Annotated in this window: 46 protein-coding genes, 6 tRNA genes and 1 pseudogene (1 of these 53 running past the window's edge); 25 read left to right on the plus strand and 28 right to left on the minus strand. The window is 67.8% G+C overall.

What is annotated here, in order from left to right; translation table 11 throughout:
* Positions 1 to 210: pseudogene (locus C8D78_RS15520) on the plus strand (hypothetical protein); the annotation flags it as partial.
* Positions 211 to 625: 415 nt separating this feature from the next.
* Here C8D78_RS15520 and C8D78_RS15525 read toward each other — a convergent pair.
* Complete coding sequence (locus C8D78_RS15525) at positions 626 to 1,471, minus strand: cytochrome (RefSeq protein WP_120954778.1); 846 nt, start codon at positions 1,469 to 1,471, stop codon at positions 626 to 628.
* Between the two features lie 86 nt (positions 1,472 to 1,557).
* A tRNA-Val gene (locus C8D78_RS15530) sits at positions 1,558 to 1,629 on the minus strand.
* A 536-nt stretch (positions 1,630 to 2,165) separates the two neighbouring features.
* On the opposite strand from C8D78_RS15530, the gene C8D78_RS15535 reads away from it, so the two are divergent.
* The 6 genes from C8D78_RS15535 (at position 2,166) to C8D78_RS15560 (ending at position 3,304) form a co-directional block, all read left to right on the plus strand.
* Positions 2,166 to 2,238: transfer RNA gene (locus C8D78_RS15535), tRNA-Gly, on the plus strand.
* 46 nt (positions 2,239 to 2,284) lie between these two features.
* A tRNA-Cys gene (locus C8D78_RS15540) sits at positions 2,285 to 2,355 on the plus strand.
* A gap of 39 nt (positions 2,356 to 2,394) precedes the next feature.
* A tRNA-Val gene (locus C8D78_RS15545) sits at positions 2,395 to 2,469 on the plus strand.
* Between the two features lie 58 nt (positions 2,470 to 2,527).
* Positions 2,528 to 2,600 (plus strand) — tRNA-Gly (locus C8D78_RS15550).
* 49 nt (positions 2,601 to 2,649) lie between these two features.
* A tRNA-Val gene (locus C8D78_RS15555) sits at positions 2,650 to 2,724 on the plus strand.
* Between the two features lie 310 nt (positions 2,725 to 3,034).
* Entirely contained in the window at positions 3,035 to 3,304 is a 270-nt protein-coding gene (locus tag C8D78_RS15560) for an antitoxin (protein ID WP_167467930.1), read from the plus strand.
* A 215-nt stretch (positions 3,305 to 3,519) separates the two neighbouring features.
* On the opposite strand, the gene zapE is transcribed toward C8D78_RS15560, so the two are convergent.
* Complete coding sequence (gene zapE, locus C8D78_RS15565) at positions 3,520 to 4,557, minus strand: cell division protein ZapE (protein ID WP_120954780.1); 1,038 nt, start codon at positions 4,555 to 4,557, stop codon at positions 3,520 to 3,522.
* A gap of 227 nt (positions 4,558 to 4,784) precedes the next feature.
* On the opposite strand from zapE, the gene C8D78_RS15570 reads away from it, so the two are divergent.
* The 3 genes from C8D78_RS15570 (at position 4,785) to ybaK (ending at position 6,801) form a co-directional block, all read left to right on the plus strand.
* Positions 4,785 to 5,702: a sulfurtransferase gene (locus C8D78_RS15570; RefSeq protein WP_120954781.1), complete on the plus strand. Its 918-nt coding sequence runs from the start codon at positions 4,785 to 4,787 to the stop codon at positions 5,700 to 5,702.
* Positions 5,703 to 5,802: 100 nt separating this feature from the next.
* On the plus strand, positions 5,803 to 6,276 hold the full coding sequence (locus tag C8D78_RS15575; RefSeq protein WP_208641981.1) for a SufE family protein: 474 nt from the start codon (positions 5,803 to 5,805) through the stop codon (positions 6,274 to 6,276).
* A 27-nt stretch (positions 6,277 to 6,303) separates the two neighbouring features.
* Entirely contained in the window at positions 6,304 to 6,801 is a 498-nt protein-coding gene (gene ybaK, locus C8D78_RS15580) for a Cys-tRNA(Pro) deacylase (RefSeq protein WP_120954783.1), read from the plus strand.
* Between the two features lie 17 nt (positions 6,802 to 6,818).
* Here ybaK and C8D78_RS15585 read toward each other — a convergent pair whose 3' ends face one another.
* Complete coding sequence (locus C8D78_RS15585; protein WP_120954784.1) at positions 6,819 to 8,162, minus strand: alpha/beta hydrolase family protein; 1,344 nt, start codon at positions 8,160 to 8,162, stop codon at positions 6,819 to 6,821.
* A gap of 139 nt (positions 8,163 to 8,301) precedes the next feature.
* On the opposite strand from C8D78_RS15585, the gene C8D78_RS15590 reads away from it, so the two are divergent.
* The 9 genes from C8D78_RS15590 to C8D78_RS15630 all read left to right on the plus strand — a co-directional run bounded on the left by C8D78_RS15590 (position 8,302) and on the right by C8D78_RS15630 (position 18,764).
* Positions 8,302 to 8,790 (plus strand): hypothetical protein, encoded by a 489-nt coding sequence (locus C8D78_RS15590; protein ID WP_120954785.1) that lies wholly within the window; start codon positions 8,302 to 8,304, stop codon positions 8,788 to 8,790.
* Between the two features lie 14 nt (positions 8,791 to 8,804).
* The gene (msrB, locus tag C8D78_RS15595) at positions 8,805 to 9,347 is read left to right on the plus strand and encodes a peptide-methionine (R)-S-oxide reductase MsrB (RefSeq protein ID WP_244208436.1); all 543 of its coding nucleotides are present in this window, start codon (positions 8,805 to 8,807) and stop codon (positions 9,345 to 9,347) included.
* Positions 9,348 to 9,550: 203 nt separating this feature from the next.
* Entirely contained in the window at positions 9,551 to 10,963 is a 1,413-nt protein-coding gene (locus C8D78_RS15600; protein ID WP_120954786.1) for a DUF6421 family protein, read from the plus strand.
* Positions 10,960 to 11,766, plus strand: coding sequence for an SDR family NAD(P)-dependent oxidoreductase (locus tag C8D78_RS15605; protein WP_120954787.1), 807 nt, complete (start codon positions 10,960 to 10,962; stop codon positions 11,764 to 11,766). Before C8D78_RS15600 ends, C8D78_RS15605 begins: the two co-directional genes overlap by 4 nt.
* A 93-nt stretch (positions 11,767 to 11,859) precedes the next feature.
* Positions 11,860 to 12,948, plus strand: coding sequence for a threonine aldolase family protein (locus tag C8D78_RS15610; RefSeq protein ID WP_120954788.1), 1,089 nt, complete (start codon positions 11,860 to 11,862; stop codon positions 12,946 to 12,948).
* Positions 12,949 to 13,020: 72 nt separating this feature from the next.
* Positions 13,021 to 13,668, plus strand: coding sequence for a DUF3000 domain-containing protein (locus C8D78_RS15615; RefSeq protein ID WP_120954789.1), 648 nt, complete (start codon positions 13,021 to 13,023; stop codon positions 13,666 to 13,668).
* 61 nt (positions 13,669 to 13,729) lie between these two features.
* A complete protein-coding gene (locus C8D78_RS15620; RefSeq protein WP_120954790.1) occupies positions 13,730 to 15,088 on the plus strand; it encodes an HRDC domain-containing protein in 1,359 nt (452 codons plus the stop codon).
* A gap of 161 nt (positions 15,089 to 15,249) precedes the next feature.
* Complete coding sequence (locus C8D78_RS15625; protein WP_120954791.1) at positions 15,250 to 16,569, plus strand: thiolase family protein; 1,320 nt, start codon at positions 15,250 to 15,252, stop codon at positions 16,567 to 16,569.
* Complete coding sequence (locus C8D78_RS15630) at positions 16,566 to 18,764, plus strand: 3-hydroxyacyl-CoA dehydrogenase NAD-binding domain-containing protein (RefSeq protein WP_120954792.1); 2,199 nt, start codon at positions 16,566 to 16,568, stop codon at positions 18,762 to 18,764. The genes C8D78_RS15625 and C8D78_RS15630 overlap by 4 nt, the downstream gene beginning before the upstream one ends.
* A gap of 286 nt (positions 18,765 to 19,050) precedes the next feature.
* Here C8D78_RS15630 and C8D78_RS15635 read toward each other — a convergent pair whose 3' ends face one another.
* The 11 genes from C8D78_RS15635 to C8D78_RS15685 all read right to left on the minus strand — a co-directional run bounded on the left by C8D78_RS15635 (position 19,051) and on the right by C8D78_RS15685 (position 34,113).
* On the minus strand, positions 19,051 to 20,658 hold the full coding sequence (locus tag C8D78_RS15635; protein WP_120954916.1) for an ABC transporter ATP-binding protein: 1,608 nt from the start codon (positions 20,656 to 20,658) through the stop codon (positions 19,051 to 19,053).
* Positions 20,655 to 21,419 (minus strand): energy-coupling factor transporter transmembrane component T, encoded by a 765-nt coding sequence (locus tag C8D78_RS15640; protein ID WP_120954793.1) that lies wholly within the window; start codon positions 21,417 to 21,419, stop codon positions 20,655 to 20,657. Before C8D78_RS15640 ends, C8D78_RS15635 begins: the two co-directional genes overlap by 4 nt.
* A gap of 107 nt (positions 21,420 to 21,526) precedes the next feature.
* On the minus strand, positions 21,527 to 22,348 hold the full coding sequence (locus tag C8D78_RS15645; RefSeq protein ID WP_120954794.1) for an ECF transporter S component: 822 nt from the start codon (positions 22,346 to 22,348) through the stop codon (positions 21,527 to 21,529).
* A gap of 131 nt (positions 22,349 to 22,479) precedes the next feature.
* Positions 22,480 to 23,523, minus strand: coding sequence for a nucleoside hydrolase (locus C8D78_RS15650; RefSeq protein ID WP_120954917.1), 1,044 nt, complete (start codon positions 23,521 to 23,523; stop codon positions 22,480 to 22,482).
* A gap of 71 nt (positions 23,524 to 23,594) precedes the next feature.
* Positions 23,595 to 24,572: an aldo/keto reductase gene (locus tag C8D78_RS15655; RefSeq protein ID WP_120954795.1), complete on the minus strand. Its 978-nt coding sequence runs from the start codon at positions 24,570 to 24,572 to the stop codon at positions 23,595 to 23,597.
* A 62-nt stretch (positions 24,573 to 24,634) separates the two neighbouring features.
* The gene (locus C8D78_RS15660; protein WP_120954796.1) at positions 24,635 to 24,853 is read right to left on the minus strand and encodes a helix-hairpin-helix domain-containing protein; all 219 of its coding nucleotides are present in this window, start codon (positions 24,851 to 24,853) and stop codon (positions 24,635 to 24,637) included.
* An 85-nt stretch (positions 24,854 to 24,938) separates the two neighbouring features.
* Positions 24,939 to 25,496: a hypothetical protein gene (locus C8D78_RS15665; RefSeq protein WP_120954797.1), complete on the minus strand. Its 558-nt coding sequence runs from the start codon at positions 25,494 to 25,496 to the stop codon at positions 24,939 to 24,941.
* A 76-nt stretch (positions 25,497 to 25,572) separates the two neighbouring features.
* Positions 25,573 to 27,546, minus strand: a complete 1,974-nt coding sequence (gene dxs, locus C8D78_RS15670; RefSeq protein WP_120954798.1) for a 1-deoxy-D-xylulose-5-phosphate synthase — start codon at positions 27,544 to 27,546, stop codon at positions 25,573 to 25,575.
* Positions 27,547 to 27,678: 132 nt separating this feature from the next.
* Positions 27,679 to 30,492, minus strand: a complete 2,814-nt coding sequence (locus C8D78_RS15675; RefSeq protein ID WP_120954799.1) for an aconitate hydratase — start codon at positions 30,490 to 30,492, stop codon at positions 27,679 to 27,681.
* Between the two features lie 283 nt (positions 30,493 to 30,775).
* Positions 30,776 to 32,140, minus strand: a complete 1,365-nt coding sequence (locus tag C8D78_RS15680) for a class I SAM-dependent RNA methyltransferase (protein WP_120954800.1) — start codon at positions 32,138 to 32,140, stop codon at positions 30,776 to 30,778.
* Positions 32,137 to 34,113 carry an APC family permease gene (locus C8D78_RS15685; protein ID WP_208641982.1) on the minus strand — a complete coding sequence of 659 codons (1,977 nt, stop codon included), beginning with the start codon at positions 34,111 to 34,113 and terminating at the stop codon, positions 32,137 to 32,139. Before C8D78_RS15685 ends, C8D78_RS15680 begins: the two co-directional genes overlap by 4 nt.
* A gap of 154 nt (positions 34,114 to 34,267) precedes the next feature.
* On the opposite strand from C8D78_RS15685, the gene C8D78_RS15690 reads away from it, so the two are divergent.
* Together C8D78_RS15690 and C8D78_RS15695 are read left to right on the plus strand one after the other, a co-directional pair.
* Complete coding sequence (locus tag C8D78_RS15690; protein ID WP_120954802.1) at positions 34,268 to 34,939, plus strand: potassium channel family protein; 672 nt, start codon at positions 34,268 to 34,270, stop codon at positions 34,937 to 34,939.
* Positions 34,940 to 35,683, plus strand: coding sequence for a potassium channel family protein (locus C8D78_RS15695; RefSeq protein WP_120954803.1), 744 nt, complete (start codon positions 34,940 to 34,942; stop codon positions 35,681 to 35,683).
* A gap of 81 nt (positions 35,684 to 35,764) precedes the next feature.
* Here C8D78_RS15695 and C8D78_RS15700 read toward each other — a convergent pair whose 3' ends face one another.
* The 4 genes from C8D78_RS15700 to dut all read right to left on the minus strand — a co-directional run bounded on the left by C8D78_RS15700 (position 35,765) and on the right by dut (position 38,521).
* A complete protein-coding gene (locus tag C8D78_RS15700) occupies positions 35,765 to 36,616 on the minus strand; it encodes a DUF3159 domain-containing protein (RefSeq protein ID WP_120954804.1) in 852 nt (283 codons plus the stop codon).
* Positions 36,613 to 37,062 (minus strand): hypothetical protein, encoded by a 450-nt coding sequence (locus C8D78_RS15705; RefSeq protein WP_120954805.1) that lies wholly within the window; start codon positions 37,060 to 37,062, stop codon positions 36,613 to 36,615. Before C8D78_RS15705 ends, C8D78_RS15700 begins: the two co-directional genes overlap by 4 nt.
* Positions 37,055 to 37,795, minus strand: coding sequence for a DUF3710 domain-containing protein (locus C8D78_RS15710; RefSeq protein ID WP_120954806.1), 741 nt, complete (start codon positions 37,793 to 37,795; stop codon positions 37,055 to 37,057). The genes C8D78_RS15705 and C8D78_RS15710 overlap by 8 nt, the downstream gene beginning before the upstream one ends.
* A 207-nt stretch (positions 37,796 to 38,002) precedes the next feature.
* A complete protein-coding gene (gene dut, locus C8D78_RS15715) occupies positions 38,003 to 38,521 on the minus strand; it encodes a dUTP diphosphatase (RefSeq protein ID WP_120954807.1) in 519 nt (172 codons plus the stop codon).
* A gap of 214 nt (positions 38,522 to 38,735) precedes the next feature.
* On the opposite strand from dut, the gene C8D78_RS15720 reads away from it, so the two are divergent.
* On the plus strand, positions 38,736 to 39,221 hold the full coding sequence (locus C8D78_RS15720; RefSeq protein ID WP_120954808.1) for a DUF3093 domain-containing protein: 486 nt from the start codon (positions 38,736 to 38,738) through the stop codon (positions 39,219 to 39,221).
* Positions 39,222 to 39,346: 125 nt separating this feature from the next.
* Here the strand turns inward: C8D78_RS15720 and C8D78_RS15725 are convergent, their stop codons facing one another.
* Positions 39,347 to 39,646, minus strand: a complete 300-nt coding sequence (locus C8D78_RS15725) for a DUF4193 domain-containing protein (protein ID WP_018772415.1) — start codon at positions 39,644 to 39,646, stop codon at positions 39,347 to 39,349.
* Positions 39,647 to 39,968: 322 nt separating this feature from the next.
* On the opposite strand from C8D78_RS15725, the gene sepH reads away from it, so the two are divergent.
* Positions 39,969 to 41,375: a septation protein SepH gene (sepH, locus tag C8D78_RS15730; protein WP_120954809.1), complete on the plus strand. Its 1,407-nt coding sequence runs from the start codon at positions 39,969 to 39,971 to the stop codon at positions 41,373 to 41,375.
* 164 nt (positions 41,376 to 41,539) lie between these two features.
* Here sepH and C8D78_RS15735 read toward each other — a convergent pair whose 3' ends face one another.
* The 3 genes from C8D78_RS15735 to C8D78_RS15745 all read right to left on the minus strand — a co-directional run bounded on the left by C8D78_RS15735 (position 41,540) and on the right by C8D78_RS15745 (position 46,380).
* Positions 41,540 to 42,832 (minus strand): alkaline phosphatase family protein, encoded by a 1,293-nt coding sequence (locus tag C8D78_RS15735; protein ID WP_120954810.1) that lies wholly within the window; start codon positions 42,830 to 42,832, stop codon positions 41,540 to 41,542.
* A gap of 1 nt (position 42,833) precedes the next feature.
* Positions 42,834 to 43,577, minus strand: coding sequence for a DUF5998 family protein (locus C8D78_RS15740; RefSeq protein ID WP_120954811.1), 744 nt, complete (start codon positions 43,575 to 43,577; stop codon positions 42,834 to 42,836).
* Positions 43,578 to 43,668: 91 nt separating this feature from the next.
* A complete protein-coding gene (locus C8D78_RS15745; protein WP_120954812.1) occupies positions 43,669 to 46,380 on the minus strand; it encodes a bifunctional acetate--CoA ligase family protein/GNAT family N-acetyltransferase in 2,712 nt (903 codons plus the stop codon).
* Between the two features lie 67 nt (positions 46,381 to 46,447).
* Here C8D78_RS15745 and C8D78_RS15750 point away from each other — a divergent pair, with 67 nt between their 5' ends.
* On the plus strand, positions 46,448 to 48,982 hold the full coding sequence (locus tag C8D78_RS15750) for a DNA gyrase/topoisomerase IV subunit A (protein WP_120954813.1): 2,535 nt from the start codon (positions 46,448 to 46,450) through the stop codon (positions 48,980 to 48,982).
* Between the two features lie 400 nt (positions 48,983 to 49,382).
* On the opposite strand, the gene C8D78_RS15755 is transcribed toward C8D78_RS15750, so the two are convergent.
* Positions 49,383 to 49,766 carry a VOC family protein gene (locus C8D78_RS15755; RefSeq protein WP_120954814.1) on the minus strand — a complete coding sequence of 128 codons (384 nt, stop codon included), beginning with the start codon at positions 49,764 to 49,766 and terminating at the stop codon, positions 49,383 to 49,385.
* 244 nt (positions 49,767 to 50,010) lie between these two features.
* On the opposite strand from C8D78_RS15755, the gene C8D78_RS15760 reads away from it, so the two are divergent.
* Complete coding sequence (locus C8D78_RS15760; RefSeq protein ID WP_120954815.1) at positions 50,011 to 50,529, plus strand: DinB family protein; 519 nt, start codon at positions 50,011 to 50,013, stop codon at positions 50,527 to 50,529.
* Positions 50,530 to 50,608: 79 nt separating this feature from the next.
* Here C8D78_RS15760 and C8D78_RS15765 read toward each other — a convergent pair whose 3' ends face one another.
* The 4 genes in view from C8D78_RS15765 to C8D78_RS15780 are tightly spaced (at most 54 nt apart) and all read right to left on the minus strand, a layout consistent with a single transcriptional unit that may run on beyond the window.
* Entirely contained in the window at positions 50,609 to 51,679 is a 1,071-nt protein-coding gene (locus tag C8D78_RS15765) for a GNAT family N-acetyltransferase (protein ID WP_120954816.1), read from the minus strand.
* A gap of 21 nt (positions 51,680 to 51,700) precedes the next feature.
* A complete protein-coding gene (gene cydD, locus C8D78_RS15770) occupies positions 51,701 to 55,393 on the minus strand; it encodes a thiol reductant ABC exporter subunit CydD (RefSeq protein ID WP_120954817.1) in 3,693 nt (1,230 codons plus the stop codon).
* Positions 55,394 to 55,401: 8 nt separating this feature from the next.
* Positions 55,402 to 56,451, minus strand: coding sequence for a cytochrome d ubiquinol oxidase subunit II (gene cydB, locus C8D78_RS15775; RefSeq protein WP_120954818.1), 1,050 nt, complete (start codon positions 56,449 to 56,451; stop codon positions 55,402 to 55,404).
* A 54-nt stretch (positions 56,452 to 56,505) separates the two neighbouring features.
* On the minus strand, positions 56,506 to 57,671 hold the 3' portion of the coding sequence (locus tag C8D78_RS15780; RefSeq protein WP_120954819.1) for a cytochrome ubiquinol oxidase subunit I. The gene runs 436 nt beyond the window's last position; only the last 1,166 of its 1,602 coding nucleotides appear in the window; its start codon lies off the right edge, out of view; it ends in the stop codon at positions 56,506 to 56,508.

Below are 57,671 nucleotides of genomic sequence, written 5' to 3' on the forward strand. Positions count from 1 at the left end.
ATCCACTACTGGTCCCGCGGCGGCCCCACCGCCACCGACAACGGAACCCTGCTCTGCTCCCACCACCACCACGTCATCCACAAAGAACACTGGACGATCCACCTCAAGAACGGGACCCCCTGGTTCATCCCGCCACCCCACCTGGACCCCACCCAACAACCCCGCCGCAACCACTACTTCAAACCCGCCCACCTCACCACCGCCGCATAACAACCGCGCGACCGGGGCCTGGATCGATACGCCCTCGGTGCCGCCGTAAACGGCAGGTTGGGCGGTGAGCGGCGGCCCCGGCCGAAGTACCGTACGCACCAGGACAGTCCGAGCGGTTTCTAGCCCGGGGAGTGAGTGACTTCTAGGCCCATATGGCGCGTGCACGAAGTCGATAAGCGAAAATGCGACCAACACAAAAAACCCCACCGCAGCGAGGCAGTCCAAAAGTGCTGACAGACCGGCAGCAGGCGCCTGGATTCAGGCGCAAACCGGCCACGAGGATGCCGAGCAAAAATGCCGGGCAAAGATGCCGGCACACGGGCCGTGACCAACGAATTCAGGCCAACGGCTATTGGCGGCCCTAGTTTGCTATGCGAAGGGGGCTTGTCAGCGCGCGACCCCCACCAGGGCAGATTCAGCGCTTGACGGGAGGCGCGAGCGGGAGCAGGGCAGCTCCGGCCGTGGCCGTGTCGGCGGACATCTCCCACACTCGGCGCAGGGCACAGAATTTCCACCAGTGGTGCTTTAGGACCTCGGGGTTGGCCCGCTGGGGACGAACTTCCGTCTCGCCCACCGCCACGGCCAGCAGGATTGGCGATTCTCCGTGCTGCCATGCCTCCCACTCCCCCGCGACGGGATCCACCAGGCTTTCCTCTGCCTTCATGCCGGCGACGAGCTGCATGACAACCTTGTCATCCAGCGGTTTGACGGTGCCGTCCCGGCTGGTGCCTTTGGTCTTGTAATCGATGAGGCAAGTCCGTCCATTGATTCTCGCCACGAGGTCCAAGGTGCCGGCGTAGCCGACTGTCTTGTTCCACACCGTAATCTCCGGTGCAATCGGCTCTACCTGGAAGAGCTCCCACCATTCATCAAAGCGGGCCGCGAAGGCTTCTTCACCGTTGGCGGCCAAAGCTTCACGCGTTTCCTTCATCTGGTGGGGCCGACCCAGTGCGCGCAGTGCAACCTGCTCGCAATAGTTGTGGACCCTGTCGCCGCGCTTGGCTGCATCGTCCCGATAGGACTCGGCCGCTTTCGCTGCCCTGCTGACCGCCTGGCGCAGTTTGGCGGGGCTCCCGAGGATGCCAGCAAGCTCCGGATCCTGGGCCAGGCTGTTTGCGCCCATGTATCCGAACCAGCCGTCAAGCCCGTGAGGCTGTTGGCCGATCACCGTTGTGATCGAGGGAACAGTGAATTGTGCCGACGTCGAGCGTGCGTACATACGCCCGTAATCAGTGGCGTGGGCGAGGAGTGGGGCGGTCATAAAGAAACTCTTTCACGGGGGTGAGACAACGGTGAAAAGCAAAATGGTCCGCCCCGCTGAGTCAGCGGGACAGACCATTTCGTTAGTGGGCGATACTGGGTTCGAACCAGTGACCTCTTCGGTGTGAACGAAGCGCGCTACCACTGCGCCAATCGCCCTAACGACATTGAATGCTAGCCCACCCGGGCGGATTTTAGAAATCGGCCTCGCCGCGCTGGTTCAGTAGCCCGCACTATTGACAGTTGCCCGGACGTCGCCTCGGCACTCTCCCACCGGTTGCCCATGAATGCCAGCACTTTAAACTCACCAGGCCAACCTGTGCACGCAACCCTCCCGGGCCCGGCTACTCCCCTCCAAGACGACACGGCAATCCTCGGCGCATCAAACGCACAACTCGTCACCCGGACCACAATTGATGCTCTCCGCCCGGTGACCGTTGACGTTGCCGCCCTCGGACCGGATTCCTCCCCGGGAGCCAACCGCCTCGCCCAGAATCTCAGATACCGGCCTCCGGGACGCATCAAGCTAATTACAGCGCTGTAATTAGCAAAATCCCCTAGAAATCAAGGAACTAGGGGCATTGCGGCGGCGCCAAGACCTCTCGATTTGTAGATTCCCAGAACCTCCTATAGAGTTCTTACTCGTTGGAACGCGAGGAAATGCCGAATGCGGCACGGAAATCTGCTCCAATAATGCGGACGTAGCTCAGCTGGTAGAGCACCACCTTGCCAAGGTGGATGTCGCGAGTTCGAATCTCGTCGTCCGCTCGCAGGACACTGTCACGGCAATGGTTCTTCGGAATCCTGCTTACACGGTGGGTTGGCCGAGAGGCGAGGCAGCGGCCTGCAAAGCCGTATACACGGGTTCGAATCCCGTACCCACCTCGGTGAAAACCATGGTGTCCGGTTTCGGCCGGATGAATTGGGCGATTGGCGCAGCGGTAGCGCGCTTCCCTGACACGGAAGAGGTCACTGGTTCGATCCCAGTATCGCCCACCAAAGCAAGGAAACTTGCTTGATGCAGCACCACCGGCCAGACCGGCATGGACTTCATATTGCGGACGTAGCTCAGCTGGTAGAGCACCACCTTGCCAAGGTGGATGTCGCGAGTTCGAATCTCGTCGTCCGCTCTCTTGTGTATTAGATTCACACAAATCCACTCCGGATTCTTCCGGTTGCGGGCGATTGGCGCAGCGGTAGCGCGCTTCCCTGACACGGAAGAGGTCACTGGTTCGATCCCAGTATCGCCCACCAACATACAGCTCCCCCGGGGGCTGTTTTTTTCTGCCCTTTTGCCTCGACTCCCCCATTCCCCGGCTCAGGCGCCCTGTCCTGAGGTTCACTTCCGACCCCGTCGTATAGGGGTCGTACCTGGGCCGTACCGGGACCGGGCGCCCCTGAGACTGATTCCAGGCCTGCCTCGCGCTCCCGGCCTCCGGATCGGGCCACAATACCCTTGACAGCAGCTCGCGGAGATTAAGTTCGGCTATTGGCATGACCGGGACCGGCGGTTACTATCGAAGCCGGAGGAGCGATCTGGCTCCGCGACCGAAGGGAGGTGCCCGTGGGTTTACTTGACGATCTGAAGGGCAAGGCTCAGCAAGTCATTGGTGGCAATGAACAGGCCATCAAGGACGGCATCGAAAAGGCCGGCGATTTCGTCGACTCGAAGACCGACGGCAAGTATGCCGACAAGGTTGATGCAGTGCAGCGAGGCGCTTCCGACTTCGTGGATAACGCAGACGACAGGCCGAATACGGTTCCCGTCGCCGAGCAGGCTCCCGTCGCGGCTGAGTCTCCTGCACCCGGGGCACCCCGGCAGCAGGGCCTTTGACCCAGGTACGTCAGCGAGGTGCCGGTCCCGCCGAGAGGCGGCGCCGGCACCTTCGGCATTTAACAGCCCAGAACCAAACATTGCTTTGCATAAGAGGTGACGACATAGAAGAAGGCCCGAGACGGTTAAAGCTCTGCCCGGTTCAGCTTGGCTCAGCCCGGCTTGGCCGGTTCCGTCCGGCTTCGGCTTAGTGGTTCAGCCCAAGCCGCTACTGCTCAGGAAGGCTCGTGGTTCTGGCCTTCGCGGGCCAGCGCGGTGAGCCGGGAGACGGCCCGGAAGTACTTCTTCATGTACCCGCCGGTCATCATTTCCTCGGTGAAGAGCTGGTCGAACGGCACGCCGCTGGCGAGGATGGGCACGTCCTTGTCGTAAAGCCGGTCCGCCAACACCACAAACCGCAGAGCCACTGCCTGCTCGGTGATGGTGTGCACGTTCTTCCAGACGACGCCTTCGATTCCATCCAGCAGCTGCCGGTAGCGGCTGGGGTGCACGCCGGCCAGGTGGTTGATCAGGGTGCTGAACTCGTCGCGGGCCACGGTCTTGCCGTCGAATTCGGCCTGCATGTGGTGGGTCAGGTCGTCGTTGCGCAGCGGCGCAGGCGCTGCCGGGAGGCCACGGTGCCGGAAGTCGTCGCCGTCGATCCGCACGACGTCGAACTGGTCGGCCAGCACCTGGATTTCGCGGGCGAAGTCGACGGCGGCAAAGCGTCCGTCGCCGAGGGAGCCGGGCAACGTGTTGGAGGTCGCGGCAAGCTTCACGCCCGCATCGGCGAGCTCGCGCATGAGCCGGGACATTAGTACGGTGTCGCCCGGGTCGTCGAGTTCGAATTCGTCAATGCACACGAGCCGGTAGTGGCTCAACGCCTCCACGGTCTTGCGGAAAGACAGCGCACCAACGAGGTTGGTGTATTCGACGAACGTGCCGAAGGCCTTGGGTCCGGGGGCGGCGTGCCAGAGGGACGCCAGCAGGTGGGTCTTGCCGACACCGAATCCGCCGTCAAGGTAGATGCCCGCCCGGGAGGTGTCCTTCTTGCCGAAGAGCCGCTTGAACAGGCCGTCGCCGTCGCGCGCGCCGACTCCAGCTGCAAAATGCTCCAGCGCGTGAACGGCATGCGCCTGGCTGGGCTGGGCGGGATCGGGCCGGTAGCTGGAAAACGACACCTCACCGAACCGCGGCGACGGGTAGAACCCGTTGAGGAGCTCGTCCACGGAAACTGCCGGCGTACGGGCGGCGAGCTGTTCGATATGTACCAAGGTGGTCCGTTCTGCTGGTCTCTTGTCCCCAGCAAGAATACCGGCAAAGCCCAGCCGCCCTGCGTGCGCTGGCGCGAACCGGCGGCCCAAGTGAGCAAGTGCACATTTCCCCGTGTGAACCCGGTGGAGCAAACCCGCAGGCCCGTGACTAGTGTTGTTACAGGCCCGGCGCCGCGCACGCTTGAAGCGCCAAGGCCTCCTGACCGTTTCAATGAAAGGCCATCACCATGTCCTACCCCGTTGAGCAGAACGCAAAGTTCGCCGCCTACGCCCACCCGGAGCGGCTGGTGTCGACCGAATGGCTCGCCGCGGCGATCGACGCCGGCGGGCTCGACGGCGGCAAGCTCGTGGTGGTGGAGTCAGACGAGGACGTGCTGCTTTACGAGACAGGCCACATCCCCGGCGCGGTCAAGATCGACTGGCACACGGACCTGAACGACGAGGTCACCCGCGACTACATCGACGGCGAGGCTTTCGCCGCGCTGGCCGCCGCCAAGGGGATTTCCCGCGACAGCACCGTGGTGATTTACGGCGACAAGTCCAACTGGTGGGCTGCGTACGCCCTGTGGGTCTTCACGCTGTTTGGCCACGAAGACGTCCGGCTCCTGGACGGCGGGCGCGACAAGTGGATCGCCGAAGGCCGTGCGGTCAGCACCGAAACTTCAGTCCCCGCGCCGGGAACGTACCCGGTGGTGGAACGCAACGATGCTCCGATCCGCGCCTTCAAGGAGGACGTCCTGGCCCACTTCGGCAAGCCGTTGATCGACGTCCGCTCGCCTGAGGAATACACCGGCCAGCGGACCCACATGCCGGCCTACCCGGAAGAAGGCGCCCTGCGCGGCGGGCACATCCCCACTGCGGCCTCCATCCCCTGGGCCCGCGCGGCCGCCGAGGACGGCACCTACCGCGACCGCGGCGAACTCGAGGCGTTGTACCTGGGCGAGGCCGGACTCAAGGAAGGGGACGACGTCGTGGCGTACTGCCGGATCGGCGAGCGGTCCAGCCACACTTGGTTTGCCCTGAAGTACCTGCTGGGATTCGAGACCGTCCGGAACTACGACGGCTCGTGGACCGAGTGGGGCAACGCCGTGCGCGTCCCCATCGCCAAGGGCACCGAACGCGGCACGGTTCCGGCCTCCCGCTAGGCCCCGGCGTTACCGGATGGATCCAGAACCGGTCCGGGCCGCGACCGGGACACGATTCGCGACCGGGACACAATTGCCGTGCGTGCGTAAGCTGGAAGGGATGAATACTCCTGCCCTCCCCGCCGCACTGGCGGACATTGTTGACGATTTCCAAGCCCTGACCGAACCTGAGCGGCTGCAGTTGCTGCTTGAGTTCTCGCAGGGCCTGCCGGAACTTCCGGAGCGGCTTCGGGACCACCCGGAACTGCTGGAGCAAGTAGTTGAGTGCCAGACGCCGCTCTTCCTCACCATCGAAACGGAACCGGGCGACGGCGACTCGCCCGAGCGCGTCCGGCTCTACTTCAAGGCACCCAGGGAAGCCCCGACAACCCGCGGCTTCGCCGGTGTGCTCCATGAAGGACTCGACGGCCTCAGCGCGGCGGAAATCCTGGCTGTCCCGGATGACATGCCCGAACAGCTGGGCCTCACCCGGGCCATCACTCCCCTGCGCATGCGCGGCATGACGGCCATGCTCGGCCGGATCAAGCGGAAAGTCGCCGCGTTGGTTCCGCGGCAGCAGCCCGCGCAGTCCTGAATTCCGGCACCTCGAGAGCCAGCCGACATGGCCCGCAAACACGCGTCCCAGGGAACTCCTGCCACCGCAGCCCTGGCTGCAGCCGGAGTCGACTTTGTCGCGCATCCCTACGCCCACGATCCCGCGGCGGCCAGTTACGGCCTCGAGGCGGCGGAAATGCTGGGCATCGACCCTGCCCGGGTCTTCAAGACCCTGATGGTGGACGTCGATGGCCGGCTCGCCGTCGGCGTCGTTCCCGTCAGCGGAAACCTCGACCTCAAAGCCATGGCCGCCGCCCTGGGCGGCAAGAAGGCCGCGATGGCGGACCCGGCCGCGGCGCAGCGCCGGACCGGATACGTACTCGGCGGCATTTCGCCGCTCGGGCAGCGCCAGTCCTCCCCCACGGTGGTGGATGACAGCGCCCTAGCGCTGACGACCATCCTCGTTTCGGGCGGCCGGCGCGGGCTGGACATTGAGCTGGATCCTGCCGAGCTCATTCGGCTCACGGCCGCCCGCACTGCCAGGATCGGGACCCGGCACGGCTGAGGCACCGCGACGCCCTGTCAGTCCGGAAGAGAGTTTCCGAGCCCCTGCTCCTGGTCGCCGGGGTTGGTGCGGGGCGCCAGCTGAAGCCGGAGCCAAGCCGCTACCAGCCGCTCCCAGCGCTCCGGATCCACGTTCCATTCCTTGGTATGCCGGGCGGTCTCGAAGGGCTCGAACGTGACCATCTCCGGATTCTTCTCCGCCAACTCGGCAGACGGCCCGTAAGGGACGTATTCATCGTCCATGCTGTGCACAATGAAAGTCGGCGTGCGCAGCTCGACGGCCCGTGAGACCCAGTCCATCGTTTTGAGGTCCACCGGGGCGGCCAGACCGGTCAGCCGCCGGCCCAGCGGGTGGCTGAGCATGAGTTGTCCATAGCGCCCGACTGCCGACGGGATCCGGTTCAGCTCGGCATGGTGCGCCAGCACGTTCACCCAGTCGATTACGGGGGCGTCCAGGACCATTGCCCGGATCAGGCTGCGATGCCGGGAGAGATCGGCCGTCTGGAGGCAGATCGCGCCGCCCATCGACCAGCCGAACAGGACCACCTCCCGGGCGCCGTGCTGCAGGGCGTAATCGATGGCGGCCTCGACGTCGCGCCATTCCGTGGAGCCCAGTCCGTAACGCCCGTCGCTGGCGGAGGGGGCCATGCCGTCGTTGCGGTAGGAGATCAGCAAACTGGACATGCTCAGTTCCCGGGCAGTCCGGACGGCCCGCAGCCCCTCCTGCCGCGAGGCACCGCGCCCGTGCACCATGATCGCCCAGACGTCGGGAGCCGCCTCCTCTGACGCCGGTGCGCCCCGGACCAGCCAGGCGGGGGCGTGCCCGCCGTCGACGTCAATGAGCACGTCTTCCATCGAAAGCCCGAGCGCGGCAGGATCCGGGTAGGCTGCCCCGCTCCACCAGCCCCGCCGGGCGGAGGCCAGGTCCCCGCTGTAGACGGACTCCACTTCCCGCAGGACGGTGCGTTCCGCCGGCGAGTAGGAAAGAATCCGGCCGATCCGTGCGTGGCCCCGGCCGCCGTCGAAGAAGAACCCGTACACACCGTCCACCGTGGCATCCGGGGTGGCGGCGAGGATGACCTGCAGGGCCCGGCCGTCGCGGATGACGGCCAGCACTTCCTGGTCCGCCTCGCGGAACCTGGCCGGGGTGATGACGCGGCGGGCGAAGTAGAGCGCCAGGGCCGAGGAACCGGCGGCGAGCACGCCCGCGGCCGCGCTGCCTCCAATGATGCCCCCCAGCGCCCATTTGGCGCTGCCGGAGCGGCCGGCGTCAAGGGATGCAGCGGGGGCCGGCGCGGCGGCAGTTGCCGCACCGCGGGCGGTCCGGGACAGATCCGGGCGGAGGCGCAAGGAGGAAGCCATGGCACCATTCTGACCGAATCGTGGCCCATCCATGACATTTCGCCAGCTCAGGACGCATTACCGCGCCGGCTGTGACACGCCGCGCGCCCCGCACGGGCACAACCATGCGGCGCACCACCGGCGCGACTAGGCTGGGGTCATGAGTGATCCAATCGTCATTTTGACAGAAGAGCCCCTCGGTGCGGATGACCGCGTCAACATTGAAACCCTGATTGCCGGCGGCGATGCGCCCCTGCTGGTCCTGGTCCCGGCCAATACCGAGCGGCACTTGGTGGTGGATTTCCTGGAAAACCTCTCCATGCTCGAAATCGCCAAGGCCTTCCGTGAACTGACGGCACACTCGGACCCCAACGAGGAGCGGGCCGAAGCCGCCGACACCCTGGCCGCTTCGCTGGCCGCGTTGGCGGGCCTGGGCGGCGGGGTCTCGGGCGAAATCGTCGAGGGCAAGGCAGTCGAGGGCCTGGTCGCCAAGGTTAAGGAACTCAGTGCCGGGCAGGCGGTGGTCATCACGCGCCCGCATGCTGTAGCGGACACCTTCCACACCGACTGGGCCACCAAGGCCCAGGACAAATTGGGCCTGCCCGTCCTGCATCTGTACGCCGGTTCGGGATTTATCGGGGACTCCTGAGCGTTATTGAGGCTATGAGCATCTTTAACAGGTCCAAATCCATGCCCTCGGCAGTGCCCGCCCCGGCACCCGCCGACTCCGGCACTGCGCAAGTCCAACAGGTGCCGGTCCAACAGGTGCCAGCCCAAGAGGCGTCCGGCGGACAGGCGCCCGTCGAAAAGACGGATGCCCAGTGGCGCGAGGAATTGTCCCCGGAGGAGTACCGCGTGCTGCGCCAGGCCGGCACCGAGCGGCCGTACACCGGCGAATACTGGGACACCCACACCCGCGGCGTCTACAAGTGCCGGGCCTGCGGCACCGAGCTCTTCACCAGCAACGAAAAATTCGATTCGCACTGCGGCTGGCCGTCCTTCTGGGCGCCGCTCGCGGAGGGCACCGTCCGCTACATCCATGACCGCACCTTGGGCATGGAGCGTGTGGAAGTCCGTTGTGCCACGTGCGATTCCCACCTCGGCCATGTGTTCGACGGCGAGGGCTACGGCACCCCCACGGACCAGCGGTTCTGCATCAACTCGGTCTCCCTGAAGCTCGTTCCCGCAGACGACGCCACGCAGTAGTCCGCCTGCGGGCGGAGGGCCTGTGGGGACCGGAAGGCTCCCGCAGGCCTCCCACTCCTTCCGCTGGACCAGCCTTTCCGAATCACTTGCCACAGTCTTTCTTATGCTCGAGGCAATTTTGCATTAGAGCTTCTGATTGCTTGCTACGCTCGATTTAGATCCAGCGACACGCTCCACAGCAACCAGAAAGGCGACCGTCGACGATGACCACGACCGCTATCACCGCCCCAGCCCCGATCACCGCCAGCAACCAGGAATGGCTGCGGCTCAAGGCTGCCGCCACGGCGCTGCAGGCCCTCCAGATCAAAGACGGATCCGTGCCGGATGTCGACGCCCACGACGCCGCCGCCGGCTACGTCGAAGAGATCACCGCCGCGGTGACGGCCCTGTCCCCGTCCTTCCCGCACGACGCCCGCTACCTCGAACTGCTGGTCACCGACTTCGGCCGCTGGGCCGACGCCGGCTTCGGCGTCCCGGACTTCCTCGACTCCCTGCAGGCTTTCCAGCCGCAGCAGCACCGGGTCAACGGATTGCAGCACCTCGTCGTCTTCCCGATGTACACCCAGAACGGCAGCAGCAACCGCCTCGTGGAGGCCGTGCTGATCGAGGTCATCTGGCCCGAGTTCATCGGCGGCCTGGAACAGGGCGAATACTCCAACAAGTTGTTCGTCCCGATCCGCTTCCTCGACTTCACCCCGGGCTATGACACCAACTCCGCCGTCCTCTTCCCCGAGACCGTCGCCGTCCGCGAGACCCCGACGTTCACGTGGGGCGCGATCTTCGCCGACCGCGAGGCCGCCCGCTTCCGCCGCGTCCTGCGCGCCGCTGCCGAGATCACCTCACTGCAGCTGCCCGACGACGCCGCCGCGCTGCTGGAGGACCAGGAGCTGACGCAGGAAACGTTCGTCATGTGGGACCTCATCCATGACCGCACCCACATGCGCGGGGACCTGCCGTTCGATCCCTTCATGATCAAGCAGCGCATGCCGTTCTTCCTGTACTCACTCGAGGAACTGCGTTGCGACCTCACCGCTTTCCGCGAATCGGTGAAGATCGAGAAGGACGAGGACGCCGACCCGGAAGCACGCCGGCATGCCAAGCTGGTCCAGTACGCGGTGATCTTTGACCGCATCTTCCGCTTCGCCATCACCGGCAACCGCGTCCGCAACTACGACGGCCTCGGCGGCCAACTGCTCTTCGCGTGGATGCACCAGCACCACGTCCTGCACTGGACCGACAGCAAGCTCAGCATCGACTGGGACGAGGCGTCCGACGTCGTGGTTGAACTCGGCGCCCGGATCGAGGAACTGTACTGGCGTTCCATCGACCGGCCCAAGATGGCCCACTGGCTGGCGGCCTACGAACTCATCTCCGGTACCGTCACGCCCAACCCGGCCTCCGTCTGGGCCAAGGGTCCGGACGCCCTCCCCCTGGACGGGCCGCCCCGCGGCCTGACGGACCAGGTTCTCGACGACGAATTCCCGCTCTCCATGTTCTTCGAGGCCCTCGAAAAGAAGATGCGCACGGTCATTGAATCCACCGCCGGCATCACGGGGTCTTCCGATACCGGGGCCTCGGACACCGCCAGCGGCACCCAGGCACTGAACGCCGGATGAGCGCCGGACGCACCTTGAACGTGCTGGTTGCGGGGGGAAGCGGGCCGTCGGGGATCGCCACGGCCCGCGCCCTGCGCGACGCCGGCCACAGGGTCTTCACGGTTGGCTCGGACGCCGCCCGCATCGCCGCTGCCGCCGCCGAGGCCGGCAGCGGCGTCACGCCGCTCGTGTGCGACCTCGCCAGCCTGGCCGACGTGCAGGCCTTGCGGGACACCGTCACCGGCACGGCGGGAACCGTCGACGGCGTCGTCCACCTTGTGGGTGGCTGGCGCGGCGCGAAGGGCATCACGGACCAGAGCGACGACGACTGGGACTTCCTGGAACGCAACGCGGTCACCACGCTGCGCAATGTCACCCGCGTCTTCTTCGATGACCTCGCCGCCTCGGATACCGGACGCTTCGCCATGGTGTCCTCCACGGCAGTGAGCGCCCCGACGGCGGGTGGCGCCAGCTACGCCGCGGCCAAGGCCGCTGCCGAAGCCTGGACGCTGGCAGTGGCCGACGGTTTCCGCCGGGTCCACGCGGCCGACACCCCCGGCAGCACCGACGCGCGCCCGGCAGCCGAGAACCCGACACAGGGGAATACTGCACCGGTGAATGTCACAGCAGGGAATGCCGAACTGGGCAGCGCCGCCGTCATTTTCGTGGTGAAGGCCCTCGTGGACCCGGCCATGCGGGCCAAGTCCCCTGAACGGAAGTTCCCGGGCTTCACGGACGTGGCCGACCTGGCGGCGGCAGCCGCCGCACTCTTCAGCACTCCCGCCGGTGACCTGAACGGCCAGCGGCTGCTCCTCAGCCGCTGAGGCGCCCAAAACCCGGCGCCCGGCGCCCCGCACCAGCGCCCCGGACTTAGCCCAAGCGGCCTAACCTCTTAGACTGAAAGCGTGAGCAAACCGATGACCAGCACAGTTGAAACTGCCCCTGCCAGCACTGCGGTGCGGCTCCATGACCCCTCCGTCCGCGGCTTCGCCTCGGACAACTACTCCGGTGTGCATCCGGAGGTCCTCGCGGCCCTGGCCGCCGCCAACGAAGGCCACCAGGTCTCCTACGGAGAAGACGAGTACACCGCCCGCCTGAAGCAGCTCATGGAGGAGCACTTCGGCGAAGGGATCGAGTGCTTCCCGGTGTTCAACGGCACCGGCGCCAACGTCCTGTCCCTGCAGTCGTTGCTGCCGCGCTGGGGTGCCGTGATCTGCGCCTCCACCGCCCACATCAACATGGATGAAAACGGCGCGCCGGAGCGCATCGGCGGCATCAAGCTGCTGCAGGTCCCCACGACCGACGGCAAGCTCACTCCCGCGCTGATCGACCAGGAAGCCTGGGGCTGGGGCGACGAGCACCGCGCCCAGCCGCTGGCGGTCTCCATCACCCAGACCACCGAGCTTGGCACGTGCTACACCCCCGACGAGGTCCGGGCCATCGCCGAGCATGTCCACTCCAAGGGGATGAAGCTTCACATGGACGGCGCACGGCTGGCCAACGCCGCCGCGCACCTGGGAGTTCCGCTGCGGGCCTTCACCCGCGACGCCGGCGTGGACATCCTCTCCTTCGGCGGCACGAAGAACGGCCTGCTGTTCGGCGAAGTTGTGATCGCCCTGAACCCGGAAGCCGCCCACGGCCTGATCTACCTGCGCAAGATGAACATGCAGCTGGCGTCCAAGATGCGGTTCATGTCCGCCCAGTTCATTGCCCTCCTCGAGGGTGACCTGTGGCTGCGCTCGGCCTCCCACGCGAACGCCATGGCCGCCCGGCTCCGCGCCGGCGTCGAGTCGATCCCCGGCGTTGAACTGAGCCAGAAGACCGAGTCCAACGGCGTGTTCGCCGTACTGCCTGCCGGTGTAGCGGACCGGCTGCGCGAGTCCTTCCGCTTTTACGACTGGAACGAGGCGGCCCGCGAGGTCCGCTGGATGTGCTCCTTCGACACCACCGAGGAAGACGTTGATTCATTCATCGCGGCCATCAGGCGCGAGCTCGCAGCAGCCTAAGGCCCGTCCTGCTTCACCTGCCCGGCGGCGAGCCTGCCGGGCAGGGGGCCGGCCGTTGCATAATCTTCCAAGGTGAGCTCCCTCGATCAGGTTCCGGCAGATTTCCTCTTCGCCTTGGGGACCCTTCGACAGGCACGGTGCCGCAGCGAACTGCACCTGGACGAGATACCGGCGCCGTCACGGCTCGCGCCGTACGCGGTTGCCTTGGGGGCCGAGGTGATCGGCCCCGGCAGTGCCCCCGGCGGCGCCGCGGTCCACGGCCCGGCGGCAGCGGCCCTGGCCCGCGCATCCGCGAGTGACGACGTCGAACTGGCCACCGGCCGCTTCATCCTGCTCCACGATCCCGACGGCTCAGCCGTGTGGGACGGGGAATTCCGGATCGTCACCTACATCCGCGCCCAACTGGAACCGGAGATGGGCAACGACGAACTCCTGGGTTCGGTCGCGTGGACGTGGCTGGTCGAGGCACTGGACAATCACCAGGCACCGTACCGCTCCGCCGGCGGCACGGCCACAAGGGTGCTCTCGGAGAGCTTCGGGACCCTCTCGGACAGGCCTGATTCCATCGACATAGAGCTCAGGGCTTCCTGGACCCCCGCCTCCCCGGACATCACCTCGCACCTGGAGGCGTGGTCGGACATGGTCTGCACCTTCGCCGGGCTGCCGCCGCTGCCTAAGGGTGTCACGCCCCTGCCCCGGCGCCCCCGGGGACACGCATGAGGCGCTTATTCGTGCGCGGTCACGGCCTTATACGCCATGTTGTCGGTAAACTGTAGAGATCATGACCCCTCAAAATCCGGAAATCAGCACGGCCGGCGCCGTTCCCAATTCGACAGAAGCCGCTGACACCACAGCCCACATCACGGTGGAAGGCTTCGACAGCCTGGTCCCCGAAGTGATCGACCTTGACGCCCCCCGCGACGGCGTGCCGCTGGTCATCGAGACCCAGTCCGGCCTGGAACGCTGCGCCGCTGCCCTCGCTGCCGGTCACGGCCCCGCGGGCGTGGACGCCGAGCGGGCCTCCGGCTTCCGCTACGGCCAGCGAGCCTTCCTGGTCCAGATCCGGCGCGAAGGCTCCGGTACCTGGCTGATCGATCCCGAACCGTTTGGGGATCTCAGCATCATCAACGACGCACTGCGCGGTGTCGAATGGATCCTGCACGCCGCCAGCCAGGACCTGCCGTGCCTGTCCGAGCTCGGCATGTGGCCGGACAAACTCTTTGACACCGAGCTCGCCGCACGCCTCGCCGGACTGCCCCGGGTAGGCCTTGCCGCCGTCATTGAACAACTCCTGGGCTTCGGCCTGGCGAAGGAGCACTCCGCCGCCGACTGGTCCACCCGGCCGTTGCCGGAACCCTGGCTGCGGTACGCCGCCCTCGACGTCGAGGTCCTCACCGAACTGCGCGAGGAACTGATCGAGCTCCTCGTCGCGGACGGAAAGCTGGAGTACGCCGAGCAGGAGTTCGCCGCCATTCTTGAGGCCGGACAGGCGCCGCCGCGCGTGGACCCATGGCGCAAAACCTCCGGGCTGCATCAGATCCGGGACCGCCGTCAACTGGCCGCAGTCCGGGAGCTCTGGCAGGAACGCGATTCCCTCGCCCAGAAGCGCGACGTCGCCCCGGGCCGGCTGATTCCCGACTCGGCCCTCGTCGCCGCAGCCAAGGCCATGCCCTCCACGGTTCCCCAACTGCTCGGCACCAAGGGCTTCCACGGCCGCGCCGCCCAGCGTGAGGCACCCCGCTGGCTGCGCTGCATCAGCACGGCCAGGGCCCTGGAGGACCTGCCGCCGCTGCACCTGCCCACCAACGCTCCCCCGCCGCCGCGCGTTTGGGCGGACCGGGACCCGGAGGCGGCCGCCAGACTGGCCACCGCCCGCCCGAAGCTCCAGGCCAGGGCCGAGGAGCTGAACCTGCCCGTGGAAAACCTGCTGACCCCGGACTACCTCCGGCGGGTTGCGTGGCGTCCGCCCGTCGAGCTCAGCGAGGAAGGGGTGGCAGAGGAACTGGCGAACCTCGGGGCACGCCAGTGGCAGATCGAAATCACCGCTCCGCTGATTGCCGACGCCTTCCTGCACCCCGAACCACTGCCCGCGAAGGAGCCCAGGGTTCCTGCGGAGGCACCTTCCGCTTCGGCCGGCTAGCCGGTTCTCTCGGGACCGCTCTCCCCCTTGCCAGTCATGTTACTGACGAGTAACATTATGCGTGATGTCGCCCGGATTCCTCGCGCCTGTGGCAGGCCCTGCCCAGGGCCCTCTTGCCGCCGGCGCGGTCCCGGCACCCATGTCTCAATGAGGAGTGTCACGTGAGCCCAGCCAGCACGAGCGGAACAACCAGCAACGGACAACGAAGTACCGCGAGTTCCCGCGCCGTTCGCGACGTCGTCTTTGTCGACGGCGTCCGCACCCCCTTCGGCCGCGCCGGCGAAAAGGGCATCTACGCCGGCACCCGCGCCGACGACCTCGTGGTCAAGTGCATCCGCGAGCTGATGCGCCGCAACCCCTCCCTGCCGGCCGACCGGATCGACGAGGTCGCAATCGCTGCCACCACCCAGACCGGCGACCAGGGCCTGACCATCGGCCGCACCGCCGCCCTGCTGGCCGGACTCCCCCGGACCGTCCCCGGCTTCGCCATTGACCGCATGTGCGCCGGCGCCATGACCGCCGTGACCACGACGGCGAGCGGCATCGGCTTCGGCGCCTACGACGTCGTCATCGCCGGCGGCGTGGAGCACATGGGCAACCATCCGATGGGCGCCGGCTCCGACCCCAACCCCCGTTTCATGTCCGAGCGGCTCGTGGACCCCGCGGCCCTGAACATGGGCAACACGGCCGAAAACCTGCACGACCGCTTCCCGGCCATCACCAAGGACCGCACCGACGCGTACGCCGTCGCCTCGCAGGACAAGCTGGCCGCGGCCTACGCCAAGGACCAGATCCAGCCGGACCTCGTGCCCGTCGCGACCATGAAGCCCGGCCAGGGCTGGACTGTCAACACGGTGGACGAGCCCCCGCGCCCGGGCACCACAGTTGGCGACCTGGCCGGGCTGCGGACCCCGTTCCGCGCCCACGGTCGGGTCACCGCCGGCAATGCCGCCGGACTCAACGACGGAGCCACCGCGGCCCTGCTCGCCTCGGCCGACGCCGCCGAAGAGCTTGGCCTGCCGGTCAAAATGCGTCTGGTGGCCTACGCCTTCGCCGGCGTCGAACCTGAAGTCATGGGCATCGGCCCGGTCCCGGCCACCGAAAAGGCACTGAAGAGCGCCGGGCTCGGCATCGAAGACATCGGGCTCTTCGAGATCAACGAAGCTTTCGCCGTCCAGGTCCTCAGCTTCCTGGACCACTTCGGCATCTCCGACGATGACCCCCGAGTCAACCGTTACGGCGGCGCGATCGCGGTCGGGCACCCCCTGGCGTCCTCCGGGGTCCGGCTGATGAACCAGCTGGCCCGGCAGTTCGAAGAGGACCCCACAGTCCGTTACGGCATGACCACCATGTGCATCGGCCTGGGTATGGGCGCCACCGTAATCTGGGAGAACCCCCACCACCAGGACTACGGCACGGCGTCCGCCACTACCGATGCCAGCACCGAATCCGTCGCTACCGAGACTGGAGCCACAGCATGAGCGCCTCAGATTTCCGCAAACTTGCCGATCTCTTCCCGAACGAGACGGTGACCCATTCCTACGTCCAGGACATCGAGCTGCCCGCCGTAGGTGGGAAGACCACTGAGGGCACGAGCCCCGGCACATTCGCCCTCATCACCCTGGACAACGGCCTGGACCATTCCAAACCCACCACGCTGGGGCCCAATACGCTGGTGGAGCTCGGGACAGTTCTGGAGGGGCTGAAGGAGCGGGCCGCCCGTGGCGAGATCGCCGGCGTCGGCGTCACCGGCAAGCCGTACTTCCTCGTTGCCGGCGCGGACCTGTCCACGGTCAAGTCGGTCAGCGGCCGCGAACAGGGCCTGTGGATGGCCCAGCTGGGCCACGAGGTCTACTCGACCCTGGCCAACCTGGGCGTGCCCAGCTTCGCGTTCATCAACGGCCTGGCCTTGGGCGGCGGGCTGGAGATCGCGCTGCAGTCCACGTACAGGACGGTCTCCACGGGCGCCGGCGCGCTGGCCCTGCCCGAGGCATTCATCGGACTGATTCCGGGCTGGGGAGGGGTCTACATTTTGCCGCGCCTCATCGGCCCGGAGAATGCCCTGAAGGTCATGATCGAAAACCCGCTGAGCAACAACCGCACGCTCACGGGTCCGCAAGCCTTTGACCTCGGCGTCGCGGATGCCATGTTCGAACCCGCGGACTTCGTCGAGCAGTCCATCGCCTGGGCCGCCAAGGTCATTGCCGACACCGTCGCCCCGGAGCGTGCGAACGCCGTCGACCCCGCCGACCCGGAGGTGGCTGCGCGCTGGGCCGCCGCCGTCGCAAAGGGCCGGGCCTTCGTCGAGGCCAAAACCTCCAACGCCTCCCCCGCCCCGGCCAAGGTCCTGGAGGTCATGGAGGCCAACCGGACCCTGACCCAGGCCCAGTCCGCCGAACTGGAGTGTGAGACCCTCGCGGACCTCATGCAGACCGCCGAGTTCCGCTCCACCGTCTACGCGTTCCTCGACCTCGTCCAGAAGCGCTCCAAGCGTCCGGCGGGCGCCCCCGACCGCAAGCTCGCCCGCCCGGTGGGCAAAGTCGGCGTGGTGGGCGCGGGCCTGATGGCGAGCCAGTTGGCCCTCCTCTTCGCCCGCCAGCTGAAGGTGCCGGTGGTCATGACGGACATCGACCAGGCCCGTGTGGACAAGGGTGTCGGATACGTGCACGCCGAGGTGGACAAGCTCCTGGCCAAGAAGCGGACCAGTCCCGACGCCGCGAACCGCACCAAGGCACTGGTCAGCGGCTCCGTGTCAAAGGAAGCCTTCGCCGACGCCGACTTTGTGATCGAGGCCGTCTTCGAAGAGCTCGCCGTCAAGAAACAGGTCTTCAAAGAGGTGGAGGCGATTGTGTCGCCCGAGTGCATCCTCGCGACCAACACCTCTTCGCTGTCCGTCACGGAGATGGCAGCGGACCTGGAGCACCCCGAACGGCTGGTCGGCTTCCACTTCTTCAACCCGGTGGCCGTGATGCCGCTGCTGGAAATTGTCCGTGGGCCGAAGACCGACGATGCCGTGCTGGCCACCGCGTTCGAGCTCGCCAAGGGCCTGAAGAAGTCGGCCGTGCTGGTCAAGGATGCCGCGGCGTTCGTGGTCAACCGTGTCCTGCTGCGCCTCATGGGCGAAGTGACGGCCGCCTTCGACGAGGGCACGCCCGCCGACGTGGCGGACAATGCGCTGCGGCCGATGGGCCTGCCGATGACCCCCTTTGTGCTCGGCGCGATGGTGGGCCTGCCGGTGGCCCAGCACGTTCAGGAATCGCTGCACGCGGCTTTCGGCGACCGTTTCAGGGTCTCGGAGAACCTGCAGTCGCTGATCGACCACGGAGTGAAGTCGATCTGGGCCGCCGAGAACGGCACACCGCTTCCGGGTCCGGACGGCAAGCCCTACATTCCGGCCGAGACCCTGGCGCTCATGTCCTTCGGCACCACGCCGTCCACCGCTGAGGAGGTCCTGCGCCGGACCCAGGATGCCCTGGCGGAGGAAATCGGCCTCATGCTCGAGGAGGGCGTAGTTGCCGGCCCGGAGGACATCGACCTCTGCATGATCCTTGGCGCGGGCTGGCCCATGTTCCTGGGCGGCATCACCCCCTACCTGGACCGGGTGGGCGCCTCGGAGCGGGTCAACGGCAAGAAGTTCCTGGCACCGGGGGTGGCGTCTGCGCCCACTGCCGGCTGACTAACCCCGGTTTCGCCACGTAGGCGCCGCCATCCCCGCCAAGTTGGCAGCGGGACGGCGGCGCCTACGCGAGGGTGACCCGACCAGCCCGGCGGCACCGGGCCCTGCTAGCACTCGCAGATCATCAGCACGTTGCCGTCCGGGTCCTTGAAGTTGAACCACCGGCCGTCCTGGATCTCGCTGACTTCCGAGCCCGTGCCCTGCAGGTGGACGTGGGCAGCCTCGATGTCCGCCGTATTGAGGTGGAACGCTGGTACACGGAAGACGGCATCCGCGGCGGCACCAGTCAGATTTCCCGCAGGTTCCCGGCATCGAGTTGGAGAATCCGGTGCGCGGTGGCACGGGCGTAGGCGAGGTCGTGCGTGACCATCACGACGGCGGTTCCCCGCGCCGCCGCGGCCTTTACGGCCCGGCCCAAATGTTCGAGGCCGGTCCGGTCCAGCCCGACGGTGGGCTCATCCAGGGCCAGGACTGCCGGTTCGCGGGCCAGAACAGTGGCCAGGGCGAGCAGCCGCTGCTGCGAGGATGGCAGTTCGGCCGGGTGGACTGTCTCGGCAGCCGCGGACAGCCCGACGGCCGCCAGCGCTGCCCGGGCCTTCCCCTCGGCGCCGGCCTTTCCGAACAGCTCCCGGAGTCCGAACAAGGTTTCCCGGAGGACGGTCCGCTCGAAGAGCTGGTCCCGGGGATGCTGGAAGAGCAGGCCCACCGAGGCCGCAACCGTCCCCACCGGCACGCCGGTGATGTTGCGGCCGCAGACCCGCACCTCTCCTGCCGCGGGCCGCAACAGCCCGTTGAAGTGGCGCAGGAGGGTCGATTTGCCGGTTCCATTGGCTCCGGTTACGGCAACAATTTCGCCCGGGCGGACCGTGAGGTTTACATTCTGAAGGACCAGCACCGGCTGAGGGCCCACCCGGCGGCGTGAATCCCCGCCGTAGCAGAAACTCACCCCGTTCAATTCGAGTCCTGCCATTACGGGTGCTACGGCGCCGTGTGTGCCAGCACCGGGACCGGGCGCGGCCACACCGTCCTTCTGGGCGCCGGTCTTCTGGGCGCCGCCCTCCAGGACTCCAGTCTCCCGGTCACCGGTGTCCGGCTCCCCGCCGCGGCCGCCAACCACTGGCACGAGCACGCCGGAACGCTCCAGCTCGGCCGAACCGGCCAGTTGAGCCGGCGTCCCCTCGGCGGTGACCACGCCGCCGACCAGAACGGTCCAGTGCGTGGCCTCTCCGGCGAGCCGGTCGGCGGCCTGGCTTAGGAGGACGACGCCGGTGCCTGCGCCGCAGAGGCCGCGGATCAGGGCCTCGATCTGCGCTGCACCGGCCCCGTCCAGCGAGGCCAGCGGCTCGTCGAGGATGAGGATGTCCGGTTCCGCGATGACGGCGCAACCGACGGCGAGTCGTCGCAGCTCACCGCCGGAGAGCGTGGCCGGGTCCCGATCCAGCAGCCCGGACAGACCCACCCGTGCCGCGGTGCGCTCCACGGCGCGCAGCATGGCCGCCCTCGGGGTCGCACGGTTTTCCAAGCCGAACGCCAGTTCCTCGGCCACGGTGGCCCGAACGGTGGAAAGCATGGCGGCCGCGTCCTGCGGGACATAGGCCACGCGGCGGGACCATTCCGCGGGGTTGAGCCGGGGATCATCCGGCGCCCCCTGGAACTCCAGTCGGGTGCCGTCAAGCTCCAGGCTGCCGCGGAATTCCCCGGAGTGGCCGGCCCGGAGCCAACCGGCCAGCAGTTTTCCGAGCGTGGATTTGCCGCTCCCGGAGCCACCCAGGACGGCCGTCAGGGCCCCTGGAGTCACCGAAAGTGCGGCGCTGCCCAGCGCCGGGCGGTTTTCGCCGTGGAACGTGAACGAGCCGATGCTGGCCCGCAGCGCCGTCCGGGTTGCCGCGGTCACCGCGTCACCCCGGCGGGCCACGAGACCACGAGCCGAGCGACGACGGCTGCCGCTGTGAGCACCAGTGCGGCCGCCCGGAAGCGCCGCTGGGCGGTTGAGTCTGCGACGTCGCGGTAACTGGTGCGGGGCCCCGCGTTGCCGAAGCCGCGGGCGTCAAGCGCCTGCGCGCGGCTGCCGGCGTCGTCCATCAGTGCCAGCACCAGGGGCACCATCTGCAGCCGGAGGGTGCCCATGCGGGACAGCAGGCCGCCGCGGACCACCATCCCGCGCGCTTCCTGGGCTTGCCGGATCCGGTCCAGGCGCCCCGCGACGGCGGGCAGGAGGGTGAGGGTGGACGCCAGCACGAAGCCGAACTGCGGCGGGATCCTGCGGGCGGCGAGGGCGGAGAGGAGATCGGGAACGCTCACGGTGAAGGAGAAGAGCAGGAAGACCAGGACACACGCGGTGGTCCGCGTCCCGAGCTCCAGCGCGAATTCGAGGCCTTCGGCCGTGACCCTGGCGGGGCCCCATTCTGCCAGGACGGTGTGGCCTTCGGGGAAGAAGAGACCGTGCAGCACCAGGAGGGACAGGCACAGCGGAACCAGGATGACCGCCGCTGCGGACAGCACCCTCCCCGCCACTCCCCCGCGCACCGCAAGGATCGCCGCGGCAACAGCCACGGCGGCAGAGAGCGGCCAGCTGGCTGCCGCCGTCGTGACGACGGCGGCGCCGACAGCCGCAGTCAGCGCGGTGAACGGGTGGAGGTGATGGGTGCGGGTCACGGAGTCAGATGCGTCACGGTCGAGGTTTCAGAGGCTTAACAGTTCAGAGATTCAGCGGTTCAGGGATTCAACGGTTCAGAGGCTCAACGGCGCCGGGAGTCACGGGCTCAGGCGTCCGGCGCTGCAGGCGACTTGCCGGCCAGGACCCGGAAGCGCCGCACGAAGGGGAACTGGAAGGTGGTGCGGCGGGGCAGTGCATAGGCGAGGAGCGCGGCGATCGTGAAGACAATGGCCTTGTCCATGGGATCGGAAATCAGGGCCTGCTTGGTGATGGCGGCCAGGAGCGTGTCGCCCATGGCGCGGAAGGCGCTGACGATCGCCCCGGTGCCAAGGCCCGAGGTGCCGCCGAACACGAACGCGGCGATCGGGGCTGAGATGACACCGGCGATGATGCCGGTGACGAATCCGGCGATCGGCACGAAGTAGAAGCGGCGGAACAGGCCCCAGCGGGCGGCCATGCCGGCGAGGAAGCCGATCAGGGCGGCCCCTGCGGCGAAGGGCAGCACAGTGGGGTTGAAGAAGGACCAGACAATGCTGCTCAGCGCGCCCGTGGCGGCCCCGGCGGCCGGGCCGGCGAGAACGCCGATCAGGACGGTGCCGATCGCGTCAATGTAGAACGGCAGCCCGGTGCTGCCCATGAGCTGTCCGAGGACCACGTTCAGGACCAGCGCCACGGGGATCAGGACCAGCGTGGAGGTCGGGAGGACGGGCAGGACGGCGATGATCAGGAGAACCGCGCCGAGCAGGAAACCGCCCAAGGCCACGAGGGCCGAGAAGCTGGCCGGGCCGTTGGCAATATCCGCGGGCTGGGTGAGCACCAGAAACACGTAGGTGGCGGCGATGGCCGCGGCCCCTGCGATTTCGAGCAGGCGGCGGCTGCGGCCGGCCGCCTGTCCAGGGGCGGGGACGGTGAGGGCTGGCTTCGACATGGGGGTGTTCCTTTGGCTGGGTACAACGACATCCGCCTCATGTCACCTCGGCGCAGCTACCATCCTAGCGAGCGGCCACCTTTCTGGCGATCCGCGGACGCCCCCGGGACCACGTCCGGCCGGTCCGCTGCTTACGCCGACGGTGACTTCGAGGCCGCCGGCGCCGTGCCCACTGCTCGGGCGAGGGCGCCGACCGAGGAAATCAGCTCGTCGAAGCAGTGCCCGGGGTTGTTCTCGGAGACGATCCTGGCGTTCGGCGGCAGCCCCCACAGCCCGCGGAAGTCCGCCACCGTGGTGCCGACCAGCAGCGGCGAGTCCGTTTCGACGTCGACCGTGGCCGGCCGGATGGTGAACGGCGTGCGTCCCGCCGCGACGCAGGCCGCAAAGGCGTCGTGAACGTGCGCGACGTATCCCTGGTCGTATAGCCGGTGGAATTCCATGTAGAAGCGCACGGCGTCGGACAGGCAGGCGACGAGCCGGTTGCCGGAGCGGCTGCGCTGGCCCTCGGGCTGCTCCGGGAGAACCAGTTCAGGTTCCGGCGCGCCCGCGGCCTCGGCGAGCCGGCGCAGGTGCTCCGGCCGCATCTCGATCCGCTCGGTGGTCTCCAGGGCGCAGACAATCGGCAGCTTGTCCTCGGGCAGCCCGCGGTAGGCGGCAAACACTTCCTTGGCCGCATGCGGGTCGACCGAGGTGTTCCATTCGGCCGTCGGCGTCGTGTTGCCCTGGTAGTAGTAGCTGCCGCCCATAATGACGAGCCCCTTGAGCAGCCTGGGCAGTTCCGGCTCACGGCGCAGGGCCAGCGCAAAGTTGGTCAGCGGACCGGTGATCAGCCCGGTAATTTCGCCCGGATGCGCGCGTACTTCCTCCACCCAGACGTCGACGGCGTGCCGCGCCGAGATCTGCTGCACCGGCGGCGGCAGCTCCGCGTAGCCGATCCCCTGCGGCCCGTGGGTCTCCTCGGTGGTGACCAGCGGGATCTCCAGCGGAACCTCAGCGCCGATGGCCACCTCGATGCCCTCCCGTCCGCACAGCTCCAGCAGCGCCAGGTTGTTCAGCGCAACCTGCCGGGCGCCGACGTTCCCGGCCGTGCAGGTGATCGCCCGGATACCGACCTCGGGCCTGGACATCAGGTAGACCAACGCGAGGGCGTCGTCGATCCCGGTGTCCACGTCCATCAGGATCGAGTGCGTCACGGGCGTACCCGCCGCACGGTTGCCCGTGGCCTGATCAGTTGAGGTCACCTCGCTCAGAAGAGCGCCACCTTGGGCGTGCGCGGGAAGAGGTCATCAAGCTCGGCGAGGTCGGCGGCACTGGGCTTCCAGGCGACCGCGGCGGCGTTCTGGCGCACCTGCTCCGGCGTCGTGGCACCGGCGATGACGCTGCTGACGGACGGCTGGGCGGCCAGCCAGGAGAATGCGACCTGGACTTCGTTGAGGCCGCGCGCGGTGGCGAACTCGCCGAACGCACCCAACTGTTCCCAGTCGGCGTCGTTGACCAGGTTGGTCCGGGTGTGGCTGAGGCGGGACCCTTCCGGGGCCCGGCCGGCCGAGTACTTGCCGGTCAGCAGCCCGTTGGCGAGCGGGAAATACGGCAGGACGCCCAGGCCGAAGGCCTCGGCGGCCGGCGTGACCTCGAGTTCGGCACGGCGGTCCAGCAGGTTGTAGTGGTTCTGGCTGGAGATGAACCGCGCTCCCCCGCGGGCGCGGGCAACGAACTCGGCCTCGGCGATCTGCCAGCCGGCCCGGTTGGAGTGGCCGATGTAGCGGACCTTGCCGCTGGTCACCAGCTCATCGAGGGCAGAAAGGGTCTCATCGACGGGCGTCAGGGGATCCGGGGTGTGGAACTGGTAGAGGTCGATCCAGTCCGTACCAAGCCGGCGCAGGGAGGCCTCGGCTGCTTTGATGATGTAGCGCCGGGATCCGCGGGCGCCGAAGTCCTCGCCGTTGGCCCCGCGCATGTCCATGCCGAACTTCGTGCCGATCAGGGCGTCCTCCCGGCGCGCGCCAAGGGCCTTGCCAAGCATGGTCTCGCTGAGGCCCGGCTCGCGGCCGTAGGTGTCGGCAACGTCAAAGAAGGTAATCCCGGCGTCGAGGGCCGCATGCACGACGGCGTCGGTCCCCTCCTGCGATTCGGTAGCTGTCCCGGAACGGCCCAGGTTGTTGCAGCCAAGTCCCACGACCGAGACGGAGAGTCCGGAATTTCCCACACGGCGATATTCAGTCATGGTTTTAGCCTATAACGGCCCGGCGGGCGTTCCGTCCGGGCCGTCCACGGTGCAGGGCCCCGCTAACCCGCAGGCAGTTCCAGGCCGTGCTCGTCCATGGCGTCTTGGAGCTGCGCGAGGGTGCGCGGGCAGACGCCGGGCATCCCGGCCAGCCTGCGGCGGCCGAGCACCACCAGATGCTCGAGGGTTTCCACCCCCGCATGCGCGAGGGACTTGCGCGCGGGCGCGTCCAGTCCCGCGGGGAGTGGGGTGCTGCCTGGTCGAGAAGATTTTCGCGTCACTGCGGTGCCTTCCAGTCGGTTGCCCCCAAACTGATGTGAGCCGTGCCCGGCCCCTGACTTGCCGGTGAAACTTAGAGCCTGAGCCCTAGAGGATGAAGCTGTTGGCCGGTTTCGGTGAGTGCTTGAGCTTGAATGTCTCCTCGCCAAACGGCGCGGCGCCAATGCTCAGCTTGGTGAAGTCCAGGTCTTCGCCCCGGATGCACACTTTGATGGCGTTGACCGTCTTATTGACGTCGGGGGTGAGGCAGAAGATGTTGAGCCTCGCGTCGGAGAACTCGCTGCGGTCCACAACGCCCAGGCCCCGCCACGCCAAGTGGCTGATGAGGGCGTCTTTGGCTTTTTCCTCAAGGTACCGGTCGCGGCTGGTCCCTTCCTTGGTCTTCAGCGCGTACTGGGCCACCACCCAGAACTGGTCTTCCTCGGGGATCTCGGCGTAGCCGTCCTCGGCGCACTGCACCGCGAAGGCATCCATGAGGCCCTCGGAGGCTTCTGCGTTTTCCACGTCAGTTTCGTCAGTATTGCTCTGGTGCCCGACGACGCCGTGGTTCATCACGAACTGGCTGTAGTCCTCATCAAACCAGGCTTCCCGGAAGTGCAGGGTGCCCTCGTCGTCGCGTTTGTAAACCCGGATAATTCCACTCATATGCCAGTTCCTTCCTGGGCCGTGCCGCGCCGCCTGAGCGGGCGCCGCACGGGGTCGTGCTCAACAGACGTGCTGGCTACAGCAGCGGCAGGCTGCCGGTGCTGGGGTGCTCCTGGCCGGGCAGGGGCCGCGCAAACGGCACCTTGGTGCCCAGGACCTGGGCGACGACATCGTGGGTGATCTGCCGGGCGGTCAGCCCGACGCGTTCGAGCACCTGGTTGCGGGTTCCGTGATCGAGGAACTCCACCGGGAGGCCGACCTCGTTGAGGGCGGTGTCCACTCCGGCGGCCCGCATTTCCTGCCGGATCCGCGAGCCGACCCCGCCGGCCCGGACTCCGTCTTCAATGCAGATGACCAGGCGGTGGCCCGCGGCGAGATCGATGATGGACCTCCGGACCGGCAGGACCCAGCGGGGATCCACCACCGTGGAGCTGATGCCCTGGGCGCCGAGCCGGTTGGAGACGTCCAGCGCGAGTTCGGACATGGCGCCGACGCTGACGATCAGGACGTCGTTCTCGCTCGAGCTCGCGGGCCGGCGGGCCAGCACATCCACGCCGTCGCTCAGCCGTTCGAGCGCCTCAACCTCTGCCCCGACGCTGCCCTTGGAGTAGCGGATCACGCTGGGGGCATCCTCGATGGCCACGGCCTCGCGCAGTTCCTCCCGCAGTCGGGTGGCATCGCGCGGCGCGGCGAGGTGCAGCCCGGGCACGATCTGGACCATGGCCATATCCCACATGCCGTGGTGGCTTGGGCCGTCGGGCCCGGTGACGCCGGCCCGGTCCAGGACGATCGTCACGCCGGCCTTGTGCAGGGCGACGTCCATCAGCAGCTGGTCGAAGGCGCGGTTCAGGAAGGTCGCGTAGACCGCAACCACGGGGTGCAGTCCCCCGAATGCCATGCCGGCGGCCGAGGTGAGGGCATGCTGTTCGGCGATGCCGACGTCGAACACGCGGTCCGGGTGCCGGGCGGCGAATTTGTGCAACCCGACCGGAATCAGCATGGCCCCGGTGATGCCGACGATGTCGTCGCGCTCGTCGGCGATGTCGGCGATCTCATCGGCAAAGACGGCGGTCCAGGACTTGGCCCCGCCGGCCTCGGTGGGGGCGCCTGTTTCCGGATCGATGATTCCGACGGCGTGGAACTGGTCCGCCTCATGGGCGCGGGCCGGGGCGTAGCCGTGACCCTTTTCCGTCATGGCGTGCACAATCACGGGACCGGCGTAGTTCTTTGCCGTGGAAAGGGCGTTTTCCATGGCCTGGAGGTTGTGGCCGTCGACCGGGCCGATGTACTTCATGCCGAGGTCCTCGAACATGCCCTGCGGGGCCCACCAGTCTTTGACACCCTTCTTCATGGCGTGCAGGCTCTTGTACGTGAACTGGCCCGCGGGGCCGCCGTTCTGAAGTTTGCGCTTCCACCACTCGAGTGTTCCCTCATAGGCGGGGGCGGCGCGGAGGGAATCGATGGTGGGGCGCAGGGACGCGAGGTAGTCGGCAAACCCGCCGACGGTCGGGGCGTAGGAGCGGCCGTTGTCGTTGACCACAATGACGACGCGGCGTTTCTTGTCCGCCGCGATGTTGTTGATGGCCTCCCAGGCCATGCCTCCGGTCAGGGCGCCGTCGCCCACCACCGCGACGACGAAGCGGTCTCCGTCTCCGGTGAGTTGCCTGGCCCGGGAAATTCCGTCCGCCCAGGACAGCGACGAGGACGCGTGCGAGCTTTCGACGATGTCATGCTCGGATTCGCCGCGGTCCGGGTAGCCGGACAGGCCGCCCTGCTGGCGAAGTGTGCTGAAATCCTGGCGCCCGGTGAGGAGTTTGTGCACGTAGGACTGGTGACCGGTGTCGAAGACGATGCTGTCGCGGGGGGAATCAAAGATCCGGTGCACCGCGAGGGTGAGCTCGACCACGCCGAGGTTCGGGCCCAAGTGCCCTCCCGTCTGGGAGACGTTGCCGATCAGGAATTCCCTGACCTCGGCTGCCAGCTGTTCCAGCTGCGCCTCTGACAACTTGCTCAGGTCCTGCGGATTCCGGATGGTGTCCAAGATTCCCAACGGCCCCTCCTTCGGGTGGTAGACATGCCTTTTAACTCTAACGCCTCCCGGCGGGCCGTCGCGCCGGAAAAGGGAAAGCCCCGGTCCGTCGGTGACGGGCCGGGGCTTTCTCGTTGGACTGCTGAGCCTCCGCTAGTGCGCGGAAATCTGGCGCAGGACGTACTGCAGGATGCCGCCGTTGCGGTAGTAATCCGCCTCGCCCGGGGTATCGATGCGCAGGACCGCGTCGAAGGACGTGACGGTACCGTCCCCGGCAGTTGCCGTGACCTTGAGGGTCTTCGGCGTCGTGCCCTCGTTCAGGGCGGTGACGCCCTCAACCGCGTAGGCTTCCGTGCCGCTCAGTCCCAGGCTGGCGGCGTTCTGGCCGGCCGGGTACTGCAGCGGCAGGACACCCATGCCGATCAGGTTGGAACGGTGGATCCGCTCGTAGCTCTCGGCCACGACAGCCTTGACGCCCAGGAGCGCGGTGCCCTTGGCTGCCCAGTCGCGGGAAGATCCGGAGCCATACTCCTTGCCTGCCAGGACCACCAGCGGGGTGCCGGCAGCCTGGTAGTTCTGCGCGGCGTCGTAGACGTAGGCCTGCGGGCCCTCGGCCTGGGTGAAGTCGCGGGTGAAGCCGCCCTCAACGCCGTCGAGGAGCTGGTTCTTGATGCGGATGTTCGCGAACGTGCCGCGGATCATGACCTCGTGGTTGCCACGGCGTGAGCCGTAGGAGTTGAAGTCCTTGCGTTCCACACCGTTGGCCAGCAGGTACTGCCCCGCCGGGGTGTCCGACTTGAAGGAGCCGGCCGGGGAGATATGGTCCGTGGTGACGGAGTCGCCGAGCTTGAGCAGCACGCGCGCCCCGGTGATGTCCTGGACCGGATCCGGCGTGGCCTTCATGCCCTCAAAGTACGGGGGCTTCCGGACATACGTGGACTTCTCATCCCACGCGAAGGTGTCACCGGCGGGGGTGCTGAGCGCCTTCCAGCGGTCGTCGCCTTCGAAGACACCCTCGTAGCCGCGGGCAAACATTTCCTTGTCGATCGAGGAATCGATGACCTGCTGGACCTCGACCGGGTTCGGCCAGATGTCCTTCAGGAAGACGTCGTTGCCGGCCTCGTCCTGGCCCAGGGCGTCGTTGTCGAAGTCGAAGTCCATGGTGCCGGCCAGGGCGTAAGCGATGACCAGCGGCGGGGAGGCCAGGTAGTTCATCTTCACGTCCGGGTTGATCCGGCCTTCGAAGTTGCGGTTGCCGGAGAGGACCGCGGTGACGGAGAGGTCGTTGGCCTGGATGGCCTCGGAGATCTCGGCGTCGAGCGGGCCGGAGTTGCCGATGCACGTGGCGCAGCCGTAGCCCACGATGTAGAAGCCGAGCTTCTCGAGGTACGGGGTCAGGCCCGACTTGTTGTAGTAGTCGGTGACCACCTTGGAACCGGGAGCCACGGAGGTCTTGACCCACGGCTTCGAGGCCAGGCCCTTGTCCACGGCGTTGCGGGCCAGAAGCGCGGCAGCCAGCATCACGGAAGGGTTGGACGTGTTGGTGCAGGACGTGATCGAGGCGATCGAGACCGCGCCGTGGTCGAGCTCGAACTCGCGGCCGTCCGCCGTGGTGACACTGACCGTGTTCGACGGGCGTCCGTTGGACGTCGGTCCGTGGGAGTGCGGGGCCTGGTCCGTGAAGTGGCTTGAAGCGCCCGTGAAGGAGGGCGCGTCGGAGGCCGGGAAGCTTTCGTCGATTGCCTCGTCGACGCTGCCGCCAACCAGGTCTTCCTTCACGTAGTTCCGCAGGTCCTCACGGAACTGGGCCTTGGATTCGGTGAGGATGATGCGGTCCTGGGGGCGCTTCGGGCCGGAAATCGACGGGACAACCGTGGACAGGTCCAGCTCGAGGTACTCGGAGAACTTGATCTCGCGGGAGGGATCGTGCCAGAGGCCCTGTTCCTTCGCGTAGGACTCCACGAGGGCCACGTTTTCGTCCGACCGGCCGGTGAGGCGCAGGTAGTCGAGGGTGACGTCGTCGATCGGGAACATCGCGGCGGTAGAGCCGAACTCGGGGCTCATGTTGCCGATGGTGGCGCGGTTGGCGAGGGGCACGGCCGCGACGCCTTCGCCGTAGAACTCCACGAACTTGCCGACCACGCCGTGCTGGCGCAGCTGCTCGGTGATGGTGAGTACGACGTCGGTGGCGGTGGCGCCGGCCGGGATGGATCCGGTGAGCTTGAAGCCCACGACGCGCGGGATCAACATGGAAACGGGCTGGCCGAGCATGGCAGCCTCGGCCTCGATGCCGCCAACGCCCCAGCCCAGCACGCCAAGGCCGTTGACCATGGTGGTGTGCGAGTCGGTGCCCACGCAGGTGTCCGGGTAAGCCCGCAGGACTCCGTCGATTTCTCGGGTCATTACGGTGCGCGCAAGGTACTCGATGTTGACCTGGTGCACGATGCCGGTGCCCGGGGGGACAACCTTGAAGTCATCAAATGCCGTCTGGCCCCAGCGCAGGAACTGGTAACGCTCCCCGTTGCGCTGGTATTCGATCTCCATGTTGCGCTCCAGCGCGCCGGAGTTGCCGAAGGCGTCAATCTGGACGGAGTGGTCAATGACCATTTCGGCCGGTGCCAGCGGGTTGACCCGCTTCGGGTCTCCCCCGAGCTCCTTGACGGCCTCACGCATGGTGGCGAGGTCAACGACGCACGGCACGCCGGTGAAATCCTGCATGATCACGCGCGCCGGCGTGAACTGGATCTCGGTGTCGGGCTCGGCGCTGGGGTCCCAGCCTGCCAGTGCGCGGACGTGGTCGGCCGTGATGTTGGCACCGTCCTCGGTCCTCAACAGGTTTTCAAGCAATACCTTGAGGCTGAACGGAAGGTTTTCTGCACCTTCGACGGAGTTCAACCGGAAAATTTCATATTCGGATCCGGCTACATTAAGTTTGCCTTTTGAACCGAAGCTGTCCACAATGCTCATCGCAGGACTCCTCTCGCAACAGTTTCATCTTTGTCGCGCCACTGAACCCTTGCTAGTTAGGTCGGCCTAACTAATACAGGCATCAGTACATAGTTGTACGCGATGCAGGTACGGAACGCAGGGAACAGCCGTTTCGATAACGGCAGTCTCACTTACAGCAATGCTAATAACGGCAGTGCTACTAACATCAGTGCTAATAACGACAGTGCTGCTACCCACAATGCTGCTGACTACAGTGGTGATTGGAGCGCGACGACGGACTACTCCGCCCATCCTAGTGGCATCAGGGTTGGGGAGTCAGTAACGCCACAGTCTCCATGTGATGGGTGTGCGGGTAAAGGTCAAAGGCGCGCAGCCCCGCCATCCCCCAGCCGCCCTGCCGGAAATAGCCGAGGTCGCGGGCGAATGACGCCGGATCGCACGAAACATAGGCGATGGCCCGCGGGCCGGCGTCGATCAGCTGCTTGACTACTGCCTTACCGGCTCCGGCCCGCGGCGGATCCAGGATAAGGGCGTCGAAGTTCCGGGGTTTCTGCCGGAGGACCCGCTCGACGCGGCCCTGGACGATCTCCACCTGGGCGGCGTCGTGCAGGTTCTTGCGTGCATCGCGGCTGGTTCCCGGAGCTCCCTCGACCGAGAGCACGGATCCGGTCACCCCCACGGCGTCGGCCAGCGGCGCCGTGAACAGCCCGGCCCCGGCGTAGAGGTCCGCCACGACGGAGCCCGGCGCGAGGTAGCCGCCGTCGTGCAGAAATCCGGTGACGGCACCGACCAGCGTTTCCGGGGCATCCCGGTGGATCTGCCAGAAGCCGTCGCCGGTCACCCGGTAGTCGTGGCCCGCCGCGGACTCCTGGACATAGGTGCGGCCGCGCAGCTGCAGCACCTCACCGGTGGCCGGGTCCAGGCTCGCCACCGAGACGTCCTCGGGCAGTTGGGCCAGGATGGCGCTGAGCCGCTTGGCCCGGGTCCCCGGGGCAGACACCAGCAGCACGAGCGGGCGGGAGCCGTTCGCGGGAGCAGCGACCTCGACGCGGTCGATGCCCTGCAGGTCCATCTCCCAGAGCCGCAGCGCGTTGATGCCGTCCACGGCCAGCGGCATTTCGCGCACGGGCAGGATGGCATCGGAGCGGTGGGCGTGCATGCCGAGTTTGCCGGCCGGGGTGACGGCAAAGCCGGCGCGGGTCCGCCAGCCGAGGCCTTGCACGGCACCCGTGCCGTCGCCGGCGGCGATGCCGACGGCTTCGACTGTGGCCTGCTCTGGCAAGAGGTCGACGCCGGCGAGCCGCTTGAGCTGTTCGGCCACGACCTCGGCCTTGAGGCTGCGCTGGCGCGCCAGCGAGATGTGGCCGAGCTCGGCGCCGCCTACGGGCGGATGGCGGTGCGACCATGAGCGCGCGGAATCGGCGAGGTCCCAGAAGTGCGGCACCCGGTCCGGCGAGGGCTCGAGGACCTCCACTACGTCGGCGCGCCAGAATTTGGCGGCCGCGCCGTCGTCGGTGAGCCGGACGCGGACCTTCTCGCCGGGGATTGCGTGGCGGACGAACACGACCCGCCCCTCATGCCGGGCAACGCAGTGCCCGCCGTGGGCGACCGGTCCGACGTCGACGACGAGGTCGTTGTGGGTGTGCAACTGGGTGTCGGGGGTCATTGGATATCCTGCAGTTTCTTGGCTTCTTCGGAGGACTTGAGCTGCCACGGCACGCTGGCCACCATAACGCCGGGCTCGAAGTGCAGGCGGGTCTTGATGCGCAGCGCCGTCTGGTTGTGGACCAGCTGCTCCCACCATTTACCCACGACGTACTCCGGGATGTAGACCACGATCAGGTCGCGCGGGGAATCCCGGCGCATGCTCTTGATGTACTCCATGATCGGGGTCACCGTTTCGCGGAACGGACTGGCCAGCACCGTCAGGGGCACCGGGATTTCGAGTTTCTCCCAGTCCGCGACGGTCGCCTCGGTCTCCTCCGGGCTGATGTCCACGGTGATGGCGTCCAGCCGCGACGGGCGCGAGGCCCGGGCGTAGGCGAGGGCGCGCAGGACCGGCTTGCGGACGTGCGAGACCAGCAGCACGGCGTGCACCCGGGTTGGCAGGGCGCGCGGCGAGGAGTCCTCGTCCACGGCGAGTTCCTTGGCCACGTTGTCATAGTGCGCCCGGATGCTCCACATGATCAGGAACAGCACGAACATGGCCAGCAGGGCGATCCAGGCGCCCTGCGAGAACTTGGTGATCAGGACGATCACCAGAACCAGGGCAGTCATGCCGAAGCCCAGAGTGTTAATGGTCCGGGACTTGATGATGCGCAGCCGCACCGAAGGGTCCTTGGACAGTTTCAGTTCCCGCCCCCAGTGCCGGATCATGCCCAGCTGGCTCATGGTGAAGGAAATGAAGACGCCCACGATGTAGAGCTGGATGAGCTTTGTGACATCGGCATTGAAAGCGAGGATCAGGACGAGGGCGCCGGCGGCCAGGGCCAGCACGCCGTTGCTGAAGGCCAGCCGGTCGCCACGGGTGCGCAGCTGCCGCGGCAGGTAGCCGTCCTGGGCCAGGATCGAGCCGAGCACCGGGAAGCCGTTGAAGGCCGTGTTGGAGGCGAACACCAGGATGACGCCGGTGGCGGCCACCACAACGTAGAACGGAATGGATCCCGCGCCGAAGACGGTCTGTGCGATCTGGCTGATGGCGGGATTTTGAATGTATCCCTCGGGCAGCGGCTTGCCGTTCAGGAGGAATTCCGTGGCCGGATCCTGGACGATGTGCACCTTGGTGGCGTTGGCGAGGTAGATGATGCCGGCGAGCATGGCGGAGGCAATGACGCCGAGCAACAGCAGGGTGGTGGCCGCGTTCTTGCTCTTGGGCTTCTTGAAGTTGGGCACGCCGTTGCTGATGGCCTCGACGCCGGTCAGGGCCGCGGCGCCGGAGGAGAAAGCCCGCAGCAGCAGGAACGCACCGGCCAGCCCGACGAGGCCCTGATCGAATTCCGGTTGCGGCACGATCGTGAAGGCCGCCGACGGCGCCTGCGCCAGTTGTCCGGTCACGGCCTGGAAGACGCCCACGGCGGTCATGCCCAGGATGGAGGCCATGAAGATGTAGGTCGGGACGGCAAAGACGCTGCCGGCTTCCCGGATGCCGCGCAGGTTCACGAGGGCCAGGATCACCACGCCGATCGTGGCAATCGCGGCCTGCTGGCCGTGCAGCGACGGCACCGCGGTCGTCAGGTAGGTCGCGGCCGAGGACATGGACACCGCCACGGTCAGCACGTAGTCGACCAGCAGCGCGGCGGCCACGGTGAGGCCCGCATACTTGCCCAGGTTCACGTTGGCGATCTCATAGTCGCCACCGCCGGAGGGGTAGGCATGGACGTTTTGGCGGTAGGACGCCACGACGGTCAGGAGCACCACCATGACGGCGAGGCCCACCCACGGCGCGATCGTCACCGCACTCACCCCGGCGAGGGCCAGCGTGAGGAGGATTTCGTCCGGTGCATAGGCCACGGACGAGAGCGCGTCCGAGGCGAAAATGGGCAGCGCGATGCGCTTTGGCAAGAGGGTGTGGGCCAGACGGTCGTTCCGGAAGGGCTTGCCTACCAGCACCCGCTTCACGGCATTGAAAATTGTCAGCACCACACAAAGCTAGTCTGATTCGGACGCGATGTCATGACGGCGAAGTTTGCGCGTGCAGGGCCGCCGCACGGTGCCTCGCGGCCGTGGCCGTCCGGCGGCCCGTGGCCGGTAGAGTTTTACCCAGTATCAGACGCAAAACCAAGAGGAGGCCCATGTGGCGCACTTCGTGATCATGGGTTGTGGCCGTGTCGGGGCAACCCTGGCGCACACGCTCGAGGACGCAGGCCATTCGGTGGCCATCATCGATCAGGATGACCGCGCCTTCCGGCGGCTCCGCACGGGATTTTCCGGACGAAAAGTCACCGGGGTCGGGTTTGACCGCGAGACGCTGAAGCGGGCCGGCGTCGAGGAGGCCTATGCTTTCGCGGCGGTCTCCAGCGGCGACAACTCCAACATCCTCGCCACCCGGGTGGCGCGGGAAACCTTCCACGTCCCCCATGTTGTGGCCAGGATCTATGATCCGGGCCGCGCCGAAATCTACCAGCGCCTCGGGATTCCCACGGTCGCCGCGGTCCGCTGGAGCGCCGACCAGGTGCTGCGCCGGATCCTGCCCGAACAGCACATCGCCGGCGACTTCCGGGAGCCCTCGGGCCGGCTGGTCCTTGCCGAGGTGGACCTGAACCCCGACTGGATCGGGCACCCGATCTCCTCGATCGAGAAGGCGGCCGGCATCCGGATCGCGTACCTGACCCGGTTCGGCGAAGGTGTGCTGCCAGCCGCCGGCACGTCCTATCAGGACGGCGACACCGTTCACGCCATGCTGAACGTGGACCGGAGCTCCGAGATCGGCCATATCCTCGCCAAATCCCCCGCCAAGGAGTCCTAAGTGAAAGTCGTTATCGTCGGTGCCGGAAGCGTCGGTTCCTCGATCGCCCGCGAACTGCTGGCCCACAAGCATGAGATCCTGCTCATCGACGAGAAGCCGGAGGTCATCGGCCGGAGCGGCCTCCGCGGCGCCCACTGGCTGGTCGGCGACGCCTGCGAGCTGAGCACCCTGCAGGACGCCAAACTCGAGGACGCCGACGTCGTGGTCTCCGCCACCGGTGATGACAAGGTCAACCTCGTGGTGTCCCTGCTGGCGAAGACGGAATTTGGCGTCGGACGCACGGTCGGGCGCGTTAACAACCCTAAGAACGACTGGATGTTCGACGACTCCTGGGGAGTCGACGTCGCGGTTAACACCCCGCAGCTCATGACCGCGCTGGTCGAGGAGGCTGTGGAGATCGGCGACCTCGTCCGGCTGCTGACGCTGCAGACCGGAGTGTCCTCGCTGGTGGAGTTCACGGTCCCGCACGATTCGCACGTGATCGGCCTGACCGTGGGCGATGTCCAGTGGCCCGAGGACTCCACCCTGGTGGCGATCCTGCGGGACCAGGCGCCCATCACGCCGAGCCGCGACGACGTGCTCGACGGCGGCGACGAACTCTTCTTCGTGACCACGATCGCGGCGGAGGACGAGCTTCGTTCCCTGCTGGCTCCGGAATCCCCGCCCGAGGATCAGCACCCGGTGACCTCGGACCAGCACGGCCACGCCAGCCAGCCGGCCTCGGACGACGGCTTCGACGGCTAAGCCCGGCCTTAAACCACAGATGCGCTATCACTTATGGCCGTTCCCAGCCTTGGGAACGGCCATAACTGATAGCGCATCGGGTCAGTTGGGCTCGTCGGCTCCGGCCGGCACGCGGGCCGGCCGGGTCAGCAGCCAGGCAATCCAGACGCCGAGGATGTACAGCGGGGCGCCCATGAGGAGCCGGGTGGTGGCCAGCGCGGCGAAGCCCTGCTCCCCCATGAAGTAGAGCGGCACCTGCACCACGAGCCGCAGCACCAGCACGGCCACGATCACCCAGGTGCCGATCGCGTAGGCCCTGACCCGCTTCGGGTCCTTGCGCCAGTCCAGGCCTTCATTGCGGATGAAACCGAAGAGCAACCCGGCAATCGGCCAGCGCACGGCTACGGAGATGGACATGGCCAGGATGTAGCCGAGGTTGGTGAAGAACCCCAGGACGTAGAAGTTCTCTGCCTTGCCCGTGGAGGTGGCCAGCCAGGCGGAAAGCCCGACGCCGATGAAACCGGCCAGCGCCTGGGTCAGCGGCTTGCGCTGGACCAGCCGGGCCACGGTGAAGACGGCGGCCACGGCCAGGGACGCGATGACGGCCAGCGTCAGGTTTTCCTTGTCGATGGTGAAGGCAACGAGGAAGACGAGTCCCGGCAGGATGCTTTCCGCGATGCCCTGCAGGCCGCCGGCGCTCTTGAGCACGTCGATGTTGCCGTTGCTGCTCCGGTGCAGACCGGCCTTGGCCGCATAGTCTCCTGCCAGCTGGGCTACCGTCGGCTGCGTGACGGCCGGCGGAGGAGTGGCGGACCGGGAGGTCCCCGGCTGGGACACGTCCCGATCGGCGCCTCCGGGCTCCCCCGGCGCCGGCCGGCTGGCATTCTGGCCGGCCCGACGGGCCTGACCGGGCTGATCCTGGGGTGCCCGCTCGGGGTGTTCGGGCAAGGTCATTGCTCCTCCTGGCGGGAGAGTATTTCGTAGCGTGGATTGAAGATCGTGGGCAGCCCGTCGCGGATGGTGACCATGCCCTCGAGCCGGAGTTCCGTTCCGGCGTCCACACCGGGAATCCGGCGCCGGCCGAGCCATACGACGCGGAGCCGTTCCTTGGGCCCCGCGGGCCGCTGGCGCTGCGCGCCGGGACGCACACGCTGGGCGGACACTGCCGGGACCGGCAGGGTGCTGGCCGATTCCTTGCCCGGACCGGCCTTGGCGCCCGCCGCCAAGGAGCGCGCGACGGGGGCCTCGTGGTCGATCACCATGGCGACGAAGGCTGCCACCTGGTTGGCCGGCATGTAGGTGACGGACTCGATGAAACCGTGGCACAGCACCCGGCCGCGGTCCGGCAGGTCTCGGACTGACAAGGCGGCGGTTGCTTTCCTGCCGGGGGCATCAGCCAATCTGGGTTATCTCCGGTCCGCGTTCGGGCTGTTCGAGGTCGGGTGCGGCCTGCGGGGACGGGGCGGTGTCCTTGGGAAGCCTGAGCTGCAGCAAATCACGCGGCGGCATGGGGTTCTCGCCGCGGACCACGACGATCTGCCGGAAGAGCCCTTCCAGCGCGGCGGCAGCATCGCGGTCCAGCGCCGCCTCGCCGCCGAAGACGCCTCGGAGGAACCAGCGCGGACCGTCTACACCGATGAAGCGGGCCACGCGGTACCCCTGGCTGCCGTCCGCGCCGCCTGCGGGGAGTTTCGCCACGAGTTCGGTGCCGAAACTGCCTTCGATTTCCTCGATCTGGCCGCCCTGGCTGCCGACCGACTGGCCGATCTGCTCACGGATCTCATCCCACAGGCCCTCCGAACGGGGTGCCGCGAAGGCCTGAAGCTGCAGGCTTGAACCTTCCAGGTCCATGGTGACGGCGACGACGCGCTGGCTGGCCTCTTCGACTTCCAGGCGGAGCTGGAGTCCCTCGCGGGGAGCGATCAGGAGTGCACCCAGGTCCACATACCCGTCCTGGCCTTCGATTTCCGAGACGTCAAAGGGACCCGACGCGGCCCGGCCGGCGGTCTTGGCCGAGTCCCCGGCCGGCGTCGTGCCGTCAACACTCGCAGCGGCGTCAACACCAGCGTCCGGCGCTTCTCCCGGATCTGTCAGCTGCTCCTGTTTGGCTTTCCTGCCGCGCCCAAAAACCATGGCGTTGTCTCCTTCAGTTGTGATCCTGTGCCGTCGCCGGGCGGCGTCCGGGCGCCGCCCGCGTTGCCGCCGGTTCCCCGGGGTTGCCTGCTCAATTTGTCCTGCATCGCTTATCTTGCCGCAGTGCTTGTGCGGCACTGCAATCCCCGGATGACGCTCTTGGCCAGGCCGGGCCCTGTACTCAGGCCAGCTGATCAGGCCGGCTAATCAGGCCGGTCCGCCGAAGCCGCCGGTGGAGCCGAAGCCGCCGCCGCCGCGAATCGAGCCGCCGAGCTCCTCGACGGGGAGGAACCGTGCGTATTCCACACGCTGAATGACCATTTGTGCAATTCTATCGCCGCGTCGCAGCTCGATCGCCTCGTCCCGGTCCGTATTGAGCAGCGTCACCGCGATTTCTCCGCGGTAACCGGCGTCCACCGTGCCGGGAGCGTTCACAACCGTCAGTCCGTGCTTCGTGGCGAGGCCCGACCGGGGGTGGATGAGCGCAACGAAGCCGTCCGGGAGCGCAATCGACACCCCTGTCGGGACGAGCCGGCGCTCCCCCGGCGCGAGGACAACGTCCTCGCGGGCGCGGAGGTCGGCGCCCGCGTCGCCCGGGTGCGCGTACGACGGCGGCTCGAGCCCGTCGTCGAGCATCTTCAGCTGAACGGTCAAGGTGGGTGTTCCGTACTCTGCCTCGCCGGCCGCCGGTGCGGCGCTGGCGACAGCGGTGTTTTCTTCAGTCACAGTCCCCAACTCTAATGCCCGCATCGAACATCGTCCTAGCCGCCGCCACCCGGCATGTGCACGCCGCCGGCGCGGGTGCGGCGGGCGGTAGCGGCATCATCGCAGCGCCTATTGTCCCCCGTGTTGTCCCCAGGGGCGGAACGGGGAGGCCGTGGGGCCGGGACGGGGCCGCATCCGAGGTGAAATAGCCGTCGAAAGATGAAAAGCTGGGTTCATGCCCGAATCCAGCGCAGCTGCGCCTGCCCCCAAGAGCGCCTCGAGCGACTCCACTGTTGTCTACACCGAGAAGCTCTGGCCGAACTTTTGGATCTGGCTTGTGTCCGCGGGCCTCTCCAGCGCCGGGATCCTCATGCTCGCGCCCATCAGCATCTGGGCTGGCATCACCGCGGCAATTGTCATCTTCATCATCATCACCGTGCTGCTGATTGTGTCCACACCGTCAATCACCGTCACGAGGACCACCCTCTCGGTGGGCAGGGCAACGATCGAGCGCGGCTATCTGGGCGAGACAACGGCATTCCGGGGCAAGGAAGCCACGGCGGAACGGGGCACACGGCTCAACGGACTGGCGTTCCTGTGTATCCGCGGCTGGGTGGACCCGGTCGTGCGGATCCAGATTGAAGATCCCTCCGACCGCACCCCTTACTGGCTCACCTCAACCCGGCATCCGGAGCAGTTGATCGCCGCACTCCACTCCTGACGGCCGGTTGTTCACCGGTTTTTCAGTAGTCTTGGCGACTGTCCCCTGCTCGTAAGAGGCCGATCGCTAATGAGCCGTGCTTGTAAAAAGGCGGGCTCCCGGATGCCGGGAGCCCGCTGCCTGGCCTAGCCTTCACAGTCCTTGCAGTACTTGAGGCCGTCCTTTTCGCGGGCAATCTGCGAACGGTGGCGGACCAGGAAGCAGGAGGCGCAGGTGAATTCGTCTGCCTGGGCGGGCAGGACCCGGACCAGCAGTTCCTCCCCGGACAAGTCGGCGCCGGGAAGTTCGTAGCCTTCGGCAAGGTCGGACTCATCTTCATCCACCACGGCGGAAGGCTTCTCCGTACGCCGCGCCTTCAGAGCCTCGATCGAATCCTCGCTGAGGTCCTCTTCGGTCTTGCGCGGCGCATCGTAATCAGTCGCCATTATTTGTTGCTCACACTCCGCACTCGTTCGATATGGTTCGCCGCTCCAAGGGCCCTGCCGGGAGGGTAACCCCGGGCTCCGGGAGCGGTTCACCGATGTCAACGCCGGACATGCGGTTTTTGTGCCCGGTGTCGGTCATTTTTGCTTAAGCGCCTGCCGAACGCCAGAGCCCATCGCTCGGTTTCACCACGGAGCCTCCGCAGACCGGCCGGAATCGGCGGAAAGTCGCGGAAAATCACGGCGCGCCTGCCGTCCTAACCGGAAATGTGTCCCGCTGGTGGCAGAGTTTCGATTGTTAGTAATGCCAGGGTGGAGGATTTGTATGCAGGATCTACGGCTTGTAGGCGTCCACGACGACGGAGAGCATCTCCTGTTGAGTGGCACCGGCGGCGAGATGTTCCAGCTGCCGATCGATGAAGCACTTCGGGTCGCAGCGAGCCGGACGGGGGCCAAGGCCGCCTCCAGCGCGGCCGGGCCTCCCATTGCCATGTCTCCGCGCGATATCCAGACCAGGATCCGCAACGGAGCCACCGCCGCCGAAGTGGCGGAGCTGTCCGGTATTGCCTTGGAAAAGGTCCAGCGCTATGAAGGACCTGTCCTCGCCGAGCGCGAGTACATTGCCCAGCAGGCGCGCAAGGTGGAAGTGGCCTCGCCTGCCCCGGGGCACGACACGTACCGGTCCGTGTTCGGCGAGAACCCGGCTTCCCTCAGCGACATGGTTGAACACCGCCTGAGGGCTTACGGCGTCGAGCCCTCAACACTGGAGTGGGACTCCTGGCGGCGGCCGGACGGCAGTTGGAATGTCGTGGCCCGCTTTGAGCCCAAAGCCGGCGGCCCGGCCGGGATCGGCGAGGAACCTCCGGCCATGTGGACCTTCCATCCTGCCCGGAAGTCGCTGCAAAACGCCAACCGCTGGGCCCAGCAGCTGAGCGAGCTTGAACCGCTCGAAGGCCCTGTGCCCACGCGACGGCTCACGGCCGTTTCCGACCGGCCATTCGACTTTGAGACCGATGCCGAGGCCGCGGCCCGCACGGCGACCGGCCAGCACAGCATCATTCACCAGATGCTGCTGCAGCAGGACCGGATCCACCAGGAGCAGGATGCTGACGGCCTGCTGGACATGCTGCGTTCCCGCCGCGGACATCGGATCGGCGTCGATGAGGACGCCGACGACGCCCTCGCCATGCTCCTGACCACCGGAGTCCCTGCGGCCCACCCCCGGGCCACCGACGTGACAGAAGCGCCCGAGACGCCGGAGGCGGCGGACCCGGAACCGGCCGCCGAAGTCGTTGACTCGGACGCCGACGACCCCGACGACGTCGAATCCGCGCAGCCTGCCGCTCCGGCCGAGGCCCCCGCCCCGGCCGAAACCGACCCCTTCACGCGGCGGCGCGACGGCCGGCCGTCCATGCTGTCCCGGCTGAGCCTGGCGCCGCGGCTGCCGGAGGAAGACGACGTCCTGAAACTGCACGACGGCGTCAGCACCGAAACCCGGGAAATCACGATCGCGGCCTCACAACTGCGCCCGGCGGGCAAGTCCCCGACAGCCAGCCCGGGCCTGGACGAACTGATTGGCGGCGGCAGCTCACGGCGGCAGCAGCGCGAGTCCCAGGCCTCAACCCGGAACGATGCCACGTCCGAGCAACCGGAGCGCCAGCCGGCCAAGCCAAAGCGGTCCAGTGTGCCCAGCTGGGACGAAATCGTATTCGGAACCCGCAACGACCAGTAGTTCCAAGCGGCGGTGTACTCCCGGGCACGGGAGGCCCGCGCGCCCAAACGGTCCGGCCGGTAGCCGGAGCTCCGGCCAACGGGCGCGCTCAGCCGCCGGCGCTGCTAGACCGGCGCAGTTAGACAAGTTGAGCCTGGGAACTAACCCTTGATTTAGCCTGTGACTTAAGCGCGGGGCGCCTTCGAGCCGTCCGCCTTGAAGCACAGCAGCGGGACTTCCCGCTCGGCCTTCGTCAGCGAACCGTGCTGGCCCACAACTTCCAGGGCCGTGGGCCGGACCCGGCGCGTATCGTAGAGCGCCAACGAGTCCCGGGCCGCAATCATGACGTCGCCGATCCGCGGGGCAACCTCGGCACGCACGTCACCGAACAGCCCGCCCGCGATCGCTTCCTCACGGGTGAAGGCCCAAATCCTGTCTCCGAAGCGGGACCGCCAGTTTGCCAGCAGACGCGCGTGGGCGGCGTCGTCCCTGCCATCCTCAAGGTACAGGTGGACCATCCGCGGCTCGCCTGCGGTATGCCGGACGCCCTCGAGCAGGGCCGGTTCAGCGGAGTAGTCGATCCGCTGCGACTCGGGCACGTCCACCATGCCGTGGTCCGCGGTCAGCAGCACGGTGGTGCCGGGCGGCAGACTGGCGTTGAGCCTCCGCACGGTGGCATCGAGTTCTTCGAGCTGGTGTTCCCACTGGGGCGACTGGCAGCCGTGACGGTGGCCGGCCTTGTCGAGCTCATTGACGTAGAAGTACATCAGCGAGGCCCCGGCCCCGGCCATGGCCTCGGCGGCCGCGCCGGTCCGGGCATGCGAGGTGGTACCGGTAATGAACCGGCCTCCCCGCAACGCAGCCTGGGTCATGGCCGAGTCGCTGAACTGCGGGAGGCTAACAGTGGTGACGTCCACGTGTTCCGCGGCCCGTTCAAAGACGGTGGGGAACGGCTGCCACTTTTGCGGGTCAACGCCGGCGTCCCAGTTGCCGAGCATGTTCACTACCCGGTCCTGGTCCGGGTCCAGGACGTCATATCCGACCATGCCGTGCTGGCCGGCCGACAGCCCCGTGCCGAAACTCGCAAGGGAGGCGGCGGTGGTGGAGGGGAACGCCGAATCCAAGGCCACGGGCACCTGGCCCTGACCGGATTGCAGCACCGAACGCAGGAACGGGGTGTGGGCGGTCTTCTGCTTCAGCAGGCTGCGTCCGAGCCCGTCGGCCAGCACCACGCAGATCCGTTTGGCGGCCGGGAGGTTCAGCCGGTTCTCGAACCCGGGGACACCCAGGCTTGCCGCCGCGCTGGTCAGCACCTCGGCGATGGAGCGCTGCCCGAACGCCGGGGCCGGCGGCAGCGGCGACCCGCCGACGGCGGCGGCCGGAGGATGCGCGGGGAGTCCGTTCCCCGCGGCGGGGCCGCCCAACGCTATTTCCGGGAGCTGGTCTGGGGCCTGGTCTGTCGCACGGACGCGGGCCATGTCAGCGCTGATGACCGCGGCTGAGGCGGTTGCTGAACACGCCCATCCGCGGCCGGGGCGGCAGTCCGGGCCCGGTGTGCGGAGCCGGGGCCACAGAGCCGGTGTTAACGGCGCGGAGGGCGCGGGCGAAGAGCTTGGCGTCCTGCACCGCTTGCAGGCCGTCCGCTTCGGCGCTGATCCGCAGGACAATGTCTTCCTGGGCGATGGTACCGCTGTAACCGTGATCGGCCTCGCACTGCGGGTCCCCGCAGCTGGCGGGGCCCATGTCGAGGCGCTGGCCGCCGGACCACGCAATGGACAGCGTCAGCTCACGGACGGGGTCGGAGGGCTTGTAGTCCTGCGGCTGGGCGTAGACGTAGCTCAGGACCACCGAGCGGATCTGCGTCACGGGGACGGACTCGGTGGAGACCTGGGCGACGGTCTGCTCCCCCGCTTCGTCGAGCTGCTGGTCGTCGACATGCGTGATGACCAGCATGTCCTCCGTCAGGACCAGGACTGTGATGTGGCGGCGGACCTCGGCCCGGTCGAAGTGTGTTTCGAGATGGACCAGGTGGGCCACGCACTCGCGGCCGTCCAGGGCATCGGCGACGACGTCGGCCACGAGCCGCGGATAGAACCCGGCCTGCTGGAGAGACCCTTCCAGGCTTTGGCCCTGCGCACTGTGGTCGTGGAGCCCGTGGTGGTGCGCGGTCTGGCGCCCGGGGGCAGTCGCCAGGGGCTTCGGTGTTGGAGGCTGGGAGCTCATGGTCTCCATTTTCACAGATCGGCTGGGGACTTGCTAACTGCCGGGCCCGAAAGGCGGCGGGGGCCACAGGTGGGTGCAGCGGCCGGGAGCGCTAACTGCGCATCGCCCGGCGCGCGCTGTCCGTCCGCTGGGCGGCATTGGCGATCCTGACGTCGGCGGCCAGGATGGACGCGCCGTCGGGTCCGGCGAGGACGGGGTTGAAGTGCACGAGCGCGATCTCCGGGTGGTTGTCCTTGAGCCGTGTGAGCCGGGCGGCGAGATCCTCCAGCGCCGCGGCGTCGACGGCGGGCAGGCCCTGATAGCCGAAGAGCTTCCTGGAGGCCCGGGGCGCGCGGATGAAGTCGTGGAGGTCGGAGCCGGTAAGCGGCGGCGCCCGGTGGGCCCAGTCGTCGAGCAGGTTCACGGCGTCTCCGGCGAGGCCGAAGGAGATTACCGGCCCGAGCAGCGGGTCCTCGATGGCACGGAAGGTGCAGGCCTGCCCCACCGGCACCATCGTCTGGACTTCGAGGGACGGGGAACCGTACCGTTCCAGCGATTTGCGCATCTGCCGCACGTTGCGCCGCAACGAATCGGCGTCCTGGATGTCCAGCCGCACGCCGCCGAGATCCAGCCGGTGCCGCAGTGCCGGATCCGTGGTCTTCAGCGCCACGGGCCAGCCCAGCCGGTCGGCCGCCGCCACGGCTTCCTCCGCTGTCTGGAATCCGACGGACGGGACCACCCGGATGCCGTAGTGGCCCAGCAGCCGCGCGGCGGTGTCCTGGTCCAGCAGGACCAGCTGTTCACCGCCCACGTTGTGCAGCAGCTGCTCCAGATCGGCCCGGGCGGCGTCGGGGTGGCAGCCTTCCGGTTCCACGAACAGGCCATGATCGCGGTCCAGCCACTGGGCATACCGCACGACGGCGGCAAGGGCCGCCACCGCCGCGCCCGGGTTGGAATAGCACGGAACGGGAGGGGTGAGCAAGGGCTGGTCGGTCGGCACGGGGTCCGCGCCGACCATGCCCTCCACATAGATCGAGGGATCAAGGATTCCGCTAAAGGCGGCAACCACGGGCTTGCCGGCCGCCGCGGAACATTCAGCCAGCACACCGGCGATCTTCTCGACGGTCAGCCCGCGCGCCGGAAGCAGCGCCACCACCAGCGCATGAACTGTGTCCGGGGCCAGGGTTTCCTGCAGGCTCCGGCGCAGGGCCGGCAGCGCCCGGGACATGCCGGCGTCGAGGTCGACGTCGGCGACGATCCGTTCCACTCCCAGCCCCTGAACGGCGGCACTGTCCGCGACCACTTTGCCCAGGGCGCGCGAATTGCTGAACACGGCTATTCCGGGGCCCTTCGGCAGCGGCTGGCTCGACACGATCTGGGCGACATCCATGAGCTCTTCGATAGTCCCGACCCGGATCACACCCGCCTGACGCATCATGGCGTCCAGGGCCTCGGGCGGTGCCAGCGTGGTGCGGACCGCGTGCCCGGGCGGCAGGTTCAGTCCCATGGCGTCGGACTTGGCCACGATCACGGGCTTGGTCCGGGCCAGGCGGCGGGCCAAACGGGAGAACTTGCGCGGGTTGCCGATCGATTCCAGGTAGAGGCCAACCGCCGTGGTGTCCGCGTCGTCTTCCCAGTACTGCATCATGTCGTTGCCGGAGACGTCGGCGCGGTTGCCGGCGGAGAGGAAGGTCGAGATGCCCACCCGGCGGCGGCTGGAGGCGGCGTAGAGGGAAACGCCGATCGCGGCCGACTGGCTGAACAGCCCCAGCCCGCCGCGGCGCGCCAGTGCCGGCGCCATCGAGGCGTTCAGGGACACGGCCGGGTTGGTGTTGACGATGCCCAGGGACGCCGGGCCGATCACGCGCATGCCGTTGGCGCGGGCCTGCCGCACGAGTTCGCGCTGGCGGGCGAGGCCGCGTTCGCCGTCGTCCGCGTACCCGGCGGTGGCCACCACGATCCCCTTCACCCCGGCGGCGGCGCAGTCCTGGACCACCTTGGGGACCTCGTCGTACGGGACCGCGATGATGGCGAGCGTGACCGGGCCGGGGACCTCGGAGAGCCGGGCGAAGGAGAGCATCCCGGCGAGCTCCAGCGCCTCCGGGTTGATGGCATAGACCGGGCCGGAGAACCCGCCTTCGATGATGTGCTCGAGCAGCTGGTACCCCACGGTTCCCCACTTGCGGCTCGCTCCGATCACGGCCACGGAGGACGGGGCGAGCAGTTCCTGGATGCTGCGGGCCTCGGCGCGATGCTCGCGGGACTCCATCACGGCCCTGGACTTGTCGGTGGGATCGATGTTGAATTCAAGGCTGACCACGCCGTCGTCGAAGTGCCGTTTGACGTCGTAGCCGGCATCGGAAAAGACCATGAGCATCTTGCGGTTTTCCGGGAGCACTTCAGCGCTGAACTTGCGGATCCCGTTTTCGCGGGCGGCGGCGGCGAGGTGTTCGAGCAGGATGGAGCCGATCCCCCGGCCCTGGTGGGCGTCGGCGATGTTGAAGGCAACCTCGGCCTCCGCCGGATCATCCAGCCGGTCGTAGCGGCCGATGCCCATGATCTCGCCGCCGATGGTGATCACCAGGGCCACCCGGTCCTTGTAGTCCACCTCGGTGAAGCGCTTGAGTTCCTTGCTGGACAGCCTCGACTTGAAGGCGAAGAAGCGCATGTAGATGGATTTCTGCGACTGGCCCACGTGGAAGGCCTGCACCGCGTCCGCATCGGAGGGGTGGATGGGGCGCAGGTGCGCTGTGCCGCCGTCGCGCAGGACAACATCGGCTTCCCAATATTCCGGATATACGCCGTCCGCGGGCTGATCCACCATAGGCTTAGCCTAGTCATAAAGTTTCGCAGCACCCGTTCAGCACCCCTCAGAAGGACCCACCAGCCCCATGGCACGCCGCCAAACCACGCCCCCGGCAGGGGACGCCAGCACCGATTCCGCAGGAATATTCACAGAGAACATCGTCGATATTGATGTCACATCAGAGATGGAGGGCTCGTTCCTCGAATACGCGTATTCGGTGATCTATTCGCGAGCCCTGCCGGATGCCCGCGACGGACTTAAGCCCGTGCAGCGGCGCATCCTGTACATGATGTCCGACATGGGGCTCCGCCCGGACCGCGGCCACGTCAAGAGCGCCCGCGTGGTGGGCGAGGTCATGGGCAAGCTGCACCCCCACGGCGACGCCGCGATCTACGACGCCATGGTGCGCATGGCCCAGGACTTCTCCCTGCGGCTGCCGCTGATCGACGGGCATGGCAACTTCGGCTCGCTCGACGACGGCCCGGCCGCCCCCCGCTACACGGAGGCCCGGCTGGCCGCCGCGGCCCTGACCCTCACGGACCACCTCGACGAGGACGTCGTCGACTTCGTTCCCAACTACGACAACCAGCTGACCCAGCCGGACGTGCTGCCGGCCGCGTTCCCCAACCTGTTGGTCAACGGCGCCACCGGCATTGCCGTGGGCATGGCCACGAACATGGCCCCGCACAACCTCGTGGAAGTCATTGCCGCCGCGCGGCACCTGATCGAGTGCCCGGACGCGACGCTCGAGGACATCATGAAGTTCGTCCCCGGCCCCGACCTGCCCACCGGCGGCCGGATCGTGGGCCTGGACGGCATCCGCGACGCCTACGCCACGGGCCGCGGCTCCTTCAAGACCCGGGCGAAGGTGGAGATCGAGCAGCTCTCGGCCCGCCGCACCGGGCTGGTGGTCACCGAACTGCCCTACATGGTGGGCCCCGAGAAGGTGATCGAGAAGATCAAGGACGCCGTCAACGGCAAAAAGCTCACCGGCATCAGCGACATCGTGGACCTCACGGACCGCAAGCACGGCCTCCGCCTGGTCATCGAGCTCAAGAACGGCTTCAACCCCACAGCCGTGCTCCAGCAGCTCTACCGCTACACCCCGATGGAAGATTCCTTCGGGATCAACAACGTCACGCTCGTGGACGGCCAGCCGCAGACCCTCGGGCTGCTCCAGCTGCTCTCTGTCTACGTGGACCACCGGATCAACGTCGTCCGGCGCCGCACCGCCTTCCGGCTGGGCAAGAAGAAGGACCGCCTGCACCTGGTCGAGGGCCTCCTGGTCGCGATCGTGGACATTGACGAGGTCATCCAGATCATCCGGTCCTCCGACGAGGTTGCCGCGGCCCGGACCCGGCTGATGTCCATCTATGACCTCTCCGAAATCCAGGCCAACTACATCCTGGAACTGCGGCTGCGGCAGCTGACCAAGTACTCACGGATTGAGCTGGAGAAGGAGCAGGAGGAACTGCGCCGGGAGATCGCCGAGCTCGAGGCCATCCTGGGCTCCCCTTCGCTGCTCCGCGCCCTTGTCTCCGACGAACTCGGCGAAATCTCGGACAAATACGGCACTCCGCGCCGGACCGTGCTGCTGGAATCGGAGGCGGTGTCCCCCACTGTCGCGGCATCCATGGCCGCCGTGCCCGGAGCCAAGGGCAAGGCCGCGCCGCTGGCGCTGGAGATCGCGGACGACCCCTGCTGGGCCATCCTTACGGCGTCCGGGCAGATCGCTCGCACCGCCAACCAGGACAGCCTGGCAGAGGCCGGTCCCCGGACCCGGCACGATGTATTCTCCTCCGTGGTCAAGACCTCCGCGCGCGGCGAAATCGCGGCCGTCACCTCGCAGGGCCGCATGCTGCGCCTGCAGGTCATGGACATGCCGGTGCTGCCGCCGACGTCGGGCACGCCGAACATGGCCGGCGGCGTGCCGGCCAAGGACTTCATCACGCTCCTCAAGGGCGAGTCCCTGGTGGCCTTCGCGCCGCTGGATTCAGTCCTGGCAATCGGAACCGCCCAAGGCGTCGTCAAGCGGGTGCAGCCGGACTACCCGCTGAACCGCGAGGACTGGGAAGTGATTGCGCTCAAGGACAAGGACACCGTGGTTGGCGTTGCACCCGCAGGGTCCGACGACGACGACCTCGTCTTCATCACGCGGGAGGCCCAGCTGCTGCGCTTCAGCGCCTCGGCCGTCCGCCCGCAGGGCCGGACCGCCGGCGGCATGGCCGGGATCAAGCTGGCCGCCGGGGACCGGGTGGTGTTCTTCGGGACCGCCGGCCCGGCTGACGCCGACGCCGTCGTCGTGACCATCGCGGGCACCGAAGGCGCCCTCCCGGGCACGGCCCCGGGGGCTGCAAAGGTCACCGCACTGGCCGAATACCCGGCCAAGGGCCGCGCCACGGCCGGCGTGCGGGCCCACCGCTTCCTCAAGGGCGAGGACACCCTCCTCCTCGGCTGGGCCGGCCACGGTCCGGCCAAGGCTTCCTCCCTTGCCGGCGTGGCGCGCTCACTCCCGGGCGAGCACGGCCGCCGGGACGGCTCCGGAATCCCGTTGTCCCAGGCGATCGACGCCATCGGGCCCAGCATGGCGTGGCCTGAGGCGGCGGAAGCCGAGGGCTAGGGCGTCAGGTACCGGACGGCCGGGCCCGCTTCCGGCGAAGGGGTTACCGGCCCCGCCCACCGCTCAACCATTCGCCACGAATGGCCGCTATTTGGCCCGGCTTTGCGGCCATTTGTGGCGATTCGCCGGGGTGGACTGACCTGCGAACCCGTGACGGAGTCGGGCCCACGGTGGAACCTGAGATTTCGACTTCGAGGTGAGGTGCCACTGCCGGCACGGGCTGCAGAAGTAGGCTCCTGACCGGTCCGGAGGCGTAGCCGGCCAAGGGCGGAGCCGAACCGCGTCGCCGCAACGCACAGAGCCCGGTGGGGCCGCAGTTTCGCGGCCCCACCGGGCTCTTCATTGTGTTGACGTCAGCCCGCAGCATGGCACGGATTTGCCTGAGGCCGGCGGGCAGCCTCTACGGCATGGTGTTGAGGTTCAGGATGTTGCCCTCGGTGTCCAGGAACCACGCAGCCGAATTCCCGTCCGGCGTGGTCGCGATGCCGTTCTCGGTCTTCAGGCCGGGAAAATCGTATTCCTCGAAGACAACGCCCTTGGCCCGGAGCTCCTCCACCGCAGCCGGCAGGTCGTCGACCAGCCAGCCGATCTGCGTATTCTTGGCCGTGCCGGCATTGGGCGTCTCGTAGAGGAGGAACCGGGTTCCGCCGCCGCATTTGTACTGGAGATTGTCCGTGGCGTCAGGGTTTTCGGGTTCGAGCCCGAGCTTGTCGCGGTAGAAATCACGCGCACGGGCGATGTCCGCCGCCGGTAACACTGCGGCGACTTGCTGATCCTTGAGCATGGCTATCCTCTTTCCAGGCCCGCCCCCCGGAAGGAATCTTACTCCTCCTGGGGGTCCCGCGTCCCTGAGAAACCGGGGCCGAATTCCCGCCGCCTCAAGAGCAACGCGGGGTCATATAGAGCCCATGAAAGCCGTTGGCATGGGCGCGAAGTGACCCCGCGTTGCTTCCCGCCCTCTAAGTCCGCACCCGGATCGCGCATGACGTTGGCGCGCCAGGCGGGAAGATTGCCTTTACACTGCTGGAATGCCAATCACCCCGGATATCAAGGACTGGACCTGGGTCCTGTCACGGCCATGCCCCGAGTGCGGGTTCGATGCCTCCGTTGCGACCCCCGCGACGGTGCCCGGCATCGTCACCAGCATGCTGCCGCGCTGGCGGGCCGCACTGCGCCGGCCGGACGCGACTGAACGTCCCGATGAGGCCACATGGTCTGTCCTCGAATACGCCTGCCACGTCCGGGACGTCTTCACAGTCTTCGACCACCGCCTGTCCCTGATGCTGACCGAGGACGACGCCCGGTTCGACGACTGGGACCAGGACAAAGCGGCCATCGAACAGGACTACGCCAACGCCGACCCCGCCGAGGTGGCCGCCGAGCTCACTGCCGAGGGTGAGCAGATTGCCGCGTCGTTCGCCCGAGTCCCGGAGCAGGACTGGAGCCGCAAGGGAACCCGGAGTAACGGCTCGGTCTTCACCGTCCTGACGTTCGCGCAGTACTTCCTGCACGACGTCGTCCATCACCTCCACGACGTCGACGGCTAGCACGTCGACGGTCAGCGTCGTTGACGGCCGGCGTCGTCGACGGCCGGCAGTGTGGACGGCGGTGCACAGGTTCCGGTTCCTATCCTCCGGCCGGCTGGAGATCCTTGTCCCACGCCATGCTGCGGTTGACCGCCGCGTAGCCCATCTTGACGTAGAGCGCGAGGGCCCCGGTGGGGTTCTCCGAATCGACGTCCAGTGAGGCCACGTCCATGCCCGCCGCTGTAAAGCGGCGCATGGCATCGGCCAGGAGCGCTTGTGCGATGCCCCGGCCCCGGAATTCCCGCCGGACTCCGAGGAGTTCCGTGTACCCCTCGCGGAACCCCCTGCTCACGGCTCCGTCGGCGTCGTGGGTGGCCAGCTGGTAACCGGCCACCGTTCCGGTGGAACGGTCCAGCACGACCCCGCTCAGGTCCGGGCGCGCCTGCGGATCGTTCACCACGAAACCCCACGCCTCCTCGTCCCGGGGCTCGCTGCCCCAGTGGTCCAGAAACGCCGCGTTGTGCGCCAAACGCACCGGCTCATGCAGCGCCGGCCCAAACGTCACAAGCTCCAGTCCCGGGTCCAGGACGGCCTCGGGCACCGCCTGGTTCAGCGGCCGGTGCATCTCGTTGTAGTAGCGGACAATCCGGTAACCGGCCCCGGCAAATAGGGCCGCCTGATGCTGGTGCTGCTGCTCCGTGAAGAGCCGCAGCCTCGGGCGCGCGGCAGCGGCGCGTGCGTCCCCGGCCCGGCCGGCCGCCCCCGCAGCCCCCGCAGTTCCCGCGTCCCTTGCGTCCTCTGCGAAGCGTTCCCTGGTCCGCTGTTCCATCCAGCCCAGCAGCCCGGTGCCGATCCCGCTCCCCTGCCACTCAGGGTCAACGCAGCCCGAGCCGTTTGCCTTGTCACCGTCGCGGTTCTTGGTGATCCGGCCGTACGCCCGGGCAACGCCCCCGGCGTCGAAGCCGAGGATGGTGTTTGCCGCCACCGGGTTGTTCTTCGACTCCAGAATCTGCTCGAGGTCGGCACGGCGCTCAAACCAGACGGGCTGCTCGACGGCGGCCGTCCGGGCGATCAGGCCGGCCCACGCGTCCAGGTCCCTGTGTTCCGCCGCCCGCCAGGAGAGCCGGGGATCGAGCGCGGGCCCCGGTCTGGGGCCGTCGTGTTGGTTCATGGCATCAGGCTAATGTGCGGGCTACCTCCGCGCCAGCACGGGTGCCGCCGCCGGGCCCTCGCCCGTGGCCACCGCGGCAGCCGCGGCATCGAGATCGAGTCTGGTCTCCGTGGCGTCGATATCGTTCGGGTTGTGGGTGACCAGGACAACGGTCCGGTCACGCAGGCCGTCGCGCAATTCGGCAAGCATGATCCTTCCCGATTCCGCATCGAGGTGGGCCGTGGGTTCATCGAGCAGGATGACGTCGGCGCCGGTCATGAGCGTGCGCGCAACGGCCAGGCGCGTACGCTCGCCGCCGCTGAGGAACGCCCCGCCCGGGCCGATCCTGGTGTCCAGTCCTTCCTCAAGCCGGGACAGCAACGGACCGAGTCCGACGGCGTCGAGGGCAGCGCGCATCTGCTCGTCGTCGCGGGCGGTCGGAGCCGTTCCCGCCGGCGCTGCGTTCCCGGACCCAAGCGCGGCACTGTCCGTGCTGGTGGGGGCCGGTTCCGGCCGGGCCAAGAGGAGGTTGCCGCGGATGGTCGAGTCGAACAGGTGCGCCTCCTGCGGGCACCAGGCGGCGCGCCCGCTCAGGTACAAGTGGCCGCCGGCGGCCGGCAGGAAGCCCAGGATGGCCGCCAGCAGGGTGGATTTGCCCGAGCCGGAGGCGCCGGTGACCGCGAGCCAGCGTCCCGGGGCCGCCTCGGCCGTGACTCCGGCAAAGACGTTGTCACCGCCGGGCCAGGCGGCAGCGAGGTCCACCAGTTCGATTCCGGGCGCCCCGCCGGGCCGCGGAGCCACGTGCACCAGGCCGCCGGCAGCGGCTTCGCCGCCCTGCGCTCCGCGCCCCGCTTCCGGTTCCAGGACGCCGGCGTCATTGATGCGCCGCAGCACCGCGCGCAGCGCCGGATACTGCCGCACCGCCGTGGTGATGGCCGCGTAGGGCTCCACGAGGGCGAGCTGCACCAGGACGACGACGGCGACCGTCGCCGGCTGGGCCGCGCCGCTAAGGGCCAGCGGGGCGGCCAGCACGGCGCTGGCCAGCGCGGCGCCGGCGCAGGCCAGGACCGTCAGGGATTGCCCGAGCCCTTCCGCCCACGCAGAACGCTGTGAGGCGGCGGTTGCGGAACGGTCGGCCAGGCCGATCGCGCCAAGTACGGGTGCGCTCACGCCATTTGCGTTCAGTTCCGCCCGGGCGTCCAACGCGGCGGCGACGCCACGAAGCACCCCGGAGCGGAGCCGCTGTTCGGTGCCGGCAGACATGCGGTCGGCCGCCAGCGCCAAGGCGGGGGCAACGACGATGCTGAGCAGAGCGGCCGCGCCGACGGCGGGCAGCGTCACCGGAAGCACCAGCCCGATCCCCAAGACCGCGGCCGCTGCGACAGCAACAGCGGTCAGCGGCGGCAACACCACGCGGGGCAGCAGTTCCCGGACAGTGTCGACGTCGTCCACCACCGTGCCCAGGACATTGCCGCCCTGCAGGAGCCGGCGCAGCGACAATGCGCGGCGGCTCAGCGATTCCCACAGCAGGCCCCGGAGCCGGGTCAGGGCGACGAACACGGCGTCATGCAGCAACAGCCGCTCCGCGTACCGCAGCCCCGCCCGGCCGACCCCGAAGAATCGCACGCCCACCATCGCGGTCAGCAGATACAGGATGGGAGGCTGTTCGCTGGCGCGGATGATCAGCCAGCCGGAGAGCCCGGCGAGGGCGACGGCGAACAGGGCCGCCAGGGTGCCCACCACTCCGGCGCCCGCAAACCGGCCCGCCACCGGGGCCAGCAGACGCCGCAGCTGGGCCGCAGCTGAACCTGTGCGGCCGACTGAACCGTCCGGGCTGCCGGACTGCGCGGATGTGGCGGACGGAACAGGCGTTGGGGACAGAACAGGCGTTGGTGACGGAACAGGCGTTGGGGACAGAGCTGCCGACGTGGTGCCGCCCAACGGCCGCACCACCGCTCCGCTCACATCCGCCTTCACGTCGGCGCCTCCCCCGGCGGATCCCGGCCGCAGCAGGACGGGGTCCTGATGTTCGGCGGCTTGGTCCTCGGCGCCGGTTGGCCCCACCGCGACCAGGGTGTCGGCAAGCTCCCGGGTGTGCCGGTCGTGTGCGACGAGGAGGACGGTGACCTGCCCCCGGAGCCCGGCGAGGGTCTGATTGACCACCGTGGCGCTCAGCCGGCCCAAGTGGGCGGTCGGTTCATCGAGGAGCAGCAGGCTGGCGCCGGCCTCGATCCGGGCCAGCCCGCGGGCCAGCGCCACCCGACGCAGCTCCCCCGGACTCAGCTCGGCCGGGTGCTTGGCTGCCAGGTGCTCCGCGGCCACGGCCGCAAGGCACCGCCGTGCCGCAGCGTCGCTTTCCGCGTCCGCGGACTTGTCGCCCGGGTTACCGGCGTCGCTGCCGGCCGCGGCGGCGTCCGGTCCAGAGCCGGGAACACCGAGATACAGGCGGACCTCAGCCAGCACTGTGGAGGCCACCATGACGGGATGCTGTGGCACCCAAGCGAGTTCCGGCGTCGTGAATCCTCCGATGCGTCCGGTCACCACCGTTCCGGCACCCGTCCCGACGGTCCCCGCGAGGACGCCGAGCACCGTACTCTTGCCGGCGCCGCTGGGACCGTCAAGGGCCGTGATCCGGCCTGCGGCGGCGGTGAAGCTCAGCGGCCCGACGGCGGTGTCCGCCCGTCCGCCAAAGTGGACTGTCAAAGCGTCGACGGTGACCGCGGGCGGAGTAGTGGACCGGGCAGCGGGCCGGCCTGCGGCCGACCCGGCAGCACGCGCCCCGGATTCCGGGATCAGCGGCGCGGCTCCCGGATCCGCCAGGACGGCCGTGGTTTCGGCGAGCGCGGCCCGGCCTTCGTCGCTGGCGTGGTGTGCGGTGCCCAGCTCGCGGAGCGGCAGGTAACAGTCGGGAGCCAGGATGAGCGCGAGCAGGCCCGCCTCCAGGGCCATGTCGCCATGAACCAGGCGGACGCCGATAAACACGGCAACCACCGCCACGGAGATCGTCGAGATGAGCTCCAGGGCGAGGGCCGAGAGGAAAGCCGTGCGCAACGTTCCCATGGTCCGGGAACGGTATTCCTCGGACATGTCCTCCAAGGCCTTGCGCTGGGCAGCGGCCCGCCCCAGGCCCACCAGGACCGGCAGCCCCTTGGCGAGTTCGAGCATGTGGCCGGAAAGCCGGGCCAGGGCGGACTGGGCCTCCCTGACGCGCTCCTCGGTGAACCGCCCGATCAGCACCATGAACAAAGGCACCAGCGGCACGGTGAGCACAATCACCACCGCGCTGATCCAGTCGGCGAACAGGATGCGTGCGCCCAGCAGCAAGGGCACGACCGCACAGTTCACCAGCGCCGGCAGGAACTGCGTGTAGTAGTTGTCCAGGGCATCCAGGCCCCGGGTGGCCAAGACGGCGAGGCCGCCGTCGGTGGGCCCGGAGGCCCTCGTGGCATTCCGGAGCGCGTGCCCCAGCAACTGCGACCGCAGCTCCTCCTTCACCCCGAGTGCCGCCCGGCGCGAGGCGACTGATTGGGCCCAGACGGTCAGCGAGCGCAGCACCACCCCCGCGGCGCCAAGGACCAGCTGATTGGCCCAGGCGGGGTCATGGGCGGCAAGCCCGGCGAGCATCGATGCGACAGATTGGGCGATCAGCACGAGGGAGAGTGCCTTCAGGGCGGACAGCAGGCCCAGGAGGTACAGCGCGGAACGGGTCGCCGGGCCGGCGGGGAACGGTCTCATCAGGGCAGCTAGTCCTTCTGTACCAGCGCTTTGGCGGCGATCGCCGGAAGGAAGCTGTGGGCCTGTGGAATGTGGGCTGCGCTCACCCGGCGCCGGAACACCCAATACGTCCAGGCCTGGTACGCCAGGACCAGGGGCAGCCCGATGCACGCCACAATGCTCATCAGGCCCAGGGTGTAGTCCGAGGAGGATGCGTTGGAGACCGTCAGGTTGAACGCGGGATTCAGGGTGGACGGCAGCACCACCGGGAAAGCCGCGCCGAAGATCGACGCACTGCCCAGCAGGAGGAAGGCCCCGAGTGAGATGAAGGCGCGGCCCTCTGCACCCTTGCGTGCGAAGTTCCAGGCCAGGACTGCTGCCACGACCGCGGCGACGACGGCGGCCATGGTCCAGGCCTTGCCGCTGAGCAGCTGCAGGCTCACCGCCCAGCCGGCGATCGGCAGGAGCAGGACAGGCAGGAGCCGGACGAACCAAGCCCGTGCCCGGTGGCGGACCTCGCCGTCGGTCTTCAGTGCCAGGAAACCCAGACCGTGGAGGAGGGAGAACCCGACGACGGCGAGCCCGCCGAGCACGGCATAGCCGCTGAACCAGGCGAACGGTCCGCCCTGGCGGTCACCGTTGGCATTCAGCGGCAGTCCCGTGGTGGTCAGGGCCAGTGCGGCGCCGACGCCGAACGCCGCGACGAACGAACCCGCCGCGATGGCCCAGTCCCAGCGGGCCCGCCACTTCGGGTTATCCACCTTGCCGCGGTATTCGAAGGCGACCGCGCGGAAGATCAGCGCCACGAGGACCAGCAGGAGCGGCAGGTACAGCGCCGAGAACAGCGAGGCGTACCACAGCGGGAAGGCCGCGAACGTGGCGCCCCCGGCGGTCAGGAGCCAGACTTCGTTGCCGTCCCAGACCGGCCCGATCGTGTTGATCAGGACGCGGCGCTCCGTGTTGTCCCGGGCGAATACCTTCATCAGCATGCCGACGCCGAGGTCGAAGCCCTCAAGAAAGAGATAGCCCGTCCACAGCACCGCGATGGCAATGAACCAGATGGTGGGTAGCAGTTCCATGCTGAGAATCCTCTGCGCTTTTCGTGTGGTTGCTGGTAGGTGGGGTGGCCGGCGTTAGTAGGCGAACGCCAGGACGTCGTCGCCTTCGGGCTTGCCCGGGGCTCCGCCCGGGGGCGTCCCGTCGTCAGATTTGTCCGCGGGGGCGTGCATGAGTTCCGGCATGGAGGAGGCCACGCCGCCGCGGATGTACTTGACCAGGAGCTTGACCTCCACCACCAGCAGCACCGCATAGATGGCCGTCAGCACCACAAGGGAGGTCATGATCTCGCCGGCCGAGACGCCCGGCGAGACGGCCGCTGCGGTAAACATGAAGACCTGGTCGATTCCGCTGGGGTCCGGGTTCGGGGCTACGACGAACGGCTGGCGGCCCATCTCGGTGAAGATCCAGCCGGCGGCGTTGGCGCCGAACGGCGCGAGGATGCCGAAGACCGCCAGGCGCATGAGCCCGCGGGAGGCCGGCACGGTCCCCTTGCGGGTGGCCCACAGCGCCACGAGGGCTGCCAGGGCGGCGATGCCGCCGAAGCCGATCATCATCCGGAAGCCCCAATACGTGACTTCCATGACGGGCACGTACTGGATCGGCTGCCCGGCGCGGTCACCGTAGATGGGGTTATCCGGCAGGGTGGTGCCGTATTTGGCTTTGTATTCGTCCAGCAGGCTGTTGACACCCTTGACCTCAGTGCTGAAGTCTCCCTTGGCCAGGAAGGACAGGATGCCGGGGACCTCGATCACGGCCACGATGTCGTTGCAGTTCTTGGAGCCGAGGTTCCCGACGCTGAGGACCGAGAAACCGGTGCCGTCGTGGCAAGCGGCCTCGGCGGCGGCCATCTTCATGGGCTGCTGCTCGAACATGAGCTTGCCCTGCAGGTCCCCGGTGACCGCGGTGCCCGCGAAGGAAATCATGGCGACCACGGCGCCGATCCGGAGCGAGCGGATCCAGACAGTGTGGTCGTTGCGGTCCCGGCCGGGGATGGCTGCTGCCTCGCCCGGAATGACCCTGCCGTCGGCCCCGACCGTGTCGATACCGTCGTGGCGGCGGCGCCACAGGTGATACCAGGCGATGCCCAGCAGGAAGGCTCCGGCGACAGCCAGTGCACCGAACAGCGTGTGCGGCACCGCAACAAGGGCGGTGTTGTTGGTGAAGACGGCCCAGGCATCGGTCATGACCGGCCGGCCGTGGATCATTTGGATGCCGACGGGGTGCTGCATCCAGCTATTGG

This window comes from Arthrobacter oryzae, from assembly GCF_003634095.1.
Classification (GTDB): domain Bacteria; phylum Actinomycetota; class Actinomycetes; order Actinomycetales; family Micrococcaceae; genus Arthrobacter; species Arthrobacter oryzae.

Bases quoted from the DNA above. Each gene is read 5' to 3' on its own strand.
- C8D78_RS15610 (WP_120954788.1), top strand. From the start codon at position 11,860: ATGACCAGCACAGTTGAAACTGCCCCTGCCAGCACTGCGGTGCGGCTC.
- C8D78_RS15665 (WP_120954797.1), bottom strand. From the start codon at position 25,496: ATGAGTGGAATTATCCGGGTTTACAAACGCGACGACGAGGGCACCCTG.
- C8D78_RS15525 (WP_120954778.1), bottom strand. From the start codon at position 1,471: ATGACCGCCCCACTCCTCGCCCACGCCACTGATTACGGGCGTATGTAC.
- C8D78_RS15570 (WP_120954781.1), top strand. From the start codon at position 4,785: ATGTCCTACCCCGTTGAGCAGAACGCAAAGTTCGCCGCCTACGCCCAC.
- C8D78_RS15585 (WP_120954784.1), bottom strand. From the start codon at position 8,162: ATGGCTTCCTCCTTGCGCCTCCGCCCGGATCTGTCCCGGACCGCCCGC.
- ybaK (WP_120954783.1), top strand. From the start codon at position 6,304: ATGGCCCGCAAACACGCGTCCCAGGGAACTCCTGCCACCGCAGCCCTG.
- C8D78_RS15700 (WP_120954804.1), bottom strand. From the start codon at position 36,616: ATGACCTTGCCCGAACACCCCGAGCGGGCACCCCAGGATCAGCCCGGT.
- C8D78_RS15605 (WP_120954787.1), top strand. From the start codon at position 10,960: ATGAGCGCCGGACGCACCTTGAACGTGCTGGTTGCGGGGGGAAGCGGG.
- C8D78_RS15675 (WP_120954799.1), bottom strand. From the start codon at position 30,492: ATGAGCATTGTGGACAGCTTCGGTTCAAAAGGCAAACTTAATGTAGCC.
- C8D78_RS15735 (WP_120954810.1), bottom strand. From the start codon at position 42,832: ATGGCCCGCGTCCGTGCGACAGACCAGGCCCCAGACCAGCTCCCGGAA.
- C8D78_RS15630 (WP_120954792.1), top strand. From the start codon at position 16,566: ATGAGCGCCTCAGATTTCCGCAAACTTGCCGATCTCTTCCCGAACGAG.
- msrB (WP_244208436.1), top strand. From the start codon at position 8,805: ATGAGCATCTTTAACAGGTCCAAATCCATGCCCTCGGCAGTGCCCGCC.
- C8D78_RS15590 (WP_120954785.1), top strand. From the start codon at position 8,302: ATGAGTGATCCAATCGTCATTTTGACAGAAGAGCCCCTCGGTGCGGAT.
- C8D78_RS15655 (WP_120954795.1), bottom strand. From the start codon at position 24,572: ATGACTGAATATCGCCGTGTGGGAAATTCCGGACTCTCCGTCTCGGTC.
- C8D78_RS15740 (WP_120954811.1), bottom strand. From the start codon at position 43,577: ATGAGCTCCCAGCCTCCAACACCGAAGCCCCTGGCGACTGCCCCCGGG.
- C8D78_RS15760 (WP_120954815.1), top strand. From the start codon at position 50,011: ATGCCAATCACCCCGGATATCAAGGACTGGACCTGGGTCCTGTCACGG.
- sepH (WP_120954809.1), top strand. From the start codon at position 39,969: ATGCAGGATCTACGGCTTGTAGGCGTCCACGACGACGGAGAGCATCTC.
- C8D78_RS15720 (WP_120954808.1), top strand. From the start codon at position 38,736: ATGCCCGAATCCAGCGCAGCTGCGCCTGCCCCCAAGAGCGCCTCGAGC.
- C8D78_RS15745 (WP_120954812.1), bottom strand. From the start codon at position 46,380: ATGGTGGATCAGCCCGCGGACGGCGTATATCCGGAATATTGGGAAGCC.
- C8D78_RS15680 (WP_120954800.1), bottom strand. From the start codon at position 32,140: ATGACCCCCGACACCCAGTTGCACACCCACAACGACCTCGTCGTCGAC.
- C8D78_RS15750 (WP_120954813.1), top strand. From the start codon at position 46,448: ATGGCACGCCGCCAAACCACGCCCCCGGCAGGGGACGCCAGCACCGAT.
- C8D78_RS15620 (WP_120954790.1), top strand. From the start codon at position 13,730: ATGACCCCTCAAAATCCGGAAATCAGCACGGCCGGCGCCGTTCCCAAT.
- cydB (WP_120954818.1), bottom strand. From the start codon at position 56,451: ATGGAACTGCTACCCACCATCTGGTTCATTGCCATCGCGGTGCTGTGG.
- C8D78_RS15725 (WP_018772415.1), bottom strand. From the start codon at position 39,646: ATGGCGACTGATTACGATGCGCCGCGCAAGACCGAAGAGGACCTCAGC.
- C8D78_RS15765 (WP_120954816.1), bottom strand. From the start codon at position 51,679: ATGAACCAACACGACGGCCCCAGACCGGGGCCCGCGCTCGATCCCCGG.
- C8D78_RS15575 (WP_208641981.1), top strand. From the start codon at position 5,803: ATGAATACTCCTGCCCTCCCCGCCGCACTGGCGGACATTGTTGACGAT.
- C8D78_RS15645 (WP_120954794.1), bottom strand. From the start codon at position 22,348: ATGTCGAAGCCAGCCCTCACCGTCCCCGCCCCTGGACAGGCGGCCGGC.
- C8D78_RS15755 (WP_120954814.1), bottom strand. From the start codon at position 49,766: ATGCTCAAGGATCAGCAAGTCGCCGCAGTGTTACCGGCGGCGGACATC.
- cydD (WP_120954817.1), bottom strand. From the start codon at position 55,393: ATGAGACCGTTCCCCGCCGGCCCGGCGACCCGTTCCGCGCTGTACCTC.
- C8D78_RS15650 (WP_120954917.1), bottom strand. From the start codon at position 23,523: ATGGACGTGGACACCGGGATCGACGACGCCCTCGCGTTGGTCTACCTG.
- C8D78_RS15710 (WP_120954806.1), bottom strand. From the start codon at position 37,795: ATGGTTTTTGGGCGCGGCAGGAAAGCCAAACAGGAGCAGCTGACAGAT.
- C8D78_RS15600 (WP_120954786.1), top strand. From the start codon at position 9,551: ATGACCACGACCGCTATCACCGCCCCAGCCCCGATCACCGCCAGCAAC.